This is a genomic window from Denitratisoma sp. agr-D3, assembly GCF_054658675.1.
Window position 1 is genome coordinate 449407 of the sequence record NZ_BAAGIA010000002.1, and the last position, 55350, is coordinate 504756.

The 55350-nt window shown below is 65.3% G+C and carries 53 protein-coding genes and 1 tRNA gene (2 of these 54 cut by a window edge); 31 read left to right on the forward strand and 23 right to left on the reverse strand.

Translation table 11 applies throughout. From position 1 onward, the window contains the following. Positions 1 to 924 carry the 5' portion of a M16 family metallopeptidase gene (locus tag ACYQ2U_RS07125; protein ID WP_459949665.1) on the reverse strand. 429 nt of this gene lie to the left of the window's left edge, so only the first 924 of its 1353 coding nucleotides appear in the window; the start codon lies at positions 922 to 924; its stop codon lies off the left edge, out of view. A gap of 14 nt (positions 925 to 938) precedes the next feature. After that, positions 939 to 2309 (reverse strand): M16 family metallopeptidase, encoded by a 1371-nt coding sequence (locus ACYQ2U_RS07130; protein WP_459949666.1) that lies wholly within the window; start codon positions 2307 to 2309, stop codon positions 939 to 941. 93 nt (positions 2310 to 2402) lie between these two features. Between ACYQ2U_RS07130 and ftsY the strand changes: the two genes are divergently transcribed. After that, complete coding sequence (gene ftsY, locus ACYQ2U_RS07135) at positions 2403 to 3389, forward strand: signal recognition particle-docking protein FtsY (protein ID WP_459949933.1); 987 nt, start codon at positions 2403 to 2405, stop codon at positions 3387 to 3389. 209 nt (positions 3390 to 3598) lie between these two features. Here ftsY and ACYQ2U_RS07140 read toward each other — a convergent pair whose 3' ends face one another. Further along, positions 3599 to 4885, reverse strand: a complete 1287-nt coding sequence (locus ACYQ2U_RS07140) for a Y-family DNA polymerase (RefSeq protein WP_459949667.1) — start codon at positions 4883 to 4885, stop codon at positions 3599 to 3601. Then, the gene (locus ACYQ2U_RS07145; protein WP_459949934.1) at positions 4882 to 5361 is read right to left on the reverse strand and encodes a LexA family protein; all 480 of its coding nucleotides are present in this window, start codon (positions 5359 to 5361) and stop codon (positions 4882 to 4884) included. The genes ACYQ2U_RS07140 and ACYQ2U_RS07145 overlap by 4 nt, the downstream gene beginning before the upstream one ends. Before the next feature lie 169 nt (positions 5362 to 5530). Between ACYQ2U_RS07145 and ACYQ2U_RS07150 the strand changes: the two genes are divergently transcribed. Genes ACYQ2U_RS07150 through ACYQ2U_RS07165 form a run of 4 tightly spaced genes read left to right on the forward strand, consistent with a single transcriptional unit; the run spans position 5531 to position 10310 of the window. Beyond that, a complete protein-coding gene (locus ACYQ2U_RS07150; RefSeq protein ID WP_459949668.1) occupies positions 5531 to 6037 on the forward strand; it encodes a MarR family winged helix-turn-helix transcriptional regulator in 507 nt (168 codons plus the stop codon). After that, positions 6034 to 7500 carry an efflux transporter outer membrane subunit gene (locus tag ACYQ2U_RS07155; protein ID WP_459949669.1) on the forward strand — a complete coding sequence of 489 codons (1467 nt, stop codon included), beginning with the start codon at positions 6034 to 6036 and terminating at the stop codon, positions 7498 to 7500. Before ACYQ2U_RS07150 ends, ACYQ2U_RS07155 begins: the two co-directional genes overlap by 4 nt. A 34-nt stretch (positions 7501 to 7534) precedes the next feature. Further along, positions 7535 to 8728 carry an HlyD family secretion protein gene (locus tag ACYQ2U_RS07160; RefSeq protein ID WP_459949670.1) on the forward strand — a complete coding sequence of 398 codons (1194 nt, stop codon included), beginning with the start codon at positions 7535 to 7537 and terminating at the stop codon, positions 8726 to 8728. Positions 8729 to 8750: 22 nt separating this feature from the next. Beyond that, positions 8751 to 10310: a DHA2 family efflux MFS transporter permease subunit gene (locus tag ACYQ2U_RS07165; RefSeq protein ID WP_459949671.1), complete on the forward strand. Its 1560-nt coding sequence runs from the start codon at positions 8751 to 8753 to the stop codon at positions 10308 to 10310. A gap of 71 nt (positions 10311 to 10381) precedes the next feature. Here ACYQ2U_RS07165 and ACYQ2U_RS07170 read toward each other — a convergent pair whose 3' ends face one another. From ACYQ2U_RS07170 to mltA, 3 genes are all read right to left on the reverse strand, one after another. Beyond that, positions 10382 to 11581, reverse strand: coding sequence for a DUF2252 domain-containing protein (locus ACYQ2U_RS07170; protein ID WP_459949672.1), 1200 nt, complete (start codon positions 11579 to 11581; stop codon positions 10382 to 10384). A 152-nt stretch (positions 11582 to 11733) separates the two neighbouring features. Beyond that, positions 11734 to 12939 (reverse strand): ammonium transporter, encoded by a 1206-nt coding sequence (locus ACYQ2U_RS07175; protein ID WP_459949673.1) that lies wholly within the window; start codon positions 12937 to 12939, stop codon positions 11734 to 11736. A 168-nt stretch (positions 12940 to 13107) separates the two neighbouring features. Further along, positions 13108 to 14271, reverse strand: a complete 1164-nt coding sequence (gene mltA, locus ACYQ2U_RS07180; RefSeq protein WP_459949674.1) for a murein transglycosylase A — start codon at positions 14269 to 14271, stop codon at positions 13108 to 13110. A 40-nt stretch (positions 14272 to 14311) separates the two neighbouring features. Between mltA and ACYQ2U_RS07185 the strand changes: the two genes are divergently transcribed. The 6 genes from ACYQ2U_RS07185 (at position 14312) to ACYQ2U_RS07210 (ending at position 20706) form a co-directional block, all read left to right on the forward strand. Next, the gene (locus ACYQ2U_RS07185) at positions 14312 to 14455 is read left to right on the forward strand and encodes a hypothetical protein (protein WP_459949675.1); all 144 of its coding nucleotides are present in this window, start codon (positions 14312 to 14314) and stop codon (positions 14453 to 14455) included. Continuing rightward, positions 14439 to 15296 (forward strand): ATP-binding protein, encoded by an 858-nt coding sequence (locus ACYQ2U_RS07190; protein WP_459949676.1) that lies wholly within the window; start codon positions 14439 to 14441, stop codon positions 15294 to 15296. The genes ACYQ2U_RS07185 and ACYQ2U_RS07190 overlap by 17 nt, the downstream gene beginning before the upstream one ends. A 72-nt stretch (positions 15297 to 15368) precedes the next feature. After that, positions 15369 to 16307 carry a Nudix family hydrolase gene (locus tag ACYQ2U_RS07195; protein ID WP_459949677.1) on the forward strand — a complete coding sequence of 313 codons (939 nt, stop codon included), beginning with the start codon at positions 15369 to 15371 and terminating at the stop codon, positions 16305 to 16307. Positions 16308 to 16481: 174 nt separating this feature from the next. Beyond that, a complete protein-coding gene (locus tag ACYQ2U_RS07200; RefSeq protein WP_459949678.1) occupies positions 16482 to 17867 on the forward strand; it encodes a DEAD/DEAH box helicase in 1386 nt (461 codons plus the stop codon). A gap of 422 nt (positions 17868 to 18289) precedes the next feature. Beyond that, on the forward strand, positions 18290 to 18883 hold the full coding sequence (locus ACYQ2U_RS07205) for a response regulator (protein ID WP_459949679.1): 594 nt from the start codon (positions 18290 to 18292) through the stop codon (positions 18881 to 18883). Between the two features lie 32 nt (positions 18884 to 18915). Further along, positions 18916 to 20706 (forward strand): ATP-binding response regulator, encoded by a 1791-nt coding sequence (locus ACYQ2U_RS07210; protein WP_459949680.1) that lies wholly within the window; start codon positions 18916 to 18918, stop codon positions 20704 to 20706. Between the two features lie 133 nt (positions 20707 to 20839). Here ACYQ2U_RS07210 and ACYQ2U_RS07215 read toward each other — a convergent pair whose 3' ends face one another. From ACYQ2U_RS07215 to ACYQ2U_RS07230, 4 genes are all read right to left on the reverse strand, one after another. Further along, positions 20840 to 23404, reverse strand: a complete 2565-nt coding sequence (locus ACYQ2U_RS07215) for a DNA topoisomerase III (protein ID WP_459949681.1) — start codon at positions 23402 to 23404, stop codon at positions 20840 to 20842. 65 nt (positions 23405 to 23469) lie between these two features. After that, on the reverse strand, positions 23470 to 23940 hold the full coding sequence (locus tag ACYQ2U_RS07220) for a Smg family protein (protein ID WP_459949682.1): 471 nt from the start codon (positions 23938 to 23940) through the stop codon (positions 23470 to 23472). Then, positions 23937 to 25037 (reverse strand): DNA-processing protein DprA, encoded by a 1101-nt coding sequence (gene dprA / locus ACYQ2U_RS07225; protein WP_459949683.1) that lies wholly within the window; start codon positions 25035 to 25037, stop codon positions 23937 to 23939. The genes ACYQ2U_RS07220 and dprA overlap by 4 nt, the downstream gene beginning before the upstream one ends. Positions 25038 to 25083: 46 nt before the next feature. Next, positions 25084 to 26133 carry a LysM peptidoglycan-binding domain-containing protein gene (locus tag ACYQ2U_RS07230; RefSeq protein WP_459949684.1) on the reverse strand — a complete coding sequence of 350 codons (1050 nt, stop codon included), beginning with the start codon at positions 26131 to 26133 and terminating at the stop codon, positions 25084 to 25086. A gap of 80 nt (positions 26134 to 26213) precedes the next feature. Here ACYQ2U_RS07230 and def point away from each other — a divergent pair, with 80 nt between their 5' ends. The 6 genes from def (at position 26214) to ACYQ2U_RS07260 (ending at position 31103) form a co-directional block, all read left to right on the forward strand. Further along, positions 26214 to 26717 carry a peptide deformylase gene (gene def, locus ACYQ2U_RS07235; RefSeq protein WP_459949685.1) on the forward strand — a complete coding sequence of 168 codons (504 nt, stop codon included), beginning with the start codon at positions 26214 to 26216 and terminating at the stop codon, positions 26715 to 26717. 117 nt (positions 26718 to 26834) lie between these two features. Beyond that, entirely contained in the window at positions 26835 to 27752 is a 918-nt protein-coding gene (gene fmt, locus ACYQ2U_RS07240) for a methionyl-tRNA formyltransferase (RefSeq protein WP_459949686.1), read from the forward strand. Between the two features lie 56 nt (positions 27753 to 27808). Next, positions 27809 to 28651 carry a zinc metalloprotease HtpX gene (gene htpX / locus ACYQ2U_RS07245; RefSeq protein ID WP_459949687.1) on the forward strand — a complete coding sequence of 281 codons (843 nt, stop codon included), beginning with the start codon at positions 27809 to 27811 and terminating at the stop codon, positions 28649 to 28651. Positions 28652 to 28748: 97 nt separating this feature from the next. After that, positions 28749 to 29489, forward strand: a complete 741-nt coding sequence (locus ACYQ2U_RS07250) for an endonuclease/exonuclease/phosphatase family protein (RefSeq protein ID WP_459949688.1) — start codon at positions 28749 to 28751, stop codon at positions 29487 to 29489. Next, positions 29486 to 30676 carry a cardiolipin synthase ClsB gene (gene clsB / locus ACYQ2U_RS07255; RefSeq protein WP_459949689.1) on the forward strand — a complete coding sequence of 397 codons (1191 nt, stop codon included), beginning with the start codon at positions 29486 to 29488 and terminating at the stop codon, positions 30674 to 30676. The genes ACYQ2U_RS07250 and clsB overlap by 4 nt, the downstream gene beginning before the upstream one ends. 64 nt (positions 30677 to 30740) lie before the next feature. After that, positions 30741 to 31103 (forward strand): hypothetical protein, encoded by a 363-nt coding sequence (locus ACYQ2U_RS07260; protein WP_459949690.1) that lies wholly within the window; start codon positions 30741 to 30743, stop codon positions 31101 to 31103. Between the two features lie 45 nt (positions 31104 to 31148). Here ACYQ2U_RS07260 and ACYQ2U_RS07265 read toward each other — a convergent pair whose 3' ends face one another. Next, the gene (locus ACYQ2U_RS07265) at positions 31149 to 31736 is read right to left on the reverse strand and encodes a LexA family protein (protein WP_459949691.1); all 588 of its coding nucleotides are present in this window, start codon (positions 31734 to 31736) and stop codon (positions 31149 to 31151) included. A gap of 83 nt (positions 31737 to 31819) precedes the next feature. Next, entirely contained in the window at positions 31820 to 32179 is a 360-nt protein-coding gene (locus ACYQ2U_RS07270; protein WP_459949692.1) for a dihydroneopterin aldolase, read from the reverse strand. Between the two features lie 144 nt (positions 32180 to 32323). On the opposite strand from ACYQ2U_RS07270, the gene plsY reads away from it, so the two are divergent. Next, positions 32324 to 32962, forward strand: a complete 639-nt coding sequence (plsY, locus tag ACYQ2U_RS07275; protein WP_459949693.1) for a glycerol-3-phosphate 1-O-acyltransferase PlsY — start codon at positions 32324 to 32326, stop codon at positions 32960 to 32962. Positions 32963 to 32995: 33 nt separating this feature from the next. Here plsY and tsaD read toward each other — a convergent pair whose 3' ends face one another. Then, a complete protein-coding gene (gene tsaD / locus ACYQ2U_RS07280) occupies positions 32996 to 34021 on the reverse strand; it encodes a tRNA (adenosine(37)-N6)-threonylcarbamoyltransferase complex transferase subunit TsaD (protein WP_459949694.1) in 1026 nt (341 codons plus the stop codon). 122 nt (positions 34022 to 34143) lie between these two features. Here tsaD and rpsU point away from each other — a divergent pair, with 122 nt between their 5' ends. The 7 genes from rpsU (at position 34144) to ACYQ2U_RS07315 (ending at position 40503) form a co-directional block, all read left to right on the forward strand. Next, entirely contained in the window at positions 34144 to 34356 is a 213-nt protein-coding gene (gene rpsU, locus ACYQ2U_RS07285; RefSeq protein ID WP_459949695.1) for a 30S ribosomal protein S21, read from the forward strand. Between the two features lie 110 nt (positions 34357 to 34466). Beyond that, positions 34467 to 34916 carry a GatB/YqeY domain-containing protein gene (locus ACYQ2U_RS07290; protein ID WP_459949696.1) on the forward strand — a complete coding sequence of 150 codons (450 nt, stop codon included), beginning with the start codon at positions 34467 to 34469 and terminating at the stop codon, positions 34914 to 34916. Between the two features lie 56 nt (positions 34917 to 34972). Then, positions 34973 to 36730, forward strand: coding sequence for a DNA primase (gene dnaG, locus ACYQ2U_RS07295; protein ID WP_459949697.1), 1758 nt, complete (start codon positions 34973 to 34975; stop codon positions 36728 to 36730). A gap of 622 nt (positions 36731 to 37352) precedes the next feature. Beyond that, on the forward strand, positions 37353 to 39230 hold the full coding sequence (rpoD, locus tag ACYQ2U_RS07300) for an RNA polymerase sigma factor RpoD (RefSeq protein ID WP_459949935.1): 1878 nt from the start codon (positions 37353 to 37355) through the stop codon (positions 39228 to 39230). 44 nt (positions 39231 to 39274) lie between these two features. Next, positions 39275 to 39353 (forward strand) — tRNA-Ile (locus ACYQ2U_RS07305). A 134-nt stretch (positions 39354 to 39487) separates the two neighbouring features. Continuing rightward, positions 39488 to 40276: a hypothetical protein gene (locus tag ACYQ2U_RS07310; protein WP_459949698.1), complete on the forward strand. Its 789-nt coding sequence runs from the start codon at positions 39488 to 39490 to the stop codon at positions 40274 to 40276. A gap of 44 nt (positions 40277 to 40320) precedes the next feature. Beyond that, positions 40321 to 40503, forward strand: coding sequence for a hypothetical protein (locus tag ACYQ2U_RS07315; RefSeq protein ID WP_459949699.1), 183 nt, complete (start codon positions 40321 to 40323; stop codon positions 40501 to 40503). A 19-nt stretch (positions 40504 to 40522) separates the two neighbouring features. Here the strand turns inward: ACYQ2U_RS07315 and ACYQ2U_RS07320 are convergent, their stop codons facing one another. The 3 genes from ACYQ2U_RS07320 to apbC form a co-directional block, all read right to left on the reverse strand. Continuing rightward, entirely contained in the window at positions 40523 to 40831 is a 309-nt protein-coding gene (locus ACYQ2U_RS07320; protein ID WP_459949700.1) for a DUF5710 domain-containing protein, read from the reverse strand. Next, the gene (locus tag ACYQ2U_RS07325; protein WP_459949701.1) at positions 40828 to 41667 is read right to left on the reverse strand and encodes a hypothetical protein; all 840 of its coding nucleotides are present in this window, start codon (positions 41665 to 41667) and stop codon (positions 40828 to 40830) included. Before ACYQ2U_RS07325 ends, ACYQ2U_RS07320 begins: the two co-directional genes overlap by 4 nt. 168 nt (positions 41668 to 41835) lie before the next feature. After that, positions 41836 to 42924: an iron-sulfur cluster carrier protein ApbC gene (gene apbC, locus ACYQ2U_RS07330; RefSeq protein ID WP_459949702.1), complete on the reverse strand. Its 1089-nt coding sequence runs from the start codon at positions 42922 to 42924 to the stop codon at positions 41836 to 41838. A gap of 151 nt (positions 42925 to 43075) precedes the next feature. Between apbC and metG the strand changes: the two genes are divergently transcribed. The 3 genes from metG (at position 43076) to ACYQ2U_RS07345 (ending at position 46396) form a co-directional block, all read left to right on the forward strand. Further along, positions 43076 to 45211 carry a methionine--tRNA ligase gene (metG, locus tag ACYQ2U_RS07335; RefSeq protein ID WP_459949703.1) on the forward strand — a complete coding sequence of 712 codons (2136 nt, stop codon included), beginning with the start codon at positions 43076 to 43078 and terminating at the stop codon, positions 45209 to 45211. 73 nt (positions 45212 to 45284) lie between these two features. Then, on the forward strand, positions 45285 to 45557 hold the full coding sequence (locus ACYQ2U_RS07340; protein ID WP_459949704.1) for an acylphosphatase: 273 nt from the start codon (positions 45285 to 45287) through the stop codon (positions 45555 to 45557). A gap of 239 nt (positions 45558 to 45796) precedes the next feature. Then, on the forward strand, positions 45797 to 46396 hold the full coding sequence (locus tag ACYQ2U_RS07345) for a peroxiredoxin C (RefSeq protein WP_459949705.1): 600 nt from the start codon (positions 45797 to 45799) through the stop codon (positions 46394 to 46396). Between the two features lie 91 nt (positions 46397 to 46487). On the opposite strand, the gene ACYQ2U_RS07350 is transcribed toward ACYQ2U_RS07345, so the two are convergent. From ACYQ2U_RS07350 to dnaE, 3 genes are read right to left on the reverse strand one after another with little or no spacing between them, the layout of a single operon-like run. Next, on the reverse strand, positions 46488 to 46949 hold the full coding sequence (locus tag ACYQ2U_RS07350) for a MaoC family dehydratase (protein ID WP_459949706.1): 462 nt from the start codon (positions 46947 to 46949) through the stop codon (positions 46488 to 46490). 5 nt (positions 46950 to 46954) lie between these two features. Next, positions 46955 to 47425 (reverse strand): WbuC family cupin fold metalloprotein, encoded by a 471-nt coding sequence (locus ACYQ2U_RS07355; RefSeq protein ID WP_459949707.1) that lies wholly within the window; start codon positions 47423 to 47425, stop codon positions 46955 to 46957. Next, a complete protein-coding gene (gene dnaE / locus ACYQ2U_RS07360) occupies positions 47422 to 50886 on the reverse strand; it encodes a DNA polymerase III subunit alpha (RefSeq protein WP_459949708.1) in 3465 nt (1154 codons plus the stop codon). The genes ACYQ2U_RS07355 and dnaE overlap by 4 nt, the downstream gene beginning before the upstream one ends. A 213-nt stretch (positions 50887 to 51099) precedes the next feature. Here dnaE and dcd point away from each other — a divergent pair, with 213 nt between their 5' ends. From dcd to ACYQ2U_RS07375, 3 genes are all read left to right on the forward strand, one after another. Next, positions 51100 to 51666, forward strand: coding sequence for a dCTP deaminase (dcd, locus tag ACYQ2U_RS07365; protein WP_459949709.1), 567 nt, complete (start codon positions 51100 to 51102; stop codon positions 51664 to 51666). 81 nt (positions 51667 to 51747) lie between these two features. Beyond that, positions 51748 to 53985: an Orn/Lys/Arg family decarboxylase gene (locus ACYQ2U_RS07370; protein ID WP_459949710.1), complete on the forward strand. Its 2238-nt coding sequence runs from the start codon at positions 51748 to 51750 to the stop codon at positions 53983 to 53985. Between the two features lie 107 nt (positions 53986 to 54092). Beyond that, on the forward strand, positions 54093 to 54398 hold the full coding sequence (locus ACYQ2U_RS07375) for a hypothetical protein (protein ID WP_459949711.1): 306 nt from the start codon (positions 54093 to 54095) through the stop codon (positions 54396 to 54398). Here ACYQ2U_RS07375 and ACYQ2U_RS07380 read toward each other — a convergent pair. The 3 genes in view from ACYQ2U_RS07380 to proC are tightly spaced (at most 11 nt apart) and all read right to left on the reverse strand, a layout consistent with a single transcriptional unit that may run on beyond the window. Next, the gene (locus ACYQ2U_RS07380) at positions 54382 to 54681 is read right to left on the reverse strand and encodes a DUF167 domain-containing protein (RefSeq protein WP_459949712.1); all 300 of its coding nucleotides are present in this window, start codon (positions 54679 to 54681) and stop codon (positions 54382 to 54384) included. The two genes, ACYQ2U_RS07375 and ACYQ2U_RS07380, sit on opposite strands and share 17 nt — an antisense overlap. Positions 54682 to 54692: 11 nt before the next feature. Then, positions 54693 to 55271 (reverse strand): YggT family protein, encoded by a 579-nt coding sequence (locus tag ACYQ2U_RS07385; protein WP_459949713.1) that lies wholly within the window; start codon positions 55269 to 55271, stop codon positions 54693 to 54695. Further along, on the reverse strand, positions 55271 to 55350 hold the end of the coding sequence (gene proC, locus ACYQ2U_RS07390) for a pyrroline-5-carboxylate reductase (RefSeq protein ID WP_459949714.1). The gene runs 736 nt beyond the window's last position; only the last 80 of its 816 coding nucleotides appear in the window; its start codon lies off the right edge, out of view; its stop codon occupies positions 55271 to 55273. Before proC ends, ACYQ2U_RS07385 begins: the two co-directional genes overlap by 1 nt.

The window sequence follows — 55350 nt, forward strand, 5'->3', positions numbered from 1 at the left end:
CCGCACTTCGTTCATCAAGCGCGAGACGAAGCCGCCGCCGCCCAGCACGTAGTTGCCTACCTGGAGGGGGAAGAAATCCGGATCGTCGCGGCGGTTGGCGGGCAGGCCCACCAGGATGTGGCTCTGGGCCGCCGGATGGGCGATGCGCAGGGTGGTGGCCGTGGGCAGGACCACCGGCGTCGGCGTGGCGTCGGCGGCGTCGCGCTGGGGCAGGGCTTCCGTCAGGCGTTGGGCGATGGCTTCCGCTTCGGCCCGGTCGATGTCGCCGATCAGGGCCACCACGGCGCGGCGGGCGGTGTAGTTGCGGCGGTGGAAGTTCACCAGGTCGTCCCGGTCGATGCGGCCGATGCTGTCCACCGTGGCGCTGCGGCCGTAGGGATGGTCGCCGTAGAGGGCGGCGGCGAAGCGTTTGGCGGCCACGGCGTCGGGCCGGGTATCGGCTTCCTGAAGGGCGGCGATGGCGCGGGCCTTCTCCCGGGCCAGTACCTCCGCCGGGTAGTTGGGTTGGGACAGCACCAGGCGCAGCAGGTCCAGGGCCCCCTGTTTTTCCTTGGCCGAGGACAGGGTGCGCAGGGTCATGCCGGCCCGGTCCGCGTCGGCGGAACCGCCCAGGGAGGCGCCCAGGTCCACCAGCTTCTCGGCGATCTGGTCCTCGTTGAGGGAACCGGCACCGTTGTCCAGCAGGCCGTTGGCGAGGCCGGCCAGGCCGGTCTTGTCGGCCGGGGCGTAACGGGTGCCGGCGGCGAAATCCACCGACACGTCCAGCAGGGGCAGGTCGTGGTTTTCGATGAAATACACCCGGGCGCCGGAGGGGGCGGTCCAGTGCTGGATCTTCGGTCCGGCCAGGGCCGGGGTCGCGGCGAGGGCGCAGGCCAGACCGGCCAGCAGGGCGAGGGGGGCAAACAGTCGAGTGAGGCGTCGCATGGGGATTCCTTCGTTCAACGCAAATGGCCGGCGGCGGCACCGCCCTGGCGCTTGGGTTGGCTTTCGTCCACCGGCTGGGGATCGAGCACCGCCACGGTGAGGGTGTCGTCGCCGAAGTATTTCTTCGCCACGGCCTGCACCTGTTCCGGCGTCACCGCCCGCAGCTTGGCCAAGGTCTTGTCCACGCTGCGCCAGCCGAGGCCGATGGCCTCCGCCTGGCCGATTTCCATGGCCTGGGCCATCATGGAATCGCGCTTGTACACCTGGCTGGCGATGATCTGGGTCTTGACCCGCTCCAGTTCCTCGGTACCCACGCCTTCATCCTGGATGCGCTTGATCTCGCCGCGCAGGGCGGCCTCCAGTTCGGCCACGGTGTGGCCCTGGGCCGGTTGGCCGTCGAGCATGAACAGGGCTTCGCCGCGCAGGGTGCTGTCGTAGCCGGCGCCGGCGGACTGGGCGACGCGGGTCTCCCGCACCAGGCGCTTGGCGAAGCGCGCGGCGCCGTGGCCGTCGAGCACGGCGGCCAGCATTTCCAGGGCGTAGGGCTCGCTGTCCTGGTCCACGTTCGTGAGCTTGGGCGCCTTCCAGGCCATCAACAGATAGGGCAGCTTGGCCGGGGCCTTCACCACCACCCGCTTGATGCCCACCTGGGCGGGCTCGTGCTGGGGCTTGCGCTCGGGCAGGGCATGGGGGCGGTAGCCGCCGTAGGTTTTCTCGGCGAGGCGGAACACGGCCTCGTGGTCCACGTCGCCCACCACCACCACCGTGGCGTTGTTGGGGGCGTACCAGGTACGGTACCAGCGTCGGGCGTCCTCGCCCTTCATCTGTTCCAGGTCGTCCATCCAGCCGATCACCGGACGGCGGTAGGGATGGGCCTGGAAGGCCACGGCGTTGAGCACCTCGGACACCAGGGCCTCGGGCTGGTCGTCGGTGCGCATGCGGCGCTCTTCCATGATGACCTTGATCTCCGGGGCGAACTCCTTGTCGGTCAATTGCAGGTTGCCCATGCGGTCCGCTTCCAGGGCCATTACCTCGCCCAGTTTTTCCTTGGGCACCTGCTGGAAGTAGGCGGTGTAGTCGCGGCTGGTGAAGGCGTTGTCCTTGCCGCCGGCGGCGGCCACCCGCTTGGAGAATTCGCCGGGGCCCACCTTCCGGGTGCCCTTGAACATCATGTGTTCCAGCACGTGGGCCACGCCCGAGGTGCCGTCCTGTTCGTCGATGCTGCCGGCCCGGTACCAGACCATGTTCACCACCGTCGGTGCCCGGTGGTCTTCCTTGACCACCACCTTGAGCCCGTTGGGCAGGATTTTCTCGAAGGGATTGGCCTGGGCCGAAAGGCTGGCACTGGCGGCCAGCAGGGAAAAACAAAGCAGCGTCGTTCTCATGGGGATATCCGTGTTTGTTAGACTTGTCGCCTTCAAAACTCAGCCGGGCATGATAGTGCACAAGTGTCCGGCGTCACTGAGACCAATCTCTTCATGCTGAGTTTCTTCAAGAAGAAAGACGCCGAAGCTTCCCAGGAAAATTCACAAGCCACGGCGGAAGCTCCTAAGCTTTCCTGGACCGAGCGACTCAAGGCCGGCCTGTCGCGCACCCGCGCCCAATTGGGCGGCGGCCTGGCGGGCCTGTTCAGCCGCGGCAAGATCGACGACGAACTGCTGGAAGAACTGGAAGCCACCCTGCTCATGGCCGACTGCGGCGTGGCCGCCACCCAGTGGTTGCTGGCGGAGCTCCAGGCCAAGGTGCGCAAGGAAAAACTGGAGACCCCGGCCCAGTTGCAGCAGGCCCTGACCGATCTGCTGACCCAGTTGCTGGCGCCCCTGGAGCAGCCCCTGGACGTGAGCGGCCACCATCCCTTCGTGATCATGATCGCGGGGGTGAACGGGGCGGGCAAGACCACCTCCATCGGCAAGCTGGCCAAGCATTTCCAGGCCCAGGGCCACAAGGTCCTGCTGGCTGCCGGCGACACCTTCCGCGCCGCTGCCCGGGAGCAATTGATGACCTGGGGCGAGCGCAACGACGTGACGGTGATCGCCCAGGAAAGCGGCGATCCCGCCGCCGTGGTGTTCGATGCGATTTCCGCCGCCAAGGCGCGCGGCATCGGCGTGGTGCTGGCCGACACGGCGGGCCGCCTGCCGACCCAGTTGCACCTGATGGAGGAAATCGCCAAGGTGCGCCGGGTGATCCAGAAGGCCGATCCCAGCGGCCCCCACGAGGTGATCCTGGTGCTGGACGCCAACATCGGCCAGAACGCCATCGCCCAGGTGCAGGCCTTCGACAAGGCTGTGGGTGTCACCGGCCTGATCCTGACCAAGCTCGACGGCACGGCCAAGGGCGGCGTCCTCGCCGCCATCGCCCGCCAGTGCCCGAAGCCGGTGCGCTTCATCGGCGTCGGCGAGGGCATCGACGACTTGCAACCCTTCAAGGTGAAGGAATTCGTCGCCGCCCTGTTCGAGCCGAACTGAGCCAGCAAAGCGAAGACGGTTGCGCTCTTGCGCAATGTAGGGGTAAGGGCGTCTTTCCTTGATGCGCACACCCCTCACCCCGGCCCTCTCCCGCAAGGGGAGAGGGAGATCTTTTGCAACAACCGACCTAGCAGGTCCCCTCTCCCCTTGTGGGAGAGGGATAGGGTGAGGGGGCGGAGGAGCTGCCTGACGAGGTGCTTGCCTATTTTTTAGTCCGCCCGCGCCGTGGGCAGCTCATCCCAGCGCGTGGTGTAGCCCGGCGACATGCGGTTGCGGCGCATGGGCCAGTCGCCTCGGCGCAGGGCGCGCACACCTTCGGCGGCGGAGGCCAGGGTGCCCCGGCCCCAGCGGTCGTTGATTTCGTCCAGCACCGTCATCAGCCCCGGCCGCTGCCGCGACAGCCCCGGCAACAGGCTGGCCTGGCCGCCGGTTGCCGGGCTCAGTTCCATCAGCACCACGCCCGCCTTGAGGTAGGCGTAGCCGTCCCGGTAGATTTTTTTCAGAGCCCAGAGGGCGAGCCGGGTCAGGGCCAGGGTGTCGTCCGTGGGTTCCGGCAGCGGAATGGTCAGGCTGCCGGCGTACTGGGGCAAGTCGTCGCGGTGGGACGGGGTGCGGATGAACAGGTGCAGCGCTCCGGCCCGGCTGCCCTGACCGCGCAGTTTTTCCGCCGCCTGGGCGGTGTAGTGGGCCACCGCCTCGGCCAGGGATTCCGGGTTGCGTACCAGTTGGCCGAAGGAGCGGGAGCAGAGGATCTGTCGCTTGAGATCGGCCAGGTCGTGAATGTCGATGCAGGGCTCGCCGTTGAGTTCGGCCACGGTCTTTTCCATGGTCACGGAAAACTTGCGGCGCAGGGTCTTGGCGTCGGCCCGTTTCAGGTCGAGCACGCTGGCGATGCCCAGGTCCCGCAGCTTGCGCCCCAGGCGCCAGCCCACGCCCCACACTTCGCCCACGGGCAGGGTGGCGAGCAGGACGTCCCGCGCACTCGGCATCAGCGCGTCCAGGTTGCAGACCTGGTCCCTACCGGCCAGGCCCTGCTTGGCGCAATGGTTGGCCAGTTTGGCCAGGGTGCGGGTGGCGCCCATGCCGATGCCCACCGGCAGCCCGGTCCATTGCCGCACCTGGCGCCGCACCGCCTGGCCCCAGGCGGGCAACTCCCCGTTGCGGAAACCCGTCAGGCCGAGGAAGCATTCGTCGATGGAATAGACCTCCTGGTCCGGCGCCTGGCGGCCGAGAATGGCCATCATGCGGTTGGACATGTCGGCGTAGAGGGCGTAGTTGGAAGAGTGGGCCAGCACGCCAAGCTTTTCTGCCTGGTCGCGGATCTTGAACCAGGGCGCGGCCATCTTGATGCCCAGGGCCTTGGCTTCGGCGCTGCGGGACACCACACAGCCGTCGTTGTTGGACAGCACCACCAGGGGCCGGCCTTCCAGGCGCGGGTCGAACACCCGCTCGCAACTGACGTAGAAGTTGTTGCCGTCCACCAGGGCGAAGCTCATGGCGCGCGCTGCCGCCGGCCCTGGGTGGCGTGGATGGACCAGCGCACCACGCCCCAGACGCTGAGGCTCTGCTCGCCGCTGACCAGGATGTCGCGATGGCCGCTGCCGCCCGAACGCAGCAGCACGCCCCCGGGCAGGCGGCAGAGCTGCTTGACGGTGAAGGCACCGTCCACCACGGCGATGACGATGCTCTGGTCCTCGGCCTGCTGGGCCCGGTCCACCACCAGCAGGTCGCCGTCGTGGATGCCGAAATCCACCATGGAATGGCCCTGGACGCGGACGAAGAAAGTGGCGTCCTTTTGCCGGATCAGGTGGGCTTCCAGGTCCAGGCGGGTTTCGGCGAAATCCGCCGCCGGCGAGGGAAAGCCGGCCGGCACCCTTTCCAGCAAGGGATAGCCGGGCAGGGGAATGCAATGGTCGTCCACATGGGCGGGAAAGGCCGGGCCGGGGCGGAGGGTTGAGCGGTGGTTGGGCATGGCAGTCAACTGAACAATCGTTCACTCAATTTAGTGATCGTTCGTTCAGTTGTCAACGGGGCCGACATCTGCCGGAAACGCCCGGCGGAAATCCGGTTCGACTCAGGAAAACTACGTAGCGTTACGAATCTGTCTTGACAATCACTGCCGTGACAGCGATATTACTGCCATGACAGTGATTGATGAGGCAGTGAACATGAGCGACGTGCAGGCGTTTTACCGTCCCGAGAACTGGCGCATGGAGGAAAGCATCGGCTATCTGATCAAGCGCCTGTCCCTGGTGATCACCCGGGAACTGGACCGGCGCATGGAGGGGCTGGGCCTGACCGACGCCCAGTGGAAGCCCCTGCTGGGCTTGCAGCAAGGGGTCGGCAAGACGGCCGCCGACCTGGCCCGGGCCGCCTGCCACGACACCGGCGCGGTGACCCGCCTGCTGGACCGGCTGGAGAGCAAGGAACTCATCAGCCGCGTCCGTTCCGAGGAAGACCGCCGGGTGGTGAACCTGGAACTGACGGACGCCGGCCGCCAGGTGGCGGAGGAGGTGCCCAAGGTCATCGCCCATCTCGCCAACCAGGTGCTGACGGGTTTCTCGGACGAGGAATTCCAACAGTTCAAGACCTTGCTGAAGCGCGCCCTGGACAACGCCCAGGCGCTGGAAGAAGGAGACACCCTGTGAACAAACCGACCGTCTTTGCCGGCCGCCCCTTGGTGCTGGCGGCCCTGGCCGCCCTGACCCTGGCCGGCTGCGCCAGCTATTCGGGCATCGCCCCCGAGGCCAAGACCCTGGATCCCGCCACCCTGGCCGGCAATCCTGCCGGGGCAGCCTACGCCGCCTGGCCCAAGGAGGACTGGTGGCGGGAACTGCAAGATCCGGTGCTGAACGACCTGATCGCCCAGGCCCTGACCGACAGTCCCAGCCTCCAGGCCGCCAGTGCCAAGCTGGCCCGGGCCCGGGCCGTCAGCGACGTGGCGGAAAGCACCCTCAGCCCCCAGCTCAAGCTGACCCTGGACAGCACCCGGGAGCGTTTCAGCGAGCGGGGCACCACGCCGCCGCCCTACGCCGGCACGACCCAGACCATCAACGAAGTCCAGGCCGGCGGCCAATGGGAACTGGATTTCTTCGGCAAGAACCGGGAAGGCCTCAAGGCCGCCCTGGGCGAACTGCGCGCCACCGAAGCCGAGCACCAGGCCGCCCGCATGATGCTGGCCGCCGACGTGGCCCGGTCCTACTACGGCCTGGCCCGGCTGCTGGCGCAACGGGAAGTCACCGAACAGCGCGGCCGTCAGCGGGCCGACATGGCGACCCTGGTGGAACGCCGCTTCAAGGCCGGCCTGGACACCCGGGTCGAACTGGAATCGGCCCAGGGCGCCCTGCCGGAAAACGCCCGCGACCTGGTGTCCATCGACGAACAGATCGGCCTTGCCCGCCACGCCCTGGCGGCCCTGGTGGGTCTCGGTCCCGAGGCCCTCGACAAGCTGGCTCCCAGCCTGCCCGCCGTGGCGCCCCTGGCCCTGCCCGCCACCTTGCCGGCGGACCTGCTGGGCCACCGCGCCGACGTGACCGCCGCCAAGTGGCGGGTCGAGTCCAACCTGCATGGACTGGAGGCCTCCCGCGCCCAGTTCTACCCCAACATCAACCTGCGCGCCTTCACCGGTTTCGCCGCCGTCGGCGCCGACCACTGGCTGGAGGCGGGCAGCCGCCAATCGGGACTGGGCCTGGCTTTCAGCCTGCCTTTGTTCGACGCCGGGCGGCTGCGGGGCATGTACCGCGCCACCGCCGCCCAGGTGGACAGCGCCGTGGCGTCCTACAACGCCACCCTGCTCGACGCCCTGCGCGACGTGGCCGACCAGCTCACTTCCCTGCAAGCGGTGGAAGCCCAACTGACCCGGCAGCAGGCGGCCCTGGCCAGCGCCCAGCGCAGCCACGACCTGGCCCTGCAACGCTATCGCGCCGGCATCAGCGACCGCCTCACCGAGCTCAATGCCGAAACCAATCTGATCCTCCAGCGCCGCACCACCGTGGATCTGCAAGCCCGCTGGATCGACGGCCGCATCCGCCTGATCCGCGCCCTGGGCGGCGGTTTCGACGCCACCGCGCCGGCCCTCGCCGCGGCCGAACCCAACGTCCACCAACACTGAATGCCTGTCCCCCCAACCCCAACGGACAATCATCATGACCACTGACAACAACACCCTCAGCCTCCCCTCCGCCCAGGAGGAAAGCCGCAAGCGCCGCCTGGTGCTGCTCGTCCTGGCCAGCCTGGCCGCCGCCGTGGCCTACGGCCTCTACTGGTTCCTCCTCGCCCGCTACCAGGTGGACACCGACAACGCCTACGTACAAGGCAACGTCGTGCAGATCACGCCCCAGGTGGGCGGCACCGTGGTGGCCATCGAGGCCGACGACACCGACCACGTCAGCGCCGGCCAGATGCTGGTGCGCCTCGATCCCGTGGACGCCCGTGTCGCCCTCGACCAGGCCGAGGCCCAGCTGGCGGAAACCGTGCGCGAAGTGCGCGGCGTTTTCGCCAACGATAGCGCCCTGGCCGCCACGGTCAGCGTGCGTCAGGCCGAACTGGAACGGCTGAACGCCGACCTGGCGCGGCGTCAGGGCCTGGTGGACGGTGGCGCGGTGTCGGTGGAGGAATTGCAGCATTTGCAGACCGCCATCGCCAACGCCAAGTCCGCCCTGACCGAGGCCAAGGAACAACTGGCCCGCAACAACGCCCTGACCGAGGGCGCCAGTGTTGATACCCATCCCCGCGTCCTGGCCGCCGCCGGCAAGTACCGGGAAGCCTGGCTGGCCTACAAGCGCGCCGGCATCGCCGCGCCGGTGGCCGGCACCGTGGCCCGGCGCAGCGTGCAAGTGGGGCAGCGGGTAGCCAGCGGCGTGCCCATCATGGCCATCGTGCCCCTGGACCAACTGTGGGTGGACGCCAACTTCAAGGAGTCCCAACTGGAAAGCCTGCGGGTGGGCCAGCCGGTGACCCTCACCGCCGACGTGTACGGCCACCACACCGAATACAAGGGCACCGTGGTGGGCCTGGGTGCCGGTACCGGCGCGGCCTTCTCCCTGCTGCCGGCGCAGAACGCCACGGGCAACTGGATCAAGGTGGTGCAGCGGGTGCCCGTGCGTATCGCCCTCGATCCCCAGGAACTGGCGGCCCATCCCCTGCGGGTCGGGCTGTCCATGGAAGCCACGGTGGACATCCACGACCAGAGCGGCAAGCCGGTGACGGAAGCCGGTCGTAGCGGACCCGTCGCCAGCACCAGCGTTTACGACGATCTATCCAAGGCCGCCGACGAAAAGGTGAACGCCATCGTTTCCGCCAACCTGGGGCGCCGGGTCAACCTGCACCGCGCCGGTTGAGTCGCCAGCGGATGCCAACGCCATGAGCGATACGCCCAAGCCCTACGTGCCGCCGCCGCCCTTGGAGGGCGGCCAGTTGATCATGGGCACCCTGGCCCTGTCCCTGGCCACCTTCATGAACGTGCTGGACTCTTCCATCGCCAACGTGTCCATTCCGGCCATCGCCGGTGACTTCGGCGTCAGCCCCAACCAGGGCACCTGGGTCATCACCAGCTTCGCCGTGTCCAACGCCATCTCGGTACCCCTCACCGGCTGGCTCACCCAGCGCTTCGGCATGGTGCGGCTGTTCAGCCTGAGCATCCTGCTCTTCGTCCTCTCGTCCCTGCTCTGCGGCCTGGCGCCCAACCTGGGCATGTTGATTTTCTTTCGCGTGGTGCAGGGCCTGGTGGCCGGACCCATGATTCCCCTGTCGCAAACCCTGCTGCTGCAAAGCTATCCCAAGCACAAGGCGGGCATGGCCTTGGCCATGTGGTCCATGACCACCCTGGTGGCGCCGGTGATGGGGCCGCTGCTGGGCGGCTGGATCACCGACAACATGAGCTGGCCCTGGATTTTCTACATCAACGTGCCGGTGGGCTTGTTCGCCTTCTTCATCACCTGGGGCATCTACAAGACCCGGGAGACGCCCACCCGCAAGCTGCCCATCGACAGCATCGGCCTCGCCGCCCTGGTGATCTGGGTGGGCGCCCTGCAAATCATGCTCGACAAGGGCAAGGAGCTGGACTGGTTCGCCTCGTCCCAGATCGTCGTCCTGGGCCTGGTGGCGCTGGTGGGCTTTTGCTTCTTCGTCATCTGGGAGCTGGGGGAAAAGCACCCGGTGGTGGACCTGTCCCTGTTCACCCGGCGCAACTTCTGGGTGGGCACCCTGGCCCTATCCCTGGGCTACGGCACCTTCTTCGGTAACGTGGTGCTACTGCCCCTGTGGTTGCAGCAATACATGGGCTACACCGCCACCTGGGCCGGCTTCATCATGGCCCCCGTGGGCCTGCTCGCCATCCTGCTCTCGCCCTACGTGGGCAAGAACAGCCAGAAGGTGGACCCGCGCATCTTCGCCACCGTGGCCTTCGTCACCTTTGCCCTGGTGCTGTGGCTGCGCTCCCGCTTCAATACCGAGGCCGACATGACGACCCTGATGATTCCCACCATCGTCCAGGGCATCTCCATGGCGTTCTTCTTCATCCCCCTGGTGACCCTCACCCTATCCGGCCTCAGCCCTGATCGGATACCGGCGGCCTCGGGCCTGTCCAACTTCGCCCGTATCACCGCCGGCGCCTTCGGCACCTCCATCGCCACCACCCTCTGGGAAAACCGGGCCACCCTGCACCACGCCCAACTGGTGGAGTCGGTGAACAACGCCAGCGTCGCCACCACCCAGACCTTGTCCGGCCTCGCCGCCCAGGGCCTGAGCCGCGACCAGGCCCTGGCCTACATCAATCGCCTGGCCGACCAGCAAGCCTTCATGCTCAGCGCCGACGACATCTTCGCCGCCTCGGCCGCGATCTTCCTCATCCTGATCGCCGTCATCTGGCTGGCCAAGCCCGCCCACGGCAGCGGCCCGGTGGACGCGGGCGGCGCGCACTGAGGTGATGTGATTGCGGAAATAAAAATCCCGGCCTTGGCCGGGATGTTTATTGGACAGGTTGAATGCTTGTTTCAGAGCTTAAAAAAACCATCGTCGTAAGCGCTGCTGTAGGCCGCCCAATCCTTTTCGACTTGATCGGCGCAATGGCGTGCTGCGTCAATCAAGCTGCTTCGCCATTTGTTTTGCTCGCCGAAGTCGATCAGTTCGTCGGCGATGGCTGAACCATCTCGACCGCTACTGCGCAGTTGGTCCCAGGCGACGATCTCGCCCATGGTGGCCATGACATTCTCCAGGCGGCGCAGTCGCTTCTTCCATGCATTCAGGGCGACCCGGTCTTCCGAGGGCAGCAGTCCCCGCAACACGTAGGATTTGCGGGCTAGGGTGACTGGTTGTAGGAAGGCCATGGACACGGCCTGAAAGCGACGCTGGATAGCTGCCACCCGGTGGGCCTCATCCTGCCAAAAAGGCTGTTTGATTTTTAAGTGAGGCGAAAGGGACGAAGGCGAGGCAGCCTTGAGGTCCAGCAGATAGTTCCTGTCGGGAGAGCCCTTGCCTTCCACCAACACAATGTAGCGGTCCACCCCCAAGCTACCGGTGCCGGCAATGCGGCGGGCCACGTCCAGCACTTTGTAGAAGCGAGGATTGTCCTGCGTGGCGGCGAACTCGCTGATCAGGTCCGCTACCTTTTTGCGTTGCTTGTCAGTCACGGCCAGGGCCTTGCGGCCATCGATGCGAATGCGGCGCTTCTTGCCGATTTTCTCAGTGCGACTATCGAGGAAGAGGGGGCGGGGGCGTCGCTGTACGCTGTCGAGTAGTTGCCCGATCATGCCTTCCGCGGTTTCCTTTTCCACCCAACGGGCCTTGCCCAGAGCCAGGGCAGCCGCGTAGTGGTCCACAAACGTGTGGCACAGGGCCAAGGCTTCCGGCGGTGCCACCTTGAGGCTCTTCGCGCCCACCAGGATGCTGCTGAGGAAGCGCACCAGTTCCCACGTCACCGGGGCCAGCGCTGCTTCGTCGAAGTCGTTCACGTCGAAATAGACCAGGCGGTTATCGCCTTTGTAGCTACCGAAATTTTCCAAGTGCAGGTCGCCGCAGACCCAGGCGCTTGGGGCCCGCTCGAACAGACGGCTACTGGGTAGTCGGCCATAGAAGAGATGACAGGTAGCCCGGAGGAAAACGAAGGGGTTGCTACGCATGTTGCGGTATTTCATGGCCAGCCGCTCCGGGTCGCGGCCAGTATTGAATTCCTGGATGTTGCGCACAATGTCCATGCAAAAGTCCCGATTAGTCTGTATCGATGGATAAAGAGTACCCCCTGATAGCTATCGTCAGCCTGTCAAAGAAACGAGGCCGAACGGTGCTCTACCCATAAAAAAGCCCGGCACTGCCGGGCTTTTTTATGGGTAGATGTGCGTCCACCGTATTACCAGAGACTCTCCCGTTCCGGCGTGGCGCTGATCTTGTGGATGCTCAGGTCGGCGCCTTCGTATTCCTCTTCCTGGTCGAGGCGGATGCCGACGGTTTTCTTCAGCAGGCCGTAGACGAGGTAGCCGCCGACGAAGGCGGTGGTGATGCCGAGCAGGGTGCCGACCAGTTGGGCCATGAAGCTGACGCCGCCGAGGCCGCCCAGGGCGTGTTGGCCGAAGAGGCCGGCGGCGATGCCGCCCCAGGCGCCGCAGAGGCCGTGCAGGGGCCAGACGCCGAGCACGTCGTCGATCTTCCAGCGGTTCTGGGTCAGGGTGAACATCCAGACGAAGAGGCCGCCGGCCGCGGCGCCCACCACCAGGGCACCCAGCGGATGCATGATGTCCGAGCCGGCGCAGACGGCCACCAGGCCGGCCAGGGGGCCGTTATGGACGAAGCCGGGGTCGTTCTTGCCGGCGGCCAGGGCCACCAGGGTGCCGCCGACCATGGCCATCAGGGAGTTCATGGCTACCAGGCCGGAAATCTTGTCCAGGGTCTGGGCGCTCATGACGTTGAAGCCGAACCAGCCGACGATGAGTATCCAGGCGCCCAGGGCGAGGAAGGGAATGCTGGAGGGCGGATGGGCGCCGGCGATGCCGCCATCCTTGTGGTAGCGGCCCTGACGGGCGCCCAGGTGCAGCACGGCGGCGAGGCCGATCCAGCCGCCCACGGCATGGACCACCACGGAACCGGCAAAGTCGTGGAAGTTGGCGCCGAAGGTGGCCAGCAGCCAGTCCTGGATGCCGTAGGCGTTGTTCCAGGCAATGCCCTCGAAGAAGGGATAGACGAAGCCCACCAGCAGGAAGGTGGCGGCCATTTGCGGATTGAACTTGGCCCGCTCGGCGATGCCGCCGGAGACGATGGCGGGAATGGCGGCGGCGAAGGTGAGCAGGAAGAAGAACTTGGTCAGCTCAAAGCCGTTGCCCTGGGTGAGGACGTCGGCGCCGACAAAAAAGTGGGTGCCGTAGGCCACGCCGTAGCCGATGAAGAAATAGGCCAGGGTGGACACGGCGAAGTCGCTGAGGATCTTGACCAAGGCGTTCACCTGGTTCTTCTTGCGGACGGTGCCCAGTTCCAGAAAGGCGAACCCGGCATGCATAGCCAGGATCATGATGGCGCCGAGCAGAATGAACAAAACGTCGGATGGGGTCTTTAGATTCTCCAATTTGGGGCTCCGTGCACAAAGAGAGTGCGCATAGGAGCAACAAATGGGCCATTTTTATGTCCTATGTAAATCAATAACTTAGTTAGCCTTGTTGTGGGTGGTTGGCACAAATAAAGTGCGAACATGAAAAATAAAGGCACCTTTAGGGTGCCTTGTCATGTCGATTGTTTATTTTGGTGCGTAGCTCCGGGGCATCAAAATCCACATCTGGCCCCGCTGCCGGGTGCGGCCGGCGTTGTCCCCGGCCTCGTTGCCGCTGCCCCAGTAAAAGTCCGCCCGCACCGGGCCGCGAATGGCGCCGCCGGTATCCATGGCCAGTACCAGCCGGTTCATGGGGGTGTCCGACAGGGGGCGGGTGGTGGCGAGCCAGACCGGGGCGCCCAGGGGCGTGGTCTTGGGGTCCACGGCGATACTGCGTTCGGGAATCATGGGCAGGCCCATGGCACCCGGGGGGCCGCTGCCTTCCACCGGCAGTTCGCGGAAGAAGACCACGCTGGGGTTGGCGTTGAGCAGTTCCTGCATGCGCAGGGGATGGGTCTTCACCCAGTTGCGGATGCCCTGCATCGAGGCCTGCTCGGGCTTGAGTTCGCCCTGGTCGATCAGCCACTTGCCGATGGAACGATAGGGGTGGCCGTTCTGGTCGGCGTAGCCGATGCGGGTGCGGCTGCCGTCGTCCAGTTGCACCTGGCCCGAACCCTGGATTTGCAGGAAGAAGAAGTCGATGGGGTCCTCCACCCAGAGCAGGGCGTCCTTTTCCCGCTTGGCTTCCTGTTGCGCCCATTCGGCACGGGAATAGTAGGGCACCAGCTTGCGCCCCTCGATGCGGCCCCGCAGGCGCATGGACTTGAGTTCGGGATAAAGGCTGGCCAGGTCCACCACGATCAGGTCGGCGGGGGCGCCGAACACCGGCACCTCGGCCACCTTGGTCTTGTGCCGGCTGCCCTTCACCACGGGTTCGTAATAGCCGGTGACCAGGCCCGTACGGCTGCCGTCAGGATTGACCAGTTGCCAGGGCTGGAAGGCGGCTTCGAACCAGGGCTTGAGGCTGCCCCGGTCGGCGACGCGGGCGGCGGCGCAGGCGGCGCGCCAAGTGTCCTGGCGCGCGAGGCTGCCGCAGGCGGAAAGAAAGCCCTCGAACACCGGCAGCAGGTCGTCCTGGCTGGCGTCTTCCCAGCCCGGCAGGTCGCGCCATTGGGCTTCCTGCAAGGGCTTTTCCGCCGCCGGCGGGGCCGCTTCGGTCGGGCTGGGCGCGACCTTGGGCGCCAGGCCGGAACAGGCGGCCAGCAGCAGGGTGGACAACAACACGGGGAGAAGGGCGGAGGAACGGGACATGATCTGCTAGAGTCGTCGGCTGACAAAAAGGAATTATCCCATGTGGGCCATCCTCCTCGAATTGGGCGTGCCTGTCCTGTTGCTGTTCATCCTGTGGCGGGTCTGGCCCAAGGAAGCCGACGCCGACGAAGCGTCCACCCCAACCCCCGACGAAAGCACGCAAGACCATGACCGCCAATCTTGACCACTTCCTTGCCCGGGCCATGCCCCTGCTGGACCGGCTCGAACTGCTGTTGCCCCCCGCCCCCGCCGCCACCGACTGGTCGGCGCCGGCCTATCTGTGGCGCAAGCGCCAGGGCCATGGCTGGCTGGAAGCGGTGCACCGGCCCCACCGCATCCGTCTCGACGACTTGCAGAACGTGGACCTGCAAAAGTCCCGCATCGAACAGAACACCCGCCAGTTCGTCGCCGGCAAGAGCGCCAACAACGTGCTGCTCACCGGCGCCCGGGGCACCGGCAAGTCCTCCCTGGTGAAGGGCGTGCTGCTGGAATTCATGGACCAGGGCCTGCGCCTGATCGAAGTGGAAAAGGAAGACCTGGTGGACCTGCCGCGCATCGTCGAACTGGTGGCGGGGCGGCCGGAGAAGTTCATCCTGTTCTGCGACGACCTGTCCTTTGAAAGCGGCGAACCCGGCTACAAGGCCATGAAGAGCGTGCTCGACGGTTCCGTCGCCGGTATGCCGCAGAACTTGCTGGTGTATGCCACCTCCAACCGGCGCCACCTGATGCCGGAAACCATGCGCGAAAACCTGGAGGCCCGCCACGACGAGGAGGGCGAAATCCACCCCGGCGAAACCACCGAGGAAAAAGTGTCCCTGTCCGAGCGCTTCGGCCTCTGGCTGTCCTTCTATCCCTTCAGCCAGGACGATTACCTGGCCGCCTGCAACCATTGGCTGCGTTCTTTTGGCGTAGACGCCGCCGGCATCGCCGCCGCCCGCCAGGAGGCCCTGCAATGGGCCCAGGGCCGGGGCTCACGCAGCGGCCGCGTGGCTTGGCAGTTCGCTCGGGACTACGCCGGTCGCTAATTTCCCCGGCCGTGCGTCGGGCGCTTGCCCGCCGCGCGGCGCGAGGTTCGGAAAAAATCACGGAGCAATGCAATGAAGATCACCCACGTCGCCGCCGCCGTCATTTACGGCGAGGACGGCGCGGTCCTGTTGGGCCAGCGCGCCGAGGGCACTTTCTACCCCGGCTATTGGGAATTCCCCGGCGGCAAGGTGGAAACGGGGGAAACGCCCCGCGACGCCCTGGTGCGCGAGCTGCAAGAAGAACTGTCCATCGAGGTGCTGACGGCCCGGCCCTGGCTGCGGGTGGAACATGTTTATGAACACGCCCACGTCTGCCTGCATTTCTTCAAGGTGAGTCAATGGCGCGGCGAACCCCGCGACCACGTGCACGCTGCCCTATCCTGGCAAAAGCCCGGCGCCTTCAGCGTCAGCCCCATGTTGCCGGCCAACGGTCACATCCTGAAAAGCCTGTCCCTGCCCGACCGCTACGCCATCACCCAGGCCGGCGCCATCGGCGAGGCGGCCCAATTGGCGGCCCTGGCGCGGGCCCTGGCTGCGGGCCTGCGGCTGGTGCAAGTGCGGGAACCGGCCCTCAGCCCCGAGCGGCGGGCTGCCTTCGCCCGGGAAGCGGTGGCCCTTTGCCGTCAACATGGCGCCCGCATCCTGATCAACGACGACGAGGCCCTGGCCCGGGCCGTGGGCGCCGATGGCGTGCACTTGCCTAGTCGTCGCCTGGCGACCCTGACCCAGCGGCCCGACCTGCCCTGGGTGGCCGCTTCCTGCCACAACGCCGACGAACTGGCGCGGGCCGTTGACCTGGGCCTGGACTTCGCCGTGCTCGGCCCGGTCCAGGCCACCCCCAGTCATCCGCAACAAGCGCCCCTGGGCTGGGACGGCTTTGGCGCCCTGGTGCCGGCGGGCCTGCCGGTTTACGCCCTGGGCGGAATGACCTCGGCGGACCAGGCGCAGGCCCAGGCCCAGGGCGCGCAAGGTGTGGCGGGGATTCGTGGCATGTGGGGCGGCGCGGACTGAAGATTCCCTTTGTCTTTGCGCGTGGCCGTGCTACAGTCCGCCACCTTCCGACGGGTCTTCAGTCAGCCCGCCGTCCCTGAAAGCGAATTCCCGCTTCTCCGGTAGTACCTCAAACGGATTCACCGCCCGGACTGACCTGCACACAGCAGGTGGTCGGCTCCAGGAGTTTTTCACATGCTTTTTACTGACCTCGGCCTTTCCGCCGGGATTCTGCGCGCCATTGGCGAGCAGGGTTACGACACGCCCACGCCCATTCAGGCCCAGGCCATTCCCCACGTCCTCGCCGGCAACGATCTCGAGGCCTTGGCCCAGACCGGCACCGGCAAGACCGCGGCCTTTGTGCTGCCCATTCTGCAAAAACTCACCGCCCAGGGCGACAGCCCCCTGGAACGGGTGGCCCGCAATCGTCCCCGCGCCCTGATCCTGGTGCCCACCCGCGAACTCGCCGCCCAGGTGCAGGAGAGCATCCGCAACTACGGCAAGCACCTGTCGGTGCGCAGCCTGGCCGTCTTTGGCGGCGTCGGCATGCAACCCCAGGTCACCGTGCTGCGCCGGGGCGTGGACATCGTCGTCGCCACCCCCGGCCGGCTGCTGGACCACATCAGCCAGCGCACTATCGACCTGGGCGCGGTGCAGACCCTGGTCCTGGACGAAGCCGACCGCATGCTCGACATGGGCTTCATCCGCGACATCCGCAAGATCATCGAGCGCCTGCCCAAGGAACGGCAGAACCTGATGTTTTCCGCCACCTTTGCCCCCGACGTGCGCGAACTGGCCCACGGCGTGTTGCGCAATCCCGCCCTGGTGGAAGTGGCCCGGCGCAACACCGCCGCCGAGACCGTGACCCAGAGCGTGATCGCCGTGGATAAGGAAAAGAAGCGCGAACTGCTGCTGCACCTGTTCGAGAACCACGGTTGGCACCAGACCCTGGTGTTCACCCGTACCAAGCATGGTGCCGACGCCCTGGCCCGCAAGCTGGACCAGGCCGGCATCCGCTCCGCCGCCATCCACGGCGACAAGACCCAGGGTGCCCGCACCCGGGCCCTGGCCGACTTCAAGAGCGGTCGTCTGGCCGCCCTGGTGGCCACCGACATCGCCGCCCGGGGCATCGACATCGATCAACTGCCCCGCGTGGTGAACTTCGAGCTGCCCAACGTGCCCGAAGACTACGTGCATCGCATCGGCCGTACCGGTCGTGCCGGCGCCGAAGGCGAGGCCCTGTCCCTGGTGTCCCACGACGAACGCATCCAATTGCGCGACATCGAAAAGCTGCTCAAGCGCACCTTCGACAAACAGGTGAAGGAAGGCTTCGAGCCCAGCGCCAACCCGCCCCGGGAGCCGGCCAAGCAGCCCCAGGCCCGTCGTTCCGGCAGCGGCAATGGCGGTAATCGGAGCGAGGCCAGCCGCAGTGGCGCCCCCCGCCGTAGTGGCGGCGGTGGTAACGCAGGCAATGGGGGCGGTACTGGTGGCGGTACTGGTGGCGGTCCGCGCAAGGGCAGCACCGGCCAGCAGGCCCATCGCAGCGGCGGCGCCCATCACAACGGGCAACGCCACCGCTGATCCGCGGCATCGCATCCAGCAAAACGGGAAGCCAAGGCTTCCCGTTTTTTTTCGTCATTCCCGCGCAGGCGGGAATCCAGGGACTGGTATCCCGGCGATGGCGAGGGCCCAGGCATGGGCCGGGCTCGTCGCTTTGGTGGCTTCAGAAACCTGCTTCCCGCCAGAACACGGCGAGGGCGTTGCGCAGGTAGCGCCAGCCGGGGGAGACCCAACTGCCGGCGATCACCACCTTGCCGCGCCAAGTGTGTTGGTCGGCGGCGAAATATCCATTTGGCGTGCCCTATTATGAGGCGGGGGTATTGGTCCAAATGGACCAGTGCTTTCGAGCACCAGGACCGAGGCGGGAGGTTATAGTGCTGACATAAAAAGATAGACGGTCAAAACGACCACGGTGCTGATTTCGAACCAGGCGCTTGTTCCCCATGCCCCAACAGATTCTGCTGATTGACGACCATGCCCTGTTCCGCTCCGGCCTGCGCATGGTGCTGGCACGGGGCATACCCGACGCTGAAATTTTCGATGTCGCGGCCCCCTATGTCGCCCTGAAGCAGGGGCCGGACAAGGTCGATCTGATCCTGCTGGACATGCATCTGCAAGGCCTCAATGGTCTGGACAGCATCGATTTGCTCAGGGCGCGCTGGCCGGACGTGCCGATCTTGATGTTGTCCGGCGACGACGATCCCGGCCTCATGCGCACGGCGGTGGCGCAAGGTGCCGTCGGTTACGTCACCAAGTCCATGAGCGCGGAAAGAATCATCGCGGTCGCTTCCCAGATCTTGTCCGGTGGCGTGACCAAGGAAGGCGCCAGCGAACCACCGGCGTCTTCGCTGACCCCGCGTCAGGGCGAGGTGCTGCAATTCCTCGCCCAGGGGTTTTCCAACAAGGTGATCGCCAAGCACCTGGAGTTGTCGGAGAACACGGTGCGTCGGCACGTGCAGGACATCCTGGACTACCTGGGGGTCGCCAATCGCGCGGAGGCGGTGTTTGCCGCCCGGCGGCGCGGGATTATCGTTTAAGCGCCGCCGCCACCCTCGTATCCTCGGCCACCATGGATTCCCCGGCACCCTTGAAGCCCGACCTGCAACGGCAGATCGCGTCCGAGCAGGTCCATCTGCTTTTCCGCCATACCAAGCAGGCCCAGGCGACCAACCTGATGGTCGCGTCGGTCTGTCTTTTTTTCCTTTGGGACATTCTCGACCACGGCGTTTTGCTGGCCTGGTGGAGCACGATTCTGGTACTCGTGACGGCGCGCTGGGTGATGTCCTTCTACTATCGGCGCTTCCCCGACGCCCCGGTGCCTTGGCCTGGGCTCATGACGGGAACGGCCATCTGTTCGGGCCTGGCCTGGGGGACGATCGGTTGTCTGTGTTTCATTCCCGCTGCGCCGATCCCCTTGTTGGTGATGACGGCCGTGCTGGGGGGCATGGCCGCCGGAACCGTTGCTTCCCATTCGTCCTGGCTGCCGGCTGCCTATGGCTACATCATTCCGGCCCTGCTGCCGCTGACCCTGCGTTATTTGTACGAGCCGGGACAATGGCGCGCCCTGGGCTTCCTGGTGTTGATTTATCTGATCAACGTCCTCGTCTTCTCCCGCGATCTGTCGCGGACGTTGACCAATTCCATCCAGTTGCGCCTGGAAAACCAGGGGCTGGTGGAGCAACTGCAAGCCGAGATGCGCGTGGCCGAAACGGCCAAGGTACAAGCCGAGAACGCCAACCAGGCCAAGTCGAAATTTCTTGCCGCCGCCAGTCACGATCTGCGCCAACCCCTCCATGCGATCGGCTTGTTCCTCGAGTCCCTGCGCCATGAGCCCGACCCGGTGCGGGCTGCCCAGATTTTTTCCTATTTGGACGGAGCCTACCAATCCCTGGAGGGGCTGCTCAATGAGTTGCTGGACATCTCCAAGCTGGAGGCGGGCCTCTTCAAACCCCAACTGCAAGCCTTTCCCCTTCAGCAACTGTTCGACTCCCTGGACCGGGAGATGTGGCCCCTGGCGGAGGAAAAGGGGTTGGTCCTACGTTTCGCTCCTACCTGGCGGACGGTGCGGAGCGATCCCAATATGTTGGCGCGCGTCTTGCGCAACATCATCACCAATGCCATCAACTACACCGCCCAGGGCGGCGTGCTGGTGGGGTGTCGACATCAGCAGGGCCGCGTGGCCGTGGCCGTTTACGACACGGGCCCCGGCATTCCTGCCGAGTACCACGAGGCCATCTTTCGCGAGTTCTATCAGTTGGACAATCCCGAACGGGACAGGCGCAAGGGCCTGGGGCTGGGCCTCTCCATCGTCGATGGTCTTTGCCGCGTGTTGGACCACCCGGTTGGTCTCAAGTCCCGCATGGGGGCCGGCACGGTGTTTTCGGTGTCCGTTCCCACCGTGGATTTCGTCATCCCGGCCACCACCGGGGCGGAGCCATGGCCGACGCTGGACTTCAAGGGCTTGGCCGTACTGGTCGTTGACGACGAACCCTTGATTCGCGAGGGCATGGTGCAAGTGTTGCGGCGTTGGGGATGCCAAGGGCTGGCGGCGGAAAGCGTGGATGAAGCCCTGGCGGCAATGGCCACGCAGTCCTTCATCCCCGACATCATTTTTGCCGACTATCGACTGCGGGGAGAGCAGACGGGAAGCGAGGCGATTCGGGCCATTCGGCAAGCCATCGGCCGCGACATCCCGGCCGCGATCCTCACCGGAGACACTTCCCCGGAACGCTTACGCGAAGCCGACGCGGGCGGCCTCGTCCTGCTCCATAAGCCCGTGCATGTTGGTCGCTTGCAGGCGACGCTTGCCCAACTGGGCAAAAGGGTTACGCCGCCCGCTGCGGCAGGCGGGCAACGCTAGCTGCGGGTGGTGGGGACACAATGGCATCTCCCATAGGGGTGACCTGCCCACCATTTCATCCGAATTAAATATCCATCGCGGATGGGTTGATCGGAGGCGGCGAGACTTGCCCAGCGCCCCCGATGCCGGCCAATTATTTTTTGGCCGCTGTTTTCTTGGCAGTGGCCTTGGTCGTCTTTTTCGCCGGGGCAGCAGCAGCTTTCTCTTCCGCCGCCGGTTCGGCCTTGGCCGCCTTGGGCTTGGCGCCGGCCTTGGGCGCGCGGGCCTCGAATTCGAAGCCGACCTTGCCGTCGGCGCCACGTACCAGGAAGGCGGAGAACTTGCGCTTGGTGCGGGCGGAGACGAAGCCCTTGAGCAGGCTGGTCTTGCCTTCGTTCAACAGCTTTTCCATTTCGCCGCGGCCGATTTCCTGTTGCAGGATGACCTTGCCGGAACGGAAGTCGCAGGTCTTGGCGGGGCCGGTGGCTTTTTCGCAGACGTAGCTCATGCCGTGCTCGAACACGCTGCCGCCGCACTTGGGACACTTGCCCAGGGCTTCCTGGCCGGAGAAGTCCACGGCCTCGGCGTTGGCGTCGTCGCTGTTGCCGAAGTCGAACTCGGGCATCTTGTCGGCGTTGAGCTTGATGATGGCGGCGAAGGCGCGGCCCATCTTGGAGCGGAAGCCTTGCAGGGGTCCGATGACACCCTTGCTCAATAGCTCGTCCATTTCCTCCCGGGACCATTCGCGGCTAGCCACCACCTTCCATAGCTTGTAGTCGCAGCCCTGGCATTCGAACTTCTTGTAACCCTCCTTGATCTGGCTGCCGCAGCGGGGACAGGGAGTCTTGAGGGTGCCGAAGGCTTCGTCGGGCAGCTCGCCAGTCTTGATCCGTTCCACCATCTCCCGGGTCTTGCCAGTGATATGGCTCATGAACTCGGCCCGGCTCATCTTGCCCTGTTCCATGAGCTTGAGCTTGTGTTCCCATTCGCCGGTGAGTTCCGGCGAGCGGATTTCATCCACGCCGAGTTTTTCCAGGGCAAACAGCAGGGAGAAGGCCTTGGGCGTCGGTTGCAGTTCGCGGCCGTTACGGTGCACGTATTCCTCGGCGATCAAACCTTCGATGGTGGCGGCGCGGGTGGCCGGCGTGCCCAGGCCCCGCTCGGACATGGCCTCGCGCAGTTCCTCGTCCTCCACCAGCTTGCCGGCGCCTTCCATGGCGGAGAGCAGGGTGGCTTCCGAGAAGCGCGGTGGCGGCTGGGTGGCCTTGCCCTTCACTTCCACGTCGTTGGCCCAGACCCGTTCCTTGGGTTCCAGGGGCACCAGGCTCGGGGTTTCCTCGTCGCCCTGGGCTTCGCGGCCATAGACCGCCAGCCAGCCCGGGTTCACCAGCACCTTGCCCTCGGTCTTGAAGGCGTTGCCCTCGACCCGGGTGATGCGGGTGGTGATGTTGTATTCCGCCGGCGGGAAGAAGATGCCGAGGAAGCGCTTCATCACCAGGTCGTAGAGTTTCTGTTCCGGTTCGGACAGATTCTTGGGGATCACGCCGGTGGGGATGATGGCGAAGTGGTCCGAGATCTTGGCGTTGTTGAAGATGCGTTTGTTGGGATGTACCCAGCCGCTCTTCAGGATGTTGGCGGCGTGGCCGGCGTATTGGGTTTCCGCCAGATTGGAGAGGGTGTCCTTGACCGCGCCGATGTAGTCCTCGGGCAGGTGGCGGCTGTCGGTCCGGGGGTAGGTCAGCACCTTGTGCTTTTCATAGAGGGCCTGGGCCAGGCCCAGGGTGTTCTTGGCTGAGAAACCGAAACGGCCGTTGGCCTCCCGCTGCAATGACGTGAGGTCGTAGAGCATGGGGCAGGCTTCGCTCTTGGGCTTGCTCTCCTCTTCCACCTCGCCGTGCTTGCCGAGGCAGGCCTTGCGGATGGCCTCGGCCTTGTCCTTTTCCCACAGGCGTTCGGCCTTGGCGTGTTCGTCATCGGCCTTCTTGAATTTCTCGTCGAACCAGCGACCGCGATAAGTTCCGGCAACTGCCTGGAATTCGGCCTCAACTTCCCAGTAATCACGGGAAATAAACTGTTTGATACGGTTTTCCCGCTCCACCAGGATGGCCAGGGTGGGGGTTTGCACGCGGCCCACGGGGGTCTTGTAGAAACCGCCTTCCGCCGAGTTGAAGGCGGTCATGGCGCGGGTGCCGTTGATGCCGATCAGCCAGTCGGCTTCGGAGCGGCAGCGGGCGGCATCGGCCAGGGGCAGCATTTCCTCGTCGGAACGCAGGTGGGCGAAGCCTTCGCGGATGGCGTTGGCCGTCATGGACTGCAACCAGAGGCGACGGATGGGTTTGACGTGTTTTTCGCCCATGGCGTGCTGGGCCACGTAGCGGAAGATCAGTTCCCCTTCGCGCCCCGCGTCACAGGCGTTCACCAGGCCGGTCACGTCCTTGCGCTTGATCAGTTTTGTCAGCAACTTGAGCCGATCAGCCGTCTTTTCTATGGGATTGAGGGCGAAATGGGGCGGAATCATCGGCAGGTGGGTGAAGCTCCACTTGCCCCGCTTGACGTCGTATTCCTCGGGCACGGTGAGCTCCAGCAGGTGGCCCACGGCGGAGGACAGGACGTAGTTGTCGCTCTCGAAAAAGTCCCCGGTACGGGTAAAGCCCCCCAGCGCCTTGGCGATGTCCTGGGCGACGGAGGGTTTTTCGGCGATGATCAGTTGCTTGCTCATGTAATAGACAGACAAAAAACAGGCGGCGCAAGGTGCGCCGCCAGGGGGTTAAGTGGAGCCGGAGCTCAGTGCAGCCAACGTTCGCTTTCGTCGTCCTCGTCGCTGCCGGTCAGCAGTTCCTCCAGCACCAGGGCATCGAATTCGCATTGGCGCTTCCACATCACCGTGACCACGATGACCTTCAGCTTGGCCAAGGGGATCTGCCGGTCGGCCAGGGCCAGGGCCCGTTCCACCACCAGCTCCCGCAGTTCCGGGTCGAGGGTGCCGGCTTGTTCGAGGAAGGCCAGGAAGCTGCGGCATTCCACCGACAGACGACCCTGCTCCTCTTCGTCGTAGAGGCGGATGGCGGCGGCGCCCTGGGGACGCAGGCGCACCATCACCGCTTCGGAGCGGTCCAGGCCGTCCAGCCAGTTGAGGGCTTCGGAGATTTCTTCCTGTTCGAACCCGGCGGCGGAAAGCTTGCGCGCCAGCAAATCGGGTTCCGGGCAGGCGTCGGGCAGGTAGTTCTCGAACAAATACACAAGAATATCAATCATTTGTCTGCCCCTTTCACGGTTTGCTGATAGAGGCCGCCCGGTAGTTGGGCGACCCGTCCTTCCAGCTCATGCGCTAACAGCATCGCAAGAAGGGTCTCCGCCGTCAAGCCGGTTCGCTGGGCCAGGGTGTCCACCGACACGGGATCGTGGCCCAGGGCATCGAGCAGGACATCATCCCCGGCGACGACCTGGAGGCGGGTTTCGGCGGGGATTTGCACCCGTTTTTCCCAGCCCAACTCCTCCAATATGTCCTGGGCCGACTCCACCAGCTTGGCGCCCTGTTTGATCAGCTTGTGGCAGCCCTTGGCCAGGGGGGAATGGATGGAACCGGGGATGGCGAACACCTCCCGGCCGGCCTCGGCGGCCAGACGGGCGGTGATCAGGGAGCCGCTGCGCTCCGCCGCCTCCACCACCAGGCAGCCCTGGGCCAGGCCGGCGATGAGGCGGTTGCGGCGGGGAAAGTTGCCCTGCAAGGGCGGGGTGCCCAGGGAAAACTCGCTGACGATCACCCCCTCGGCGGCGATTTGCCGCGCCAGGTCGGCGTTGCGGGCCGGATAGATGCGGTCGATACCGGTGCCCACCACGGCGATGGTGCCGCCCGTCCCTTTCAGGCCGCCCCGGTGGGCGGCGGCGTCGATGCCCAGGGCCAGGCCGCTGACCACCCCGAGACCGGCCCGGGAGAGGACGGTGGCGAAGGCCTCGGCGTTTTCCTCCCCCTGCTGGCTGGCGTTGCGGCTGCCCACCAGGGCGATGGCGGGCCGGTTCAGGTAGTCGACGCTGCCCTTGGCGTAGAGCAGGATGGGCGGATCAATCGTGTCCAGCAGGCGCTGGGGGTAGTCCCGGTCGGCCAGGGTCAGCAGGCGGTTGCCCGGCTCCGCGGCCCAGGCCAGGGCGGCGTCGATTTCCGCCGTGGCGTCGTGGCCATGGAGCAGGGTGGCCAAATCGGGGCCGACGACGCTGCGCAGGGCGCTGCCGCTGGCGGCGAACACCGCGCCGGGCAGGCCGAAGGCTTTCAGCAGTTGCCGCTGGGTCTGGCCGCCGATGCCGGGCACCGCCGCCAGCCGCAGCCAGGAGGCCAGGTCGTCGTCGGGGCTCATGGCCGGCGCGGGACGGGGCGGACGCAGCGGAAACCGCGGAAACCGCTCAGGGCGCCCGCACCACGTCGCCGCTGGTGACGGGGCGGTTGGCCTCCATGATCAGGGCGTAGGACACCCGGTCGAAGACGCGGAACAGATAGACCTGGCCAAAGGCCTCGTCGGGCATGGACACGTCCCGCGTTTCGCCCTTGTAGCGGTCCTTGAAGCGGTCGCCGGGGCGGTACAGGGTCAGCACGTGGCCGATTTCGAGGCCGTCCTTCTTGCCCTTGGAAATGGAGACCACGTTGAGGCGGCCGCCGTCCGGGGCGTCGCCGGCAATGGTGAGAACGCGGCCGCTGACGGCGAAGCCGGGGCGGTGCTGGGGATAGCTGATGATCTCGGGCTTGGGCCGGGGCAGCAAGCGGTCGCCGGCGCTGACCTCGCTCTGGCTGGAGAGCAGGCGCAGGGTGGCCGGATCACCCTTGCGGATCAGCCGGGCGTTGCCCAGCAGGACCACTTCGCGGCCCAGGATTTCCTTGCTGTCCGGGTCGGTCAGCACCGCGCCGGGGCGGTAGACCACCCATTCGGTCGTGTCTCCCAGCGGGCCGGTGGCGTAGACGTTGTCGCCGGCGGTGGCGCTACCCCGGTTGTCCTGAACGGCCACGACCCGCAGGGTGTTTTCCAGGGTTTCGGCATCCAGCACCAGGGGGCGGGTGAGGAAAGGCTCCACCGCCTGCTGGGGAATGGTGGGAATGGCCTGGTCACCGCCTTCCTCGCGGATGCGGGGCAACAGCTTCTCGGTGGGCAGCAGGCTCAACTGGGGGCCGCCGCTGCCGTTGCGGTTGAGGACGATCACCTGGCCTGGATAGATGCGGTGGGGGTTCTTGACCTGGCTGGCGTTGAGCCGCCACACCTCGCTCCAACGGGCGGGATCCTTGAGGAACTTGGCGGCGATGCCCCACAGGGTGTCGCCGGGCACCACCACGTGCCGCTCCGGGGCGGTTTCGCGCAACTCGGGCACGGCCCGGGGTTCCACCGTCTGCGGGGCGACGGTCTGGGCGCCGGCCCAGCCGCTTGAAAGGGCGATGAGCAGGGCGGCTATAATTCTTGGCGACATGGAGGGTTCTCCTCAGGCAATGCTTTCGATTCTGCCCGCAAATCCTTCTGCCATCAACATTAGTCCCGGTAATAAGGCACATGGCCCTGCTTCCCATTCTTCGCTATCCCGACCCTCGTCTGCACACCGTGGCCGCTCCGGTGACGGAGGTGGATGAGGAGATTCGCCGCCTGGCCGCCGACATGGCCGAAACCATGTACGAGGCGCCGGGCATCGGTCTGGCCGCCACTCAGGTGAATGTCCACAAACGGGTGATCGTGATCGACGTGTCCGAGGACCGCAGCCAGTTGCTGACCCTGATCAACCCCGAACTGCTGTCCGCCTCCGGCACCGAGGAGGGGGAGGAGGGCTGCCTGTCCGTCCCCGGCATTTATGAAACGGTGCAACGGGCGGAACGGGTGAAGGTGCGTGCCCTGGGCCTCGACGGCAAACCGTTCGAACTGGAGGCCGATGGCCTGCTGGCGGTGTGCATCCAGCACGAAATGGATCACCTGATCGGCAAGGTGTTCGTCCAATACCTGTCATCGCTGAAGCAATCGCGCATCAAAGGCAAGCTCGCCAAGAAGGCCCGGATCACTGCTTGAAGGCAGGGGCTAGGGGCTAGGGGAAAACGGTGCGCCTTAAGGCGCACGAACTCAACCCTAGTCTCTAGTCTCTAGTCCCTAGCCCCTAGCCCCTAGCCCCCGAACCCAAGGGATCCCATGAAAGTCATCTTCGCCGGTACGCCGGAATTCGCTGCCCAGGCCCTGCGCGCCATCCTCGCCGCCGGCCATGAGGTGCCCCTGGTGCTGACCCAGCCCGACCGCCCCGCCGGGCGGGGGCAGAAGCTGCAACCCAGTCCGGTCAAGCAGGTGGCCCTGGAACACGGTATTCCCGTCCATCAGCCCGAGCGCTTGAAGGACCCGGCCACCCACCAGCCCATCATTGATGCCGCCGCCGACGTGATGGTGGTGGCTGCCTACGGCCTGATCCTGCCCCAGGCGGTGCTGGACATTCCCCGCCTGGGCTGTCTCAACATCCATGGTTCCCTGCTGCCCCGCTGGCGCGGTGCGGCGCCCATCCAGCGGGCCATCGAGGCCGGCGACAAGGAAAGCGGCGTGGTCATCATGCAGATGGAGGCCGGCCTGGATACCGGCCCCATGCTGCTGACGGAAAGCCTGCCCATCAGCGACGACGACACCGCCGCCACCCTCCACGACAAGCTGGCCGCATTGGGCGCCCGCCTGATCGTGGCCGCCCTGGCCCGCCTGCCGGACCTTGAGGCCGTGCCCCAGCCGACAGAGGGCGTTACCTACGCCCACAAGATCGAAAAGGCCGAGGCCGCCATCGACTGGACCCTGCCCGCCGAACAACTGGCCCGCCGCATCCGCGCCTTCAATCCCTTCCCCGGTGCCACGGCCAAGCACGGCGAGCTGTTGCTCAAGTGCTGGCAGGCCAAGCCCCTGGCCGGCCAGGGCGAGCCCGGTCGGGTGCTGGCCGCCGACGGCCATGGCGTGGTGGTGGCTTGCGGCAGCGGCGCCCTGTGTCTGACCGAGTTGCAAAAGCCCGGCGGCAAGCGCCTGGCAGCGGCGGACTTCTTGCGCGGACACCCCATGCAGGCCGGCGACCGCCTGGATTGAATTTTTCCCGGGCGGCCCCATCTAAAGAGCCGTTCCCCCACACGGAGAGTCCATCTATGTTCAATTGGTTCAAGACGGCCCTGCTGATGGCGGCCATCACCGCCCTGTTTGGTGTCATCGGCGCCGCCATCGGCGGCCAAAGCGGCATGCTGCTGGCCCTGGTGCTCGGCGGCGGCATGAACTTCTTTTCCTACTGGTTCTCGGACAAGATGGTCTTGTCCATGTACAACGCCCAGGAGGTGGACGAGGCGTCCAGCCCCTACCTCTACAACATGGTCAAGGAACTGGCCGCCAACGCCGGCCTGCCCATGCCCCGGGTGTACATCATCGACGAGGACCAACCCAACGCCTTCGCCACCGGGCGCAATCCCGAGCATGCCGCCGTGGCCGCCACCAGCGGCATCCTGCGCATGCTCTCGGCGCGGGAACTGCGCGGCGTCATGGCCCACGAGCTGGCCCACGTCCAGCACCGGGACATCCTGATTTCCACCGTCGCGGCCACCATGGCCGGCGCCATTTCCGCCCTGGCCAACTTCGCCATGTTCTTCGGCGGCCGCGACAGCGAGGGCCGTCCGAGCAATCCCCTGGCCGGCATCCTGGTGGCCATCCTGGCGCCCCTGGCCGCCACCCTGATCCAGATGGCCATTTCCCGCGCCCGGGAATTCGAGGCCGACCGGGGCGGCGCCGAGATCAGCCGCGATCCCCACGCCCTGGCCGATGCCCTGGAGAAAATCCACGCCTACGCCAGCGGCATTCCCATGGCCAGCGCCGAGGCCCACCCGGAAACGGCGCAGATGATGATCATGAATCCCCTTTCCGGCGGCGGCATGGCCGGCCTGTTCCGCACCCATCCGGCCACGGAGGAGCGGGTCGCACGGCTGCGCCAAATGGCCCGCTGAACGGCCCGCTGAAGCGGTGCCACCTAGGCTGACTGCGGCCCGGTTTGTCCGGGCCGTTGCTTTTCTGGGCCCCGATTTCCCGCCGTAGAATGAATCCATGACCTTCCGCCTGACCACCTGGAACATCCACAAGGGGTTCTCTCCCCTCAACCGGCGCCTGACGGTCCATGCCCTGCGCGACGCCTTGCGCTCCCTGGCGCCGGACCTGGTCTTCCTCCAGGAGGTGCAGGGCCTCCACCTGGGCCACGGCAAGCGCCACGGCGACTGGCCGGAACAGCCCCAGCACGAATTCCTGGCAGAGGACCATTGGCACGCGGTGTACGGCCACAACGTCAGCTACGACCAGGGCCACCACGGCAACGCCATCCTCAGCCGCCATCCGGTGCTGGACAGTCACAACCAGGACGTGACCCATCTCAGTTTCGAACGGCGCGGTCTGCTCCACAGCACCGTGGACGTGCCCGGTCTGGCCCAGCCCCTGCACTGTGTCTGTGCCCACCTGTCGCTGTTTTCCGGCTCCCGTCGCTTCCAGCTCGACGCCCTGGTGCGGCGCCTGGACGCCCTAGTGCCCGCCGACGCGCCGCTGATCATCGCCGGCGACTTCAACGATTGGCGCAACCATGCCGACAGCCTGCTGGCCCGACGTCTGGGCCTGGTGGAGGCCTTCAGCGACGCCGGCAAGCCGGCCCGCAGCTTTCCCGCCCTGCTGCCCATGATGCGCCTGGACCGGGTTTACCTGCGCGGCCTGCGGGTGCTGGAGCGGCAGGTGTTGCGGCGGCCGCCCTGGTCCCAACTCTCGGACCATGCTCCCCTTTCCGTGGTGTTGGCGGCGCCATGACCCACCTGACGGGGGGCAACCGGCTGCGGCTGCTGGAGAACGGCGGCGATTTCTTCCCGGCCCTGCTGGCCGCCATCGACGGCGCCCGCGAGGAGGTGCGCCTGGAAACCTACATCTTTGCCGACGACGAGACCGGACGGGCCGTGGCCGACGCCCTGGCCCGGGCGGCGCGGCGCGGGGTGACAGTGCGCTTGATGGTGGACGGCTTCGGCGCCATCGGTTTCCGCGCCAGTCCCCTGGGCCAACGCTTGACCGAGGCGGGCGTCCATCTGCTGGTCTATCGGCAGGAACTGGCCGGGTGGCTGGGGCGCTTGCGCTTTCGCCGCCATCGCCTGCGGCGCTTGCATCGCAAGCTGTGCGTGGTGGATGGCAGCCTGGCCTTCGTCGGCGGCATCAACATCGTGGACGATTGGGACAACCTGAACCACGACGCCCAGGTGCCCCCCCGTTTCGACTACGCGGTGGAAGTGGCGGGTCCCCTGGTGGGCCGCATCCACCACGCCATGCACCACCTGTGGCGCTTGGTGCGCTGGTCCCAGCTCGGCTACCGGGCCGAGTCCACGGGCAGCGCCTGCCCGACCCCGGCCAGGACGGGGTCGGTGAGGGCCCGCTTCCTGATCCGCGACAACCTGCGCCATCGCCACGACATCGAGGATGCCTATCTCGCCGCCATCGCCGCCGCCCGCCGGGAAATCCTGTTGGCCAATGCCTATTTCCTGCCCGGCCGCCGTTTCCGCGAGGCCCTGATGGCCGCCGCCCGGCGCGGCGTGAGGGTGACGGTGCTGGCCCAGGGCCGGGTCGAGTACCTGCTCCAGCACTATGCCACCCGCGCCCTCTATCGCCAGCTGTTGGCGGCGGGGGTGCGCATCCACGAATACCAGCGCAGCTTCCTCCATGCCAAGGTGGCGGTCATCGACGGCCATTGGGCCACGGTGGGTTCCTCCAACATCGATCCCTTCAGCTTGCTGCTGGCGCGGGAGGCGAACCTGGTGGCGGAGGACAGCGCCTTCGCCGCCCTGCTGCGGGACAGCCTGCTACGGGCCATGGTGGAAGGGGCGGTGCCGGTGCGGATGGACACCCTGCGCCGTCAATCCCGCTGGGAAAAACTGGCGAGCCGGCTGGCGTATTTCCTGGTGCGCCTGGCCGTAGGCATGAGCCATTACGGCGGCAACGAGTACCGCGAATGAAGTCGCCGCACCCTTCAGCGGCTTGCCGCCCCGTCCCTCACCGTTTCTTCATGAGCGTCGCACCATGATCGATTCCGCCTTCCTCGAACTGGAGTTCTTCCTGCTCATCTTCTTTTCCCTGGTGCTGCCCCTGGCGCTGTACGGGCTGATGATGTGGAAGCGCAGCATTTCCCGCGCCACGGTGTTGCTGTTCGGCGTCGCCTTGCTGCTGATATCGGGGGTCGATCTGTTCCTGCTGGGACGCTTGTCCCACATGGCCGAGGGATCCACCTCGGCGGTGGACGACCTGTTGTTCAAGTCGGAGGTCTCGGTGGCCCTTTACCTGTTGCCGGCCCTGTTTGCCGGCATCGGCGTGAACATGATTTCCCACATCCTGATCAGCCACCTCGCCGAGGCGGAAAAGCGCTTCGACCGGGAACACCGCTGAGCCGGTGCCCGCCGGGACGGCCCAGGCGCGGCCCCGGCGTATGGGTCAGGCGTATTTGCGGAAGCTGCCCACCACCACGCCATAGATTTCCAACTGGCCCTGGGGGCGGATCACTGGATAGGCCGGGTTGCCGGGCTTGAGGTAGAAGCCGCGCTTGTCCTGGGCCAGGTATTTGACGGTGAACTCGTTGTCCACGATGGCCACCACGATGTCGTTGTTGCGGGCGGCGGCGCCCCGGTCCACCACGATGTGGTCGCCCTCGAACAGCCCCGCCTCGATCATGGAATCGCCCTTGACCACCAGCAGCACGGTGCGGCTGGGCTTGGCGATCAGGTAGTTGTCGATGCCGATGGCTTCCTGGCGCGGATCGTTGGCGGCCTGGGGCAGGCCGGCCCGCACGCTGTCGATGACCGGCCGGGCGAAGAAGGCGCTGCTGGGAATCCAGGCGTCGTCGTCCGGCGTGCGTTCGACGAAACCGGCTTCCGCCAGGCGATTCATCAGGCCGCTGGAGGCCGCCTTGGAGGCGAAGCCCATCAGTTCGGCGATGCGCTTGAGGGAGGGGATGCGGCGGTTCTGGGCGTAGTAGTCCTGAAGCCGGGCCAGGTGGTCGGGATCACGATTGGGAGACGCCATGGTGTAAGCCCAAGAATGAACGAAGGTTCACCTATGATGGTGATCGTTCGATCAACTGTCAACCCCGCTGCCGGGGCGGCGGCTCAGGCGGCCGTTGTCTTGGCCCGCTCGATCTGCACGCCTACCCTGCGCACGCCCTTCATGATGCCGATCTTGGCGATGGAAATCTTGACCCAGGGTGCGCCGAATTCCTCCAGCATCAGGCCGATGACGTATTCGCCCAGGGTTTCCAGCAGGTTGAAGTGGCGTTCGTCCAACTCCTTGCGGATGCGTTCGATCACCGTGTCGTAGCGGATGGTGTCGTTGATGTCGTCGTTGCGGGCGGCGGCGTCGGGTACGCCGAAGGTGAGGCTGATTTCCAGGGTCTGGGGCGCCACCCGCTCCCGGGGGAAGATGCCGACGTGGGCTTCGACCCGCATGTCCTCGATGAAGATGAAATCCAAAACGCACGCTCCTTGACGTGAGAGCCGCATGGCGACTCTGGAAGCCTCCTCGCCCGCAGCGGCGGGAGAGGGGGTGGGGGTGAGGGAAGCAGGCAAGCCCGCTAGAATGCGCGGAATTTTAGGCCATCCCCGAGACATCCCCCGATGAACCTTCCCCTGATCGCCCTGCTGGGCTACCTGCTGGGCTCCCTGCCCTTCGCCGTCATCGTTTCCAAGGCCTTCGGCCTGGCCGATCCCCGCAGCTTCGGCTCCGGCAACCCCGGCGCCACCAACGTGCTGCGCAGCGGCAACAAGCTGGCCGCCCTGCTGACCCTGGTGGGGGATGCCCTCAAGGGCTGGATCGCCATGCAGATCGCCGCCGCCCTTGGCGCCGACGGCCAGGGCGTGGCGGTGGCGGGCGTTGCCGCCTTCGCCGGCCACGTCTATCCGGTTTTCCTCAAGTTCAAGGGCGGCAAGGGCGTGGCCACGGCCCTGGGCGTGCTGGCGGGCTTTTCCGGCTGGCTGGCCCTGGCCTGCGCCGGTATCTGGCTGCTGGTGGCCGTTACTACCCGTTATTCCTCCCTCGCCGCCCTGGCCGCGGCGGCCAGCGCCCCGGCCCTGAGCCTGTGGCTGCAACTGCCCATGGAGGCGGTGATGGTGGTGGCGGTGATGACCGTGCTGCTGATCCAGCGCCATCGCGGCAACATCCAGAAACTCCTGGCCGGCACCGAAAGCCGCATCGGCGGCAAGAAGAAGGATGCCGCCAACGACGATAGTTTCCAGCAGGACAAGAAGGAAGGCTAAGAAGACCGGCCGGCCATCGGCCGGCTTTGCACCTTAGACCAGCAGTTCGTCCAGGGGCCAGCGCGGGCGGATGGTGAAGGCGCCGCCTTCGCCGGCTGCCTTGGTCTGGGCCCCGGCCAGCAGGCGCTGGGCGCCGCAGAAGGCGATCATGGCGCCGTTGTCGGTGCACAGCGCCACTTCCGGGTAATAGACCCGCATCCCGGCCTTGGCCGCGCCGGCATCCAGGCGTTCCCGCAGGCGGCGGTTGGCGCCGACGCCGCCCGCCACCACCAGGGCCTTGAGGCCGCAGCGTTTGACGGCGCCCAGGGCCTTGGCGGCCAGCACTTCCGTCACGGCTTCCTGAAACTCCGCCGCCAGGTCCGCCTTGTCCAGGTCTGACAGCTCCCGGGCCTTGGCCTGGGTGAGCACGGCGGTCTTGAGGCCGGAAAAACTGAAATCGAAATCGCCGGAATGCAGCATGGGCCGGGGCAGCTTGAAGCGGCCCGGCGTGCCGTCGGCGGCCAGCTTGGCCAGGGCCGGGCCGCCGGGGTAGCCCAGGCCCAGCAGCTTGGCGGTCTTGTCGAAGGCTTCGCCGGCGGCGTCGTCCACCGATTCGCCGAGCAATTCGTAGCTGCCCACCTTTGCCACCCGCATCAACTGGGTGTGGCCGCCGGAAACCAGCAGGGCGACGAAGGGATAGTCGGGCCGGTCCTGGGCCAATAGGGGGGAGAGCAGGTGACCTTCCAGGTGGTGCACCGGCAGGGCGGGCACGTCCAGGGCGAAGGCCAGGGATTCGGCGAAGCTGGCGCCCACCAGCAGGGCCCCGGCCAGGCCGGGGCCGGCGGTGTAGGCGATGGCGTCGATGTCTTCCCGCTTGGCCCGGGCTTCCGCCAGGACGGTGTCGAGCAGGGGGATCAGGCGCCGGATGTGGTCGCGGGAGGCCAGTTCCGGCACCACGCCGCCGTAGGCCTCGTGCATGGTCACCTGGGTGTGCACGGCGTGGCCGAGCAGGCCGCGATCGGTGTCGTAAAGGGCGACGCCGGTCTCGTCGCAGGAGGATTCGATGCCTAGGATCAACATGGGGCGGCATTGTACCGGGCCGACCGGACCCCGCCCGATGGCGGAAAAGTCCACAGAATCATTGACAAGCCGTGCACAGCCGCTACAATCCCGCCCTCTTTGCCCACCAAGGTTTATTTGAAATGCCCGGAATTCGCGTTAAGGAAAACGAGCCCTTCGAGGTTGCCATCCGTCGCTTCAAGCGCGCCATTGAAAAGACCGGTCTGCTGACCGAGCTGCGCGCCCGTGAGTTTTACGAAAAGCCCACCACCGAGCGCAAGCGCAAGCTCGCCGCTGCCGTGAAGCGCCACCACAAGCGCATCCGCAGCCAGACTCTGCCTCCCAAGCTGTACTGATTCCTGCTGCGGTCGCCCGTGGGGCGGTCGCATCCAGCATCCAGCCGAAACCGCCAGCCGCCATCCGGGCGGGCTGGCGGTTTCGGCGTTTTCAATTCCAGGAGTTTCCTATGTCCAGTCTCAAGACCCGCATCAACGACGACATGAAGGCCGCCATGAAGGCCAAGGACAGCACCCGTCTTGGGGCCATCCGCCTGTTGCTGGCCGCGATGAAACAAAAGGAAGTGGATGAGCGGGTGGTGCTGGAGGATGCCGATGTACTGGCCATCATCGAAAGAATGCTCAAGCAGCGCAAGGACTCCATCGGTCAGTACCAGGCCGCCGGCCGCCAGGACCTGGCCGATGCCGAGCGTTTCGAGGCGGAGGTGTTGTCCGCCTACATGCCTGCCGCCCTGACCACCGCCGAGATTGAGGCCATCGTCGCCGCCGCCGTGGTCGAGTCCGGCGCCACCGGCGTCCAGGAGATGGGCAAGGTTGTCGCCCTGGTCAAGCCCCAGGTGCTGGGCCGGGCCGACATGAGCGAAGTCTCCAAGCTGGTGAAGGCCAAGCTCAGCGCCTGACCACCCTGCGGCGGGCTGGGCAGGCCGCCTGCCCGCTGCCATAATCCGGCGCACCGATGATTCCCGAGTCCTTCATCCAGGAACTGCTGTCCCGCGTCGACATCGTCGACGTGGTGGAACGTTACGTTCCCCTCAAGCGGGGTGGGGCCAACTACAGCGCCTGCTGCCCCTTTCACTCGGAAAAATCCCCCTCCTTCACCGTCAGCCCGAGCAAGCAGTTCTACCACTGCTTCGGCTGCGGCGCCCACGGCAGCGCCATCGGTTTCATCATGCAGTACACGGGCCTCGGCTTCGTCGATGCGGTGGAGGAATTGGCCGCCAGCATCGGCCTGCAAGTGCCCAAGGAAACCCGCCCCAACGCCGAGCGCCATGCCGCCGAGGCGGCGCGCCGGGCGCCCCTGACCGAGCTCATGGCCCGCGCCATGAAGTTCTACCGGGACCAGCTCAAGGCCTCGCCCAAGGCCATCGACTACCTCAAGGGCCGGGGCCTCACCGGCGAGATCGCCGCCCGTTTCGGCCTCGGCTACGCGCCGGACGATTGGCAGGGCCTGCAACAGGTCTGCCCCGACTACGACGATGACGGCCTGGTGGAATGCGGCCTGGTCATCGTCAACGAACAGGGCCGGCGCTACGACCGCTTCCGTGATCGCATCATGTTTCCCATCATCGACCAGAAGGGTAACGTGATCGGCTTCGGCGGCCGGGTCCTCGGCGCCGGCGAGCCCAAGTACCTCAATTCGCCGGAAACCCCCTTGTTTCAGAAGGGCCACGAGGTCTACGGCCTGCCCCAGGCGCGCAAGGCCATCCACGGCGAGGACCGGGTGATCGTGGTGGAAGGCTATATGGACGTGGTGGGCCTGGCCCAGGCCGGCGTCGAGAACGTGGTCGCCACCCTGGGCACTGCCGCCACCGGCACCAATGTGCAAAAGCTGCTCAAGCAGGCCAACCGGGTGGTGTTCTGCTTCGACCGGGATGCCGCCGGCGACCGCGCCGCCTGGCGCGCCATGGAAAACAGCCTGGAATTCCTCGCCGACAACAAGAGCGTGGAAATCCTGCAAATGTCCGGCGACCAGGACCCGGACGAATTCGTCCGGGAACACGGCCGGGACGCCTTCGTCCAGCAGCTCAACCAGGCCACCAAGCTCAGCGAGTTCCTCATCCGCGAGTTGAAGAAGCGCACCCAGCCCTACACCGCCGAGGGCCGCGCCCAGTTGATCCACGAGGCCAAGCCCTTGTTGCAAAAGGTCTCTGCCCCCATCCTGCGGGTGCAACTGACCAAGGCCCTGGCCGATCTGGCGGAGCTGTCCCAGGCCGAGGTGGAGGCCCAGTGCGGCCTCAAGCCCCTGACCCGGGCCCGCTACGCCACGCCCAGCCGCAGCCGGCCCGGTACCCGCTCCATTGAGCACGCCCTGCTCGAAATCATCGTGCAAAAGCCCGAATGGGCGCCCCGCCTGCCCCTGGCCTACATCGACCGGGACCAGCCCGAGGGCATGCTGATCCACGCCGTGGCGGACGCCATCGAACATGGGGAACTGTCCCGGGGCGGCATGGGTCTGCTATTGGAGTTCTTTCGCGGCCATGAGCATGAAAACCTGCTGGCCGCCGTGATCGGCGCCCTGTCCAGTGAAGAGGCCATGGACGAAGATCTCGAAGCCGTGCTCAACGACGCCGTGGACCGCCTGCACCAGACCGCCCTGAAGCAGGAAATCGACGCCCTCAACGCCAAGGCCCGCCAAGGTGGACTCAGCAGCGAGGACAAACAGCGTTTGACGAGCCTGTTGATGAGAAAAGGCGGGGAAAAGCCGCTTAATTGACTCGTGTATAATCGCGCCCTTTTTCTGCGCTTTGCCCGACCCGCGGAGACCTTGCCCAAGGCAAGGATATTCCAGGGTTATTGAACCGAGGAACGCCATGCCCAAGGAAACCGCGAAGCAAGCCCCCAAGACCACTGCCAAGAAGGTAGCCAAGCCGGCTGCCGCCAAGGCGGCGACCAAGGCGGCTCCTGCCAAGAAAGTGACGCCTGCCAAGGCCGCGCCCAAGGCCGTAACGGCCAAGGCTGCCGCCAAGCCGGCGCCCAAGGTGACTCCGAAGGCCGCAGCCAAGGCGACGAAGGCACCCGCCAAGGCCGCGCCCAAGGCCGCCGCCAAGCCGGCCAAGGCCGTGGCGAAGGCTGCACCGAAGGTTGCCGCCAAGGCGCCCGCCAAGCCGGCGCCCAAGACAGCCGCCAAGGTCGTGGCAAAAGCCCCCGTAAAAACCCCTGCCAAGCCTGCCGCCAAGCCGGTGGAAAAGCCCGCCGCCAAGGCCGCCGCGCCGGCCAAGGCCGTGCCCGTGAAGGCCGCCGCCAAGGCGGAAGCGCCCGTTGCCGCGCCGGCCAAGGCTGCTTCCGTCGCCAAGGGCAAGGAAGGCAGCAAGACCAAGAAAGGGAAATCTGAACCGATGGTTGCGCCCGCTGCGCCCCAACCCCTCGATGTAGAAGCCAAGCGTACCCGCCTCAAGAGCCTGATCGCCCTGGGCAAGGAACGCGGCTACCTGACGTACGCCGAAATCAACGACCACCTGCCCGACGACATGGTGGACGCGGAGCAGATCGAATCGATCATCTCCACCTTCAACGACATGAACATCCAGGTCTTCGACGAGGCTCCGGCCGGCGAGGACCTGATGCTGAACGACGCCGCTCCCGCCCCGGTGGACGCGGAGGAAGTGGAAGAGGAAGCCGAACAGGCCCTCGCCACCGTCGATTCCGAGTTTGGCCGCACCACCGACCCCGTGCGTATGTACATGCGCGAAATGGGCACCGTGGAACTGCTGACCCGGGAAGGCGAAATCGAAATCGCCAAGCGCATTGAGGACGGCCTCAAGCACATGGTGATCGCCATCTCCGCCTGCCCCACCACCATCGCTGAAATCCTGGAACTGGCCGACAAGGTTTCCAAGGACGAAATGCGCGTGGACGAAGTGGTGGACGGCCTGATCGACCCCAACGCCCCGCCCGAGGAAGAACTGGAGGCCATGCCCGAGGACGACCTGGGCGACGAGGACATGGACGAAGAAGACGCCGAGGCTGCCAGCAATGCCGCCAGCGCCGCCGCCTTGGCCAAGCTCAAGGCCGAGGCCCTGGAACGCTTCACCATCATCCATGGCCACTACGGCAAGCTCATGGCCGCCCTGACCAAGAAGGGCAGCCAGGACAAGGCCTACCTCAAGGAACAAAAGGCCATCAGCGACGAGCTGATGAATATCCGTTTCACCGCCAAGATCATTGAGCGCCTGTGCGACTCCGTGCGCGGCATGGTCGAAGCCGCCCGCAACCACGAGCGCAAGATCCTGCACCTCTGCGTGGACAAGGCCCACATGCCGCGTCAGCACTTCATCAAGGTGTTCCCCGGCAATGAAACCAACATGGAATGGCTCAAGGGCGAAGTGCAGTCCAACAAGCCCTACGGCCCCGCCCTGATGCGGGCTGCTCCTGCCATTCTCGAAGAGCAGCAGAAACTGATCGACCTGCAAAACCGTATCGGCCTGCCCCTCAAGGAACTCAAGGACATCAACAAGCAGATGTCCACCGGCGAAGCCAAGGCCCGTCGCGCCAAGCGCGAAATGACCGAGGCCAACCTGCGCCTGGTGATCTCCATCGCCAAGAAGTACACCAACCGGGGCCTGCAATTCCTCGACCTGATCCAGGAAGGCAACATCGGTCTGATGAAGGCGGTGGACAAGTTCGAATACCGTCGCGGCTACAAATTCTCCACCTACGCCACCTGGTGGATCCGTCAGGCCATCACCCGTTCCATTGCCGACCAGGCGCGCACCATCCGCATCCCGGTGCACATGATCGAGACCATCAACAAGATGAATCGCATCAGCCGCCAGATCCTGCAAGAGACCGGCGCCGAGCCCGATCCCGCCACCCTGGCGATCAAGATGGAGATGCCCGAGGACAAGATCCGCAAAATCCTCAAGATTTCCAAGGAGCCCATCTCCATGGAAACCCCCATCGGCGACGACGACGACAGCCACCTGGGCGACTTCATCGAGGACACCTCCACCCTGGCCCCGGCCGACGCCGCGCTGTTCGCCAGCCTGCGCGAAGTGACCAAGGAAATCCTCGACAGCCTGACCCCCCGCGAGGCCAAGGTGCTGCGCATGCGCTTCGGTATCGAAATGAACACCGACCACACCCTGGAAGAAGTGGGCAAGCAGTTCGACGTGACCCGCGAACGCATCCGTCAGATCGAAGCCAAGGCTCTGCGCAAGCTGCGCCACCCCAGCCGTTCCGAAAAGCTGCGCAGCTTCCTCGATTCCGAAACCTGATCACGCCCGCCGCCCCCTCCGGGGCGGCCGGGGAATGACTCCCAGGGCCTCTAGCTCATGCCTGGTTAGAGCAGCGGACTCATAATCCGTTGGTGCTGGGTTCGACTCCCAGGGGGCCCACCAACAAACAAAACGGCCCAGGAGCAATCCTGGGCCGTTTTGTTTGTTGGGTTTGAGGTGGGGCGTGAGTAAGGTAGTGATTGCTACTATATGGCCGGAACTTAAGATATCTACTGTTAATAGCTGGAGTTTTGTGAATGGCAAACTACATCAACAAAGAAATTTTGTCAGAGGCCTACTCGCATTTGGAAGTCCCTTTGTTTGCAGAAAAAGAAGTACTCGCTAAATTGAAAAGCGATATGACATTATTTGTTAGCGAGCGAGCTAAATTTCTTTTCGGTGATGATGTAGAGGTTTCAGTTAGTTTTGAGGAAGGTAGTCTTCGAACCAAGATTGCCGTGATTGGTACTGCCGCAACTGTTTTAACGACCGCAATTGTCAATTATGGGAGTTTTAGGCAGGCAGTCGACTATTTATCCCATGATGCAATTGCGTTAGCCCAGAGTACTAATTTGGAAATGATTTTTCGTACAAAGGCAGCGTATTGTGACCGCGTGACTGTCGAAAAGCGAAGAGGAGTTTTTGGAAGGCTAAACGATGCAGTAGGCGAACTCGATGGGATTAAGAATGGGATTCTGCACTCCGAGCTTCCGACCAGAGACGCTCAGTTAACTGAGTTTTCTCGATACGTCGACCGGTTAGTGAGGTGGGATATCAAGACAAACAAGCTTCTTGAGAAGTTAGATCATGAGGAAACAAAGGCATGTGTTGCTGCGGGATTACTTGAAGAACTGGAGCAGCTTCCCACCGTGGCTCCTTGGGCTAAGCAACTTGCAGGTAATGGATTAAAACAGCAAATTATTAATGCTGAGCCTGCAAGAGCAGCTGAGATTGCAGCAATAGCAAGGAAGTATGAGCAGTTGGTTAAGAGCCTTACTTCTTATTATGCGAAAGTGGTTGAGCAATACGCACCGAAAAAAGCATGAAGTAACTAGGTGGATGAGAGCCTTCCTTTAACAGCACACCTTTTATGCCTGCATTAGCCAAAAAATCCCCCGCCAAACCGGCGCCTAAGCAGGAAAAGTCCTCCCGCAAGGACAAGAAGGCCGCGCCCAGTTCTCTGGCCCGGCAACTGCTCCGCCGGGCCGACAAGGTCAAGCTGACGCCACCCCGGCCTGGTCATTTGTCGGTGGTGCCCACGGCGGAAAAATAAGGCCGCGCGGCAGCCGCGTTCAATTTGCCGCGACGGAGGTCCGGCACTTGTCGCAGTCCTCCCAGGGCAGACACTCGCACACCCGGGGCAGGGGTTTGTAGTGCATGCCCACGATCACTATCCCCTCTGACTGGTTCACCTTGTCCGTCGTCTTGGCGGCGGGGGCGCTGTTGCCGCCGCCGGCGTGGGGCGTGGGCGACCAGCGGGCGAAGGGGGCGAGGTCGTCCTTGTCCTGCACGTACCAGACCTTGCGCGCCGGGTCCCAGCGGGCACCGAGCTTCTTGGCGTCGTCTTTTTCGGCAAAGGGAACTTTGAGGTCGGTTCTCATGGCGTGGGAGCTTTCTCGCAATAGGGCAGCAGGGCGGTGGCGGCCTGGACCCGCAATTCGGCGCTGGCGTCGGGACAGTTCATCAGCGCCAGAAGGAAGGACTTGGGATCGGTGAAGGGGCCGCCCAGGTCGGGCAGGCGCTGGCTCGCCGCTGGGTTGGGCATGGGCGCTGCTGTCGGTGCGCTTGACGGCGACTCGTCTGGCGGGGCCAGTTGGCCGAGGGCCCGGGCCAGATCGGCAAGCTTGATGGCTTGGCAGCGGGCCAGGATGTTGGCCTGGCCTTCAAGATTGGGCGGCACGTCCAGTCCTGCTTCCGTGGCGAACATGGCGCCCAGGCTGGGGTCGATGAAGGCCGACCAGCGTTCCTCCGTGCCCAGCCGGTGGGGTACCAGGCGGAGTGTCGGGGTCGGGTCCGCCGCCGTCGGTTGCCAGTCCAGGCGCTCGGCGGGGATGTGGGCCAGATAGCGGCGTTGCAGGCCCGCCAGCAGGGCGTGGCCGCTGGCAACGGGCACCGGCTCGGCGAGGGAGAACCAGAGTTGGAAGCCGCCGTCGGCGAGGACGGCCAAGGCTGGTAGCGGCAGGTCCAGGTCTTGTTCCAGTCCGGCATACAGGGCGGCGATCGCGGGCCAGTCCTGGTTGCGGTGCAGGGTCATGACCAGGGTGCGGACCTGGCCCTGGGCATTGACCAGGGCCAGGAGGAGGCTGCGCTGGCCGGTCAGGGCCTGGTCGAGCAAGTCGTCGCTCAAGGCCTGGGGTCCGGCGTCATGGCAGGTATCCAGGCAGGTTTGCCCGGGCAGGCAGTAGAGGCGTTGCAGTTCGTGGCGCAGGCTGTTCATGCGGAAGGGGCGGAATGGGACGGTAAGCGAGTTGGAGCGTGAGGGCGAATTATGGGGCAGTCCACAAACGATCAACCCGTCCCGCCGGAGGCCGGGGGGACGGGTTGCGCGGGCTGAGGCCGATGATGCGCCGCGGGGCGGAGCGAAGGACGGACCGGTCCCCGGTCCTCAGGTGTTCTGCACCACGATGCTGGGGAACTTGCTGCTCATGTCCTTGGCTTGCTCGGCGATCTTGACCGCCACCTTGCGCGCGATTTCCTTGTACATGGCCGCCACCTGGCCATTGGGCTCAGCCGCCACGGTGGGCTTGCCGCCGTCGGCCTGCTGGCGGATGTGGATGTCCAGGGGCAGGGAACCGAGCACGGCCACGTCGTAGTCCTCGCTCATGCGCTGGGCGCCGCCCTGGCCGAAGATGTGCTCGGCGTGGCCGCAGTTGGTGCAGATGTGGATGCTCATGTTTTCCACCAGACCGATGATGGGAATGCCCACCTTCTCAAACATCTTGAGACCCTTGCGGGCGTCCAGCAGGGCGATGTCCTGGGGCGTGGTGACGATCACCGCGCCGGTGACAGGCACTTGCTGAGCCAGGGTGAGTTGCACATCGCCGGTGCCGGGGGGCATGTCGATCACCAGATAGTCCAGGTCCTGCCAGTTGGTGTCCTTCAGCAGTTGCTGCATGGCGCCGGTGACCATGGGGCCGCGCCAGACCATGGGGGTTTCCACGTCCACGAGGAAGCCGATGGACATGGCTTGCACGCCATGGGCTTCCAGGGGCTCCATGCTCTTGCCGTCCTTGGATTCGGGCTTCTGGTCGTGGATGCCCAGCATCTGGGGCAGGGAGGGGCCGTAGATGTCCGCGTCGAGGATACCTACCCTGGCGCCCTCGGCGGCCAGGGCCAGGGCCAGATTCACGGAGGTGGTGCTCTTGCCCACACCGCCCTTGCCCGAGGCCACGGCAATGATGTTCTTGACGCCGTCCATGAGCTTCACGCCCCGCTGCACGGCGTGGGAGACGATCTTCTGGCTCACGTTGGCGGTCACCTTGGTGGCGCCGATGGACTGGAGTTTTTGCTCCACCAGGCCGCGGATCAGGCCGATCTGGCTCTTGGCGGGGTAGCCCAATTCCACATCCAGGGAAACGTCGCTTCCCGACACCTTGATGTTGCGAACGCAACGGGCACTCACCAGGTCCTTGCCGGTGTTGGGGTCGATCACTTCCTTGAGGGCGCTTTGTACTTGGCTGTCGGTGAGGCTCATGACGCGAAAATCCTTGGTAATTCAGGGGTTTTTGGAAATCGGGCTGGGTCGGCAGTATAGACCCGCCGCGACGGGAAAGCGGAGCAGGGGGGCTTTGTTAGAATTCCCGGCCTGCAAAATCCTTGCCTATTCCTCAGCGGTCCATCCCATCATGTCCCAGCGCAAAATCCTCGTCACCAACGCCCTGCCCTACGCCAACGGCGACATCCATCTCGGCCACCTGGTGGGTTACATCCAGGGCGACGTCTGGGTGCGCTTCCAGCGCATGCGGGACAACAAGGTGCACTACGTCTGCGCCGACGACACCCACGGCACGCCGGTCATGCTGCGGGCCGAAAAGGAAGGGGTGACCCCCGAGCAGCTCATCGCCCGGGTGCGGGGCGAGCACCTGCGCGACTTCACCGACTTCGGCGTCGCCTTCGACAACTATTACTCGACCCACAGCCCCGAGAACAAGGCCTACGCCGAGGACTTCTACACCAAGCTCCAGCAGGCCGGCTTCATCGATGCCCGTTCCATCGAGCAGTTCTACGACCCGGTGAAGGAAATGTTCCTGCCCGACCGCTTCATCAAGGGCGAGTGCCCCAAGTGCGGCGCGGCGGACCAGTACGGTGACAACTGCGAGGTCTGCGGCGCCGCCTATGCGCCGACGGAACTGAAGAACCCCTATTCCGCCGTATCCGGCGCCAAGCCCGTGCTCAAGCAGTCGGAGCACTACTTCTTCCGTCTCTCCGATCCCCGCGCCGTGGCCCTGCTGCGGGAATGGACCCGGGGCGCCAACGCCGACGGCAGCGCCCACCTGCCCCAGGAGGCCGCCAACAAGATGAAGGAATGGCTGGGGGAGGAAGGGGAGAACAAACTCTCTGACTGGGACATCTCCCGCGACGCGCCCTATTTCGGTTTCGAGATTCCCGGCGCGCCGGGCAAGTACTTCTACGTCTGGCTCGATGCCCCCATCGGCTATTTCGCCAGCTTCCGCAACTACGCCGAGCGCACCGGCGACATCGACGTGGCCGCTTACACCGATGCGGCGGCGGCGGAAAAGGCCGGCACCGAACTGGTCCATTTTATCGGCAAGGACATTCTCTATTTCCACGCCCTGTTCTGGCCCGCCATGCTCAAGTTCGCCGGCTACCGCACCCCCAGCCAGCTGTGCGTGAACGGCTTCCTCACCGTAGACGGCGCCAAGATGAGCAAGAGCCGGGGCACCTTCATCACCGCCCATTCCTACATCACCCAGGGCCTCAACCCCGAGTGGCTGCGCTACTACTTCGCCACCAAGTCCAACGCCACCATGGAAGACGTGGACCTGAACCTGGAAGACCTGGTGGCCAAGGTGAACGCCGACCTGGTGGGCAAGTACGTGAACATCGCCAGCCGCGCCGCCGGCTTCGTCGCCAAGCGTTTCGGCGGCAAGCTGTTCCACGCCCACGTGGACCACATGCGCGAGCGCTTCGACAACGACCTGCCCGAGCTGCGGGCGGCGGCCGAGGAAATCGCCGGCTACTACGAAGGCCGCGACTACAGCCGCGCCCTGCGCAAGGCCATGGCCCTGGCCGACCAGGTGAACCAGTTCGTGGACAAGCACCAGCCCTGGCAGATGGCCAAGAGCAGCGAGCACGAGGAAACCCTGCACTACGTGTGTACCGTGCTGATCAACGCCTTCCGCCTGCTGACTCTGTACCTCAAGCCGGTGCTGCCGCACCTGGCCAAGCGCGCCGAGGAGTTCCTCAATATCCCGCCCCTGCGCTGGAGCGATGCCGGCCACCTGCTGCCGCCCGACCACCCCATCAACGCCTACGAGCACTTGATGGGCCGCATCGATCCCAAGCAGATCGACGCCCTGGTAGAAGCCAACAAGGACAGCCTGGCCACGCCGGCGCCGACCGCCGAGGTCAAGAAAGAGGAAAAGAAGACCGACAAGAAGACGGCGGCGCCCGCCGTCGAGGGCGTGATCGGCATCGACGACTTCATGAAGGTGGACCTGCGCATCGCCCGCATCGCCAATGCCGAACACGTGGAAGGCGCCGACAAGCTGATCCGTCTGACCCTGGACGTGGGCGCCCTCGGCACCCGCCAGGTGTTCGCCGGTATCAAGGCCGCCTACGATCCCGCCACCCTGGTGGGGCGCCTCACCGTGATGGTGGCCAACCTGGCGCCGCGCAAGATGAAGTTCGGCATGAGCGAGGGCATGGTGCTGGCCGCTTCCGACGACCAGGGCGAGGTGCCCGGCCTGTTTATCCTTTCCCCCGATGCCGGCGCCACGCCGGGCATGAAGGTCAAGTAACGGGCAGCCGTCATCCACCCCCGCCCAAGGCCGGGAACGAGGGAGTGGTGCGGGTTGCCGCAAGGAGTGCGTGATGGAAGTTCGCCGCCTGTTGATTCGCGGCCGAGTGCAAGGGGTGTACTACCGCGCCTCCATGGTGCAGGAGGCACGCAAGCACGGCGCCACCGGCTGGGTGCGCAATCTCAGCGACGGCCGGGTGGAGGCCGTGGTGCACGGCCATCCCGAAGTGGTGGCGCGCATGATCGCCTGGGCCCGGATCGGTCCCGCCGCCGCGGTGGTGGAGGAAGTGCTGGTGGAAGAAGCCGACGGCAGCTTCACCGACTTCGTCCAGGTCGCGACCCTCTAAGCCGTCGAGGCGCTTTCCTTTCCTTGGGGATTTCCCCTTCACGCGCCAACGCGCCCCGTTCGTATCGCGCGCAGCCCGAGTGGCGGATGAAGCGAGGCTAGGACCCGCTGGCCATGGGCATCGGCCCCGGATTGCCGTCGCCTATGTGGGCCATAGCCTGTGCCAATTGACTTCGACTCGGTCGGCGCGGAAGATGCGGCTTCCCTGATTCACCCACCTTATCCCGCAAGGAGAAAAACATGGCAGTTCTCGTCGGCAAGGCCGCCCCCGATTTCACCGCAACCGCCGTCCTGGGCAACAACGAGATCAAGGACATCACCCTGTCCTCCTTCACCAAGGGCAAGTACACCCTGTTGTTCTTCTACCCCCTGGACTTCACCTTCGTCTGCCCCTCCGAGCTGATCGCCTTCGACCATCGTCTGGAAGAGTTCAAGAAGCGCAACGTGGAAGTGATCGGCGTTTCCATCGACTCCCAATTCACCCACCTGGCCTGGAAGAACACCCCCGTGGACAAGGGTGGCATCGGCAAGGTCGGTTACACCCTGGTGGCCGACGTGAAGCACGAGATCTGCCAAGCCTACGACGTGGAAGCCGCCGGTGGCGTGGCCTTCCGTGGCGCCTTCCTGATCGACAAGGCCGGCGTGGTGCGTCACCAGTACGTGAACGACCTGCCCCTGGGCCGCAACGTGGATGAGTTCATCCGCCTGGTGGACGCTCTGCAATTCACCGAAGAACATGGCGAAGTCTGTCCCGCCGGCTGGAAAAAGGGCGACAAGGGCATGAACGCCTCCCCCGAGGGCGTCGCCAAGTACCTGGCCGAAAACGCCAGCAAGCTGTAAGCAACACCAAAAAAGCAATCCCACAGAGAGCAAAGGCCGCCTTCGGGCGGCCTTTGTTTTTGGGGCATGGGATTTCGCTGCCTGGGTAAGGTCAGGCCTGGCCCTTGCGGCTGGGCGCCACGACGTTGGCGATACAGGATTGCACCACTTGGCCGTGCTGGTTGAAGGTCTGCATCCTGACCCGGACGATGCCCCGCTCAGGCCGGCTGCGGGAGGCGCGTACTTCGAGCACCTCCAATTCCAAATGCAGGGTGTCGCCGGGGCGCACGGGCAGGGGCCAGCGCAATTCGTCCACGCCGGCACCGATCAGGCCGCCCACGGGTTGCAGCTCACATCCCACCAGCAGGCGCATGGTCAGGGCGGCGGTGTGCCAACCGCTGGCGGCCAGGCCGCCGAACAGGGTTTGCTCGGCGGCGACGGGGTCGAGGTGAAACACCTGGGGATCGAACTGGCGGGCAAAGTCCTGGATGTCCTGTCTGCTAAGGCTGATCGTGCCCGAGGTCAGGGTTTGGCCGACGGTGAAGTCCTCGAGAAAGTGTCCTTGGCTGGCCATGGCGTTCAAGAGAAGCGGGCGGTGAGGGTTTGCAGATAGGCAGCCGCGTCCGGGTCGCCTTCCTGGGGCGCCCAGGGCGCTTTTTCGTCGTCGCCCAGGGGGGCCCAGGGGCCGGACTTGGCTTCGAGAAACACCGTGTCCGCTGCCAGGGCGATCACCGTGTGGAACACCCCGTGGGGAATGTCGCATCCCAGGGCGTCGCCGCCGGCCGCGAGGCGGATGCAGCGGGTCACCTGGCCGGCATCGTCGAATTCCACCAAGCCCAGGCTGCCGCGCAATACCACCATGGTCTCATCCTTGCTGGCCGAGGCATGGCGATGGGGGGCGATATAACTGCCGGGCTCGATGGCGTTGAGCAGACGGTGGGCCGGATAGACGTTGTCGGGGTGGAAATTGCGGTTCTTGCGCCCCCGGGGGGCGGCTTTGGCCTCGGCGCTGACGGCGTCGAGCAGGGGGATGTCGATCAGGGTGATCATGCGTAAACGACCTTCACGTTGTCGGGGCTGAGCCATTCCGCCAGGCTGCCCAGCAGGGCGTCGTCGAGGCGGACGCGCCAGGCGTCGGACAGGTTCATCTCGGCCTGGGCGGTTTGGTTGTGATAACTGAGACGGACCAGGCAGGGACCATCCCGGTAGGGACTGAGCAGGGTATGCAGTTTGCGCGCGTCGGCCTGGCCGTTCATGGACAGTTGCAGGCGGCGGGCGAAGCGGCCCCGGGCCTCGCCCAGGGTGTACAACTTCTCGGCGGTGACCCGCAGGCCGCCGCTGAAGGCGTCGTCCTGGACCTTGCCTTCCACCAGCAGCAGTTCGTCTTCCTTGATCTTGGCCCGCTCGGCTTCCCACAGCTCGTTGTACACCACCACTTCCAGTTGCTTGCTGGCGTCGTCCAGGGTCATGATGCACATCTTGCCGCGGCGGCCCATCTGGGTGCGGGTGGACAGCACCACGCCGGCCATCAGCACCAGGTCCTTCTGGGCCGTCAATTGGCCCAGGGGGCGCTTGACGAAGGTGGACAACTCCTTGCGGTAGGCATTGAAGGGGTGGCCGGAGAGGAAGAAGCCCAAGGCCTGCTTTTCGTTGAGCAACTGGTCCCGCTCGCTCCAGCGCGGCACGTCCACGTAGTGGGCGGTGTCGTCGTTGGCGGCGCCGCCCATCATGTCGAATAGCCCGCCCTGGAGGGCGTTGCGCTCGGCCTGTTCCGCCGCTTCCATGGCCACGCTGATGGAGGCCATGAGCTTGTGGCGGTGGTCGTCGATGCTGTCGAAGGCGCCGGCCTTGATCAGGGCCTCGATCACTCGGCGGTTCACCGCACGTTTGTCCACCCGCTTGCAGAAGTCGAACAGGTCCTTGAACGGGCCGCCTTCCTCCCGGGCCTTGAGGATGGCGGTCAACGCCGCCTCGCCGGTGCCCTTGATGGCGCCCAGGCCGTAGCGGATGGTGGTCTTGTCGGTGGGCTGGAAGCGCACGCCGCCGGTGTTGATGTCCGGCGGCAGGAAGGTGAGGCCGCTGGCCTTGCCGTCGGCGAAGAAGAATTGCACCTTGTCCGTGTCGGCCATTTCCGAGGACAGGGTGGCGGCGAGGAAGCTGGCCGGGTAGTGGCACTTGAGCCAGGCCGTGTGGTATGCCACCAGGGAATAGGCGGCGGCGTGGGACTTGTTGAAACCGTAGCCGGCGAACTTGTCGATGTAGTCGAAGATCTCGTTGGCGGTGTCTTCGCTGATGCCCTGCTTGCCCGCGCCTTCGATGAACACGGCCCGCTGCTTGGCCATTTCCTCGGGTTTCTTCTTGCCCATGGCCCGGCGCAGCATGTCGGCGCCGCCGAGGCTGTAACCCGCCACCACCTGAGCCGTCTGCATCACCTGTTCCTGGTACACCATGATGCCGTAGGTGGTGGCCAGCACCTTTTCCAGACTGGGGGTGAGGTAGGTGACCTGTTCCCGGCCGTGTTTGCGGTTGATGAAGCTGGGGATCAGGTCCATGGGACCGGGACGGTAGAGGGCGTTGAGGGCGATCAGGTCTTCCAGCCGGTCGGGCTTGGCCTGGACCAGCATGTCCTTCATGCCGCGGGATTCGAACTGGAACACCGCCGTGGTGTTGCCGTTGCGGAAGATGTTGCCGTAGACCTCCTGGTCGTCCAGGGGCAGTTTTTCCAGGACGACCTTCTTGCCGTCGTTCGCGCCCTCGATGTTGTTGGCGAAATCCACCGCCTCGTTGAGGATGGTGAGGGTGCGCAGGCCGAGGAAGTCGAACTTCACCAGGCCGGCTTTTTCCACGTCGTCCTTGTCGAACTGGCTCACCACCGAGTTGCTGCCGTCGGCGGAATAGAGCGGGCAGAAGTCGGTCAGCTTGCCCGGCGCGATCAGCACGCCGCCGGCGTGCATGCCCACGTTGCGGGTCATGCCCTCGAGGCGGATGGCCAGGTCCCAGAGCTGGCCGATCTCCTCCTCGTTCTGCACCCGCTCCCGCATCTGGGGTTCTTTTTCCAGGGCATCGGTCAGGGTGATGCCCAACTCGTTGGGGATCAGCTTGGCGAACTGGTCCACGAAGTTGAAGGGTAGGTCGAGCACCCGGCCCACGTCGCGGATCACGGCTTTGGCCGCCATGGTGCCGAAGGTGGCGATCTGGGAGACGCAGTGGCTGCCGTACTTGTCCTTCACGTACTGGATCACCCGGTCGCGGCCTTCCTGGCAGAAGTCCACGTCGAAGTCGGGCATGGAGACCCGTTCCGGGTTGAGGAAGCGTTCGAATAGCAGCTCGTAGTAGAGGGGGTCCAGGTCGGTGATCAGCAGGGCGTAGGCCACCAGGGAGCCCGCGCCGGAGCCCCGGCCTGGGCCCACGGGCACGCCGTTGTTCTTGGACCACTGGATGAAGTCGGCCACGATAAGGAAGTAGCCGGGAAAGCCCATCTGCTGGATGGTCTTGATCTCGAACTCCAGCCGTTCCTCGTAACGGGGGCGCTGGGCCTCCCGCTCGGCTTCGTCGGGATAGAGGTGCTCCAGTCGCTTTTTCAGCCCGGCCCGGGATTCGTTGGCCAGGTGGTCGTCGAGGCTGATGCCGTCCGGGGTCGGGAAGTCGGGCAGGAAGTTCTTGCCCAGGGTGACGCTGAGGTTGCAGCGCTTGGCGATTTCCACCGTGTTTTCGACGGCTTCCGGCAGGTCGGCGAACAGTTCGACCATCTCGGCCTGGGTCTTGAAGTACTGCTGCTCGGTGTAGGGCTTGGGCCGCCGGCTGTCGGCCAGGACGTAGCCCTCGGCGATGCAGACCCGGGCCTCGTGGGCCATGAAGTCGTCGCTGTCGAGGAACTGGATCGGGTGGGTGGCCACCACGGGCAGGTCCAGGCGGCCCGCCAACTCGGTGGTGAGGGCCACCAGGCTTTCCTGTTGGTGGTGGTCGCGATTGCCGTGGGGGCGCTGGATTTCCAGATAGTAGCTATCGGGGAACAGGGCCGCCCAGCGCCTGGCCCGGGTTTCGGCCACGTCGCGCTTGCCCGCCAGCAGCAGGGGCGCCAAGTCGCCCAGGGGGCCGCCGGAAAGGGCGATGAGGCCGCTGTTGTCGCCGTTTTCCAGGGCCTGGAGGGAAATTTCGGCCTTGCCCTGGCGCCGGGGTTGCAGATAGGCGGCGGAAAGCAGCTCGCACAGGCGCAAATAGCCGCCCTTGTTCTTGACCAGCAGCAGGATGCGGGCGAAGGTGTCGCGGCCCGGGTCGCGCACGTCCTCGTCGCGGATCCACACGTCGCAGCCGATCACGGGCTTGATGCCCTTGCCCCGGGCGCCGGTGTAGAACTTGACCATGCCGAACAGGTTGGCCAGATCGGTCAGGGCCAGGGCGCCCATGTTGTCCTTGGCCGCCCGCGCCAAGGCGTCATCGATGCGGACGATGCCGTCGCTGATGGAGTATTCGGAGTGGAGGCGGAGGTGAACAAAGGCGGGGGCGGACATGGGGCGGGATTTTACCCCCGGCCATGGCCCCCGCCGGACCGCCGCACGGGCACCGGGAAACCGCCCCAAGGGGCGGCTTCCTGTTGCATAATCGCGCCGCAGCAGCCGGGACGGCCTGGAAAATGAAGGATTTTCGTGACAGGGCGGCCCATCAGTGGAAAAATCACGCGCTTTTCTCGAACATCCTCCTCGCGTTCAGGGTTACCCGTAAATATGGCCATCAAATCAGACAAATGGATACGCCGCATGGCGGAGCAGCACGGCATGATCGAGCCCTTCGAGCCCGGCCTCGTGCGCGAGGTGAACGGCCAGAAGATCGTCTCCTACGGCACCTCCAGCTATGGCTACGACATCCGTTGCGCCCGCGAATTCAAGGTGTTCACCAACATCAATTCCACCATCGTCGATCCCAAGCACTTCGACCCGAATTCCTTCGTCGAGATGGAAGGCGACTCCTGCATCATTCCGCCCAACTCCTTCGCCCTGGCCCGCACCGTCGAATATTTCCGTATTCCCCGCAACGTGCTGACCGTCTGCCTGGGCAAGAGCACCTACGCCCGCTGCGGCATCATCGTGAACGTGACTCCCTTCGAGCCCGAGTGGGAAGGCTACGTGACCCTGGAGTTCTCCAACACCACGCCCCTGCCGGCCCGCATCTACGCCGGCGAGGGTTGCGCCCAGGTGCTGTTCTTCGAGTCCGACGAGGTCTGTGAAACCTCCTACAAGGATCGCGGCGGCAAGTATCAGGGACAGGTGGGCGTGACGCTCCCCAAGATCTGACGCTATCGCGTAAAAAAACTTTCATATTCTGAGGCCCGTTCCCGATTGTCGGGGCGGGTCTTTGCTTTTTGAGGAACAGCCATGCGCTTTCATTTTCCGGTCATCATCATCGACGAGGACTTCCGTTCCGAGAACGCCTCGGGCCTCGGCATTCGCGCCCTGGCGGACGCCCTGGAACAGGAGGGCATGGAAGTGCTGGGGGTGACCAGCTATGGCGACCTGACCTCCTTCGCCCAGCAGCAAAGCCGGGCCTCGGCCTTCATCCTGTCGGTGGACGACGAGGAACTGGCCAACGAGGAAGAGGAAACCCTGGCCGAGCTGCGCGCCTTCGTCAGCGAGATTCGCAACCGCAACAGCGACATCCCCCTCTTCCTCCACGGCGAAACCCGCACCTCGCGCCACATTCCCAACGACGTGCTGCGCGAACTGCACGGTTTCATCCACATGCACGAGGACACGCCGGAGTTCATCGCCCGCAACGTCAAGCGCGAAGCCCGGGCTTATCTCGACTCCCTGCCCCCGCCCTTTTTCCGCGCCCTGACTCACTACGCGGCGGACGGCTCCTATTCCTGGCACTGCCCCGGCCACTCCGGCGGCGTGGCCTTCCTCAAGAGCCCCGTGGGCCAGATGTTCCACCAGTTCTTCGGCGAGAACATGCTGCGGGCCGACGTCTGCAACGCCGTGGAAGAGCTGGGGCAACTGCTCGACCACACCGGCCCGGTGGCGGCCTCCGAACGCAACGCGGCGCGCATCTTCAACAGCGACCACCTGTACTTCGTCACCAACGGTACCTCCACGTCCAACAAGATCGTCTGGCACAGCACCGTGGCGCCGGGGGACATCGTGGTGGTGGACCGCAACTGCCACAAGTCCATCCTCCACGCCATCATGATGACCGGGGCCATCCCCGTGTTTCTGATGCCCACCCGCAACAACTACGGCATCATCGGCCCCATTCCCAAGTCCGAGTTCGTCTGGGAAAACATCCAGAAGAAGATCGCCGCCCACCCCTTCGCCAGCCAGGTCAAGGGCAAGCCCCGGGTGCTGACCATCACCCAGTCCACCTACGACGGCATCCTCTACAACGTGGAGGAAATCAAGGAGGAGCTGGACGGCAAGATCGACACCCTGCACTTCGACGAGGCCTGGCTGCCCCACGCCGCCTTCCACGATTTCTACGGCGACTACCACGCCATCGGTGCCGACCGGCCCCGCTGCAAGGAGTCCATGGTGTTCTCCACCCAGTCCACCCACAAGCTGCTGGCGGGTCTGTCCCAGGCTTCGCAGATCCTGGTGCAGGACGCCGAGAACAACAAGCTGGACCGGGACGTGTTCAACGAAGCCTATCTGATGCACACCTCCACTTCGCCCCAGTACTCCATCATCGCCTCCTGCGACGTGGCGGCGGCCATGATGGAAGAGCCCGGCGGCACCGCCCTGGTGGAAGAGTCCATCGCCGAGGCCCTGGATTTCCGCCGCGCCATGCGCAAGGTGGACGAGGAGTGGGGCGCCGACTGGTGGTTCAAGGTGTGGGGTCCGGACGACCTGTCGGAGGAAGGCATCGAGGAACGCGAAGCCTGGATGCTCAAGGCCGGCGAGCGCTGGCACGGCTTCGGCAACCTGGCCGAGGGCTTCAACCTGCTCGATCCGATCAAAGCCACCATCATCACCCCGGGCCTGGACGTGGACGGCGACTTCGCCGACGACTTCGGCATTCCCGCCGCCATCGTCACCAAATTCCTCGCCGAGCACGGCGTGATCGTCGAGAAGTGCGGCCTCTACAGCTTCTTCATCATGTTCACCATCGGCATCACCAAGGGCCGCTGGAACACCCTGGTTACCGCCTTGCAGCAGTTCAAGGACGACTACGACAAGAACCAGCCCCTGTGGAAGGTACTGCCCGAGTTCGTCGCCAAGCACCCCCGCTACGAGCGCATCGGTCTGCGCGATCTGTGCACCCAGATCCACGAGGTGTACAAGCAGGCCGACGTAGCCCGCCTCACTACCGAGATGTACCTGTCCGCCATGGAGCCGGCCATGCGGCCTTCCGATGCCTTCGCCAAGATGGCCCACCGGGAGATCGACCGGGTGCCCATCGATGATTTAGAGGGCCGCGTCACCGCCGTGTTGCTGACCCCCTATCCTCCCGGCATCCCCCTGCTGATTCCCGGTGAGCGCTTCAATCGCACCATCATGCGCTACCTGCAATTCGCCCGGGATTTCAACGACCGCTTCCCCGGCTTCGAGACCGACATCCACGGCCTGGTCAAGGAAAGCCACGAAGGCAGGGTCAGCTACTACGTGGACTGCGTCCGCTAGCCGGCAAAAAACACACCCCGGTCCAAACTGATGCATTTGGACTATTGATTCGGCATGAAAGTGGGCGCATAGTGGGCGGCGTACTGGAGACCTTGCGCCTATCGACCATGTGCCCCGATTGCCTGAAGGATGTTGTTTCCCCCGCGGTTTTCCCCACCCAGCCCACGGTGGGCGAGGATCGCTGGCTGCGGGCGGAGGTCATGCTCTTGGCCCTGAAGGACGCCTTGGACAAGGTGTATGACGCGGATGGCGAGCAGCAACTGCACAAGCTGGCCCACGATTATTGCCTGATGGTGGGGGATACCCCCTGTCGGCGCAGCCTCTGTTCCCCCAGTCACCCTCACCAGGACTGTCCGCTATTGAAGTCGGCGGCGCGCAGCAACGCCACCAGCGGCTTCATGCCGCCGCTGTGAGCAGGATGCGGCGGATTTCCTCGCCCTGAATACCGGTCACGAGCACCCGCTTGGCCCGCGAGGCCTGCCCCGACACCAGGCTGACTTGTTGTTTGCTCAATTTCAACTGGGTCGCGATGAAGGCCAGCAAGGCGGCATTGGCCTTGCCGTCCACGGGCGGTGCCGCCAGGCGGATTTTCAGGGCGTCGCCATGCAGGCCGGCCACCGCCGAGGTTTTGGCGCCGGGCTGGATGTGCAGGGTGAGCAGGGCGCCATCCGCCCTGTCCTGAATCCAGTCGCTCACCCTCGTGATTCCTAGAAAACCGGCATCAGGCCAGGCAAGAGCATGCCCTTGGCGGTGGCCAGCAGGATTTGCAGCAGTTGGATGATCAGCAGGGGAGCCAAGGGGGACAGGTCCACCCCGCCGATGGGGGGAATCAATTTGCGGAAGGGGCGTACCAGAGGTTGGCACAGGGCGTTGAACAGGGGCGCCAGGGGTGCGTAGGGATTGACCCAGGACAACACGGCATTGACGATGAGAACGCCGAAGGCCAGATGGCAGGCCAGCTTCAGGGTTTCCACCAGAGCCAGCAGGGCCACCGTACCGAGGGCATCCAGACTGGCGCTGGCGCCCAGGCTGAAGCCATAGACCAGGCCCTGGAACAGGCCCTGGAGCAGCCAGGCCAGCAGCAGGCTGGGCAGGTCGTAGCCCCAGGCGGAGGGAATCACCCGGCGGGCGGGACGCACCATCCAGTCGGTGACGGCGATGACGAAATGGCCGACCGGGTTGCGGAAGGGCGCCCGCGCCCATTGCAGGGCGAAGCGGGCCAACAGAGCCAGGCTGAAGAAACTGAAGGCCCAATCCAGGACGACGAACAGGAGCTGGAGTAGCATCACGCTTCCGCCCCGAGCAGGTCGCACAATTCCTTGCCCCGGGCCTCGGCGGCCAGGATGCCGCGCTGGATGGCGGCGG

Coding starts and splice junctions, on each gene's coding strand:
- ACYQ2U_RS07230 (WP_459949684.1), bottom strand. CDS start 26,133: ATGTCGCCAAGAATTATAGCCGCCCTGCTCATCGCCCTTTCAAGCGGC.
- ACYQ2U_RS07265 (WP_459949691.1), bottom strand. CDS start 31,736: ATGGCGTCTCCCAATCGTGATCCCGACCACCTGGCCCGGCTTCAGGAC.
- apbC (WP_459949702.1), bottom strand. CDS start 42,924: ATGAGCCTCACCGACAGCCAAGTACAAAGCGCCCTCAAGGAAGTGATC.
- ACYQ2U_RS07350 (WP_459949706.1), bottom strand. CDS start 46,949: ATGGCCAGCCAAGGACACTTTCTCGAGGACTTCACCGTCGGCCAAACC.
- ACYQ2U_RS07290 (WP_459949696.1), top strand. CDS start 34,467: ATGTCCAGTCTCAAGACCCGCATCAACGACGACATGAAGGCCGCCATG.
- ACYQ2U_RS07315 (WP_459949699.1), top strand. CDS start 40,321: ATGCCTGCATTAGCCAAAAAATCCCCCGCCAAACCGGCGCCTAAGCAG.
- ftsY (WP_459949933.1), top strand. CDS start 2,403: ATGCTGAGTTTCTTCAAGAAGAAAGACGCCGAAGCTTCCCAGGAAAAT.
- dcd (WP_459949709.1), top strand. CDS start 51,100: ATGGCCATCAAATCAGACAAATGGATACGCCGCATGGCGGAGCAGCAC.
- ACYQ2U_RS07370 (WP_459949710.1), top strand. CDS start 51,748: ATGCGCTTTCATTTTCCGGTCATCATCATCGACGAGGACTTCCGTTCC.
- rpsU (WP_459949695.1), top strand. CDS start 34,144: ATGCCCGGAATTCGCGTTAAGGAAAACGAGCCCTTCGAGGTTGCCATC.
- dprA (WP_459949683.1), bottom strand. CDS start 25,037: ATGAGCCCCGACGACGACCTGGCCTCCTGGCTGCGGCTGGCGGCGGTG.
- clsB (WP_459949689.1), top strand. CDS start 29,486: ATGACCCACCTGACGGGGGGCAACCGGCTGCGGCTGCTGGAGAACGGC.
- rpoD (WP_459949935.1), top strand. CDS start 37,353: ATGGTTGCGCCCGCTGCGCCCCAACCCCTCGATGTAGAAGCCAAGCGT.
- mltA (WP_459949674.1), bottom strand. CDS start 14,271: ATGTCCCGTTCCTCCGCCCTTCTCCCCGTGTTGTTGTCCACCCTGCTG.
- fmt (WP_459949686.1), top strand. CDS start 26,835: ATGAAAGTCATCTTCGCCGGTACGCCGGAATTCGCTGCCCAGGCCCTG.
- ACYQ2U_RS07165 (WP_459949671.1), top strand. CDS start 8,751: ATGAGCGATACGCCCAAGCCCTACGTGCCGCCGCCGCCCTTGGAGGGC.
- ACYQ2U_RS07325 (WP_459949701.1), bottom strand. CDS start 41,667: ATGAACAGCCTGCGCCACGAACTGCAACGCCTCTACTGCCTGCCCGGG.
- ACYQ2U_RS07260 (WP_459949690.1), top strand. CDS start 30,741: ATGATCGATTCCGCCTTCCTCGAACTGGAGTTCTTCCTGCTCATCTTC.
- ACYQ2U_RS07195 (WP_459949677.1), top strand. CDS start 15,369: ATGAAGATCACCCACGTCGCCGCCGCCGTCATTTACGGCGAGGACGGC.
- ACYQ2U_RS07130 (WP_459949666.1), bottom strand. CDS start 2,309: ATGAGAACGACGCTGCTTTGTTTTTCCCTGCTGGCCGCCAGTGCCAGC.
- ACYQ2U_RS07205 (WP_459949679.1), top strand. CDS start 18,290: ATGCCCCAACAGATTCTGCTGATTGACGACCATGCCCTGTTCCGCTCC.
- metG (WP_459949703.1), top strand. CDS start 43,076: ATGTCCCAGCGCAAAATCCTCGTCACCAACGCCCTGCCCTACGCCAAC.
- dnaG (WP_459949697.1), top strand. CDS start 34,973: ATGATTCCCGAGTCCTTCATCCAGGAACTGCTGTCCCGCGTCGACATC.
- ACYQ2U_RS07170 (WP_459949672.1), bottom strand. CDS start 11,581: ATGGACATTGTGCGCAACATCCAGGAATTCAATACTGGCCGCGACCCG.
- ACYQ2U_RS07250 (WP_459949688.1), top strand. CDS start 28,749: ATGACCTTCCGCCTGACCACCTGGAACATCCACAAGGGGTTCTCTCCC.
- ACYQ2U_RS07385 (WP_459949713.1), bottom strand. CDS start 55,271: ATGCTACTCCAGCTCCTGTTCGTCGTCCTGGATTGGGCCTTCAGTTTC.
- ACYQ2U_RS07150 (WP_459949668.1), top strand. CDS start 5,531: ATGACAGTGATTGATGAGGCAGTGAACATGAGCGACGTGCAGGCGTTT.
- ACYQ2U_RS07215 (WP_459949681.1), bottom strand. CDS start 23,404: ATGAGCAAGCAACTGATCATCGCCGAAAAACCCTCCGTCGCCCAGGAC.
- ACYQ2U_RS07345 (WP_459949705.1), top strand. CDS start 45,797: ATGGCAGTTCTCGTCGGCAAGGCCGCCCCCGATTTCACCGCAACCGCC.
- ACYQ2U_RS07340 (WP_459949704.1), top strand. CDS start 45,285: ATGGAAGTTCGCCGCCTGTTGATTCGCGGCCGAGTGCAAGGGGTGTAC.
- ACYQ2U_RS07210 (WP_459949680.1), top strand. CDS start 18,916: ATGGATTCCCCGGCACCCTTGAAGCCCGACCTGCAACGGCAGATCGCG.
- ACYQ2U_RS07220 (WP_459949682.1), bottom strand. CDS start 23,940: ATGATTGATATTCTTGTGTATTTGTTCGAGAACTACCTGCCCGACGCC.
- def (WP_459949685.1), top strand. CDS start 26,214: ATGGCCCTGCTTCCCATTCTTCGCTATCCCGACCCTCGTCTGCACACC.
- ACYQ2U_RS07375 (WP_459949711.1), top strand. CDS start 54,093: ATGTGCCCCGATTGCCTGAAGGATGTTGTTTCCCCCGCGGTTTTCCCC.
- dnaE (WP_459949708.1), bottom strand. CDS start 50,886: ATGTCCGCCCCCGCCTTTGTTCACCTCCGCCTCCACTCCGAATACTCC.
- ACYQ2U_RS07320 (WP_459949700.1), bottom strand. CDS start 40,831: ATGAGAACCGACCTCAAAGTTCCCTTTGCCGAAAAAGACGACGCCAAG.
- ACYQ2U_RS07355 (WP_459949707.1), bottom strand. CDS start 47,425: ATGATCACCCTGATCGACATCCCCCTGCTCGACGCCGTCAGCGCCGAG.
- ACYQ2U_RS07145 (WP_459949934.1), bottom strand. CDS start 5,361: ATGCCCAACCACCGCTCAACCCTCCGCCCCGGCCCGGCCTTTCCCGCC.
- plsY (WP_459949693.1), top strand. CDS start 32,324: ATGAACCTTCCCCTGATCGCCCTGCTGGGCTACCTGCTGGGCTCCCTG.
- htpX (WP_459949687.1), top strand. CDS start 27,809: ATGTTCAATTGGTTCAAGACGGCCCTGCTGATGGCGGCCATCACCGCC.
- ACYQ2U_RS07185 (WP_459949675.1), top strand. CDS start 14,312: ATGTGGGCCATCCTCCTCGAATTGGGCGTGCCTGTCCTGTTGCTGTTC.
- ACYQ2U_RS07310 (WP_459949698.1), top strand. CDS start 39,488: ATGGCAAACTACATCAACAAAGAAATTTTGTCAGAGGCCTACTCGCAT.
- ACYQ2U_RS07160 (WP_459949670.1), top strand. CDS start 7,535: ATGACCACTGACAACAACACCCTCAGCCTCCCCTCCGCCCAGGAGGAA.
- ACYQ2U_RS07190 (WP_459949676.1), top strand. CDS start 14,439: ATGACCGCCAATCTTGACCACTTCCTTGCCCGGGCCATGCCCCTGCTG.
- tsaD (WP_459949694.1), bottom strand. CDS start 34,021: ATGTTGATCCTAGGCATCGAATCCTCCTGCGACGAGACCGGCGTCGCC.
- ACYQ2U_RS07200 (WP_459949678.1), top strand. CDS start 16,482: ATGCTTTTTACTGACCTCGGCCTTTCCGCCGGGATTCTGCGCGCCATT.
- ACYQ2U_RS07140 (WP_459949667.1), bottom strand. CDS start 4,885: ATGAGCTTCGCCCTGGTGGACGGCAACAACTTCTACGTCAGTTGCGAG.